At 33.2% G+C, this 57671-nt stretch carries 44 protein-coding genes and 1 tRNA gene (1 of these 45 running past the window's edge); 22 read left to right on the forward strand and 23 right to left on the reverse strand.

Annotated features, from left to right (window positions below; genetic code table 11):
• Window positions 1–1830, forward strand: a 1830-nt coding sequence (locus tag AC1DY0_RS11030) for a T9SS type A sorting domain-containing protein (RefSeq protein ID WP_477188651.1), incomplete at its 5' end; no start/stop codon positions are given.
• A 348-nt stretch (window positions 1831–2178) separates the two neighbouring features.
• On the opposite strand, the gene AC1DY0_RS11035 is transcribed toward AC1DY0_RS11030, so the two are convergent.
• Complete coding sequence (locus tag AC1DY0_RS11035; protein WP_477188652.1) at window positions 2179–3750, reverse strand: tetratricopeptide repeat protein; 1572 nt, start codon at window positions 3748–3750, stop codon at window positions 2179–2181.
• A 610-nt stretch (window positions 3751–4360) separates the two neighbouring features.
• On the opposite strand from AC1DY0_RS11035, the gene AC1DY0_RS11040 reads away from it, so the two are divergent.
• Together AC1DY0_RS11040 and porV are read left to right on the forward strand one after the other, a co-directional pair.
• On the forward strand, window positions 4361–11866 hold the full coding sequence (locus AC1DY0_RS11040) for a S8 family serine peptidase (RefSeq protein ID WP_477188653.1): 7506 nt from the start codon (window positions 4361–4363) through the stop codon (window positions 11864–11866).
• A gap of 126 nt (window positions 11867–11992) precedes the next feature.
• Complete coding sequence (porV, locus tag AC1DY0_RS11045) at window positions 11993–13048, forward strand: type IX secretion system outer membrane channel protein PorV (protein WP_477188654.1); 1056 nt, start codon at window positions 11993–11995, stop codon at window positions 13046–13048.
• Window positions 13049–13602: 554 nt separating this feature from the next.
• Here the strand turns inward: porV and AC1DY0_RS11050 are convergent.
• Window positions 13603–13676 (reverse strand) — tRNA-Arg (locus tag AC1DY0_RS11050).
• 114 nt (window positions 13677–13790) lie between these two features.
• Between AC1DY0_RS11050 and AC1DY0_RS11055 the strand changes: the two genes are divergently transcribed.
• The gene (locus tag AC1DY0_RS11055) at window positions 13791–14303 is read left to right on the forward strand and encodes an adenine phosphoribosyltransferase (RefSeq protein ID WP_477188655.1); all 513 of its coding nucleotides are present in this window, start codon (window positions 13791–13793) and stop codon (window positions 14301–14303) included.
• A 66-nt stretch (window positions 14304–14369) separates the two neighbouring features.
• Here the strand turns inward: AC1DY0_RS11055 and AC1DY0_RS11060 are convergent, their stop codons facing one another.
• On the reverse strand, window positions 14370–14510 hold the full coding sequence (locus AC1DY0_RS11060; protein ID WP_477188656.1) for an SsrA-binding protein: 141 nt from the start codon (window positions 14508–14510) through the stop codon (window positions 14370–14372).
• Between the two features lie 177 nt (window positions 14511–14687).
• Between AC1DY0_RS11060 and AC1DY0_RS11065 the strand changes: the two genes are divergently transcribed.
• A complete protein-coding gene (locus AC1DY0_RS11065; protein ID WP_477188657.1) occupies window positions 14688–16037 on the forward strand; it encodes a M28 family metallopeptidase in 1350 nt (449 codons plus the stop codon).
• Between the two features lie 70 nt (window positions 16038–16107).
• On the opposite strand, the gene AC1DY0_RS11070 is transcribed toward AC1DY0_RS11065, so the two are convergent.
• The 3 genes from AC1DY0_RS11070 to AC1DY0_RS11080 all read right to left on the reverse strand — a co-directional run bounded on the left by AC1DY0_RS11070 (window position 16108) and on the right by AC1DY0_RS11080 (window position 20281).
• Window positions 16108–17994, reverse strand: coding sequence for a M56 family metallopeptidase (locus AC1DY0_RS11070; RefSeq protein WP_477188658.1), 1887 nt, complete (start codon window positions 17992–17994; stop codon window positions 16108–16110).
• A gap of 82 nt (window positions 17995–18076) precedes the next feature.
• Complete coding sequence (locus AC1DY0_RS11075) at window positions 18077–18439, reverse strand: BlaI/MecI/CopY family transcriptional regulator (RefSeq protein WP_111408610.1); 363 nt, start codon at window positions 18437–18439, stop codon at window positions 18077–18079.
• A 624-nt stretch (window positions 18440–19063) separates the two neighbouring features.
• Complete coding sequence (locus AC1DY0_RS11080) at window positions 19064–20281, reverse strand: MDR family MFS transporter (protein WP_477188659.1); 1218 nt, start codon at window positions 20279–20281, stop codon at window positions 19064–19066.
• 245 nt (window positions 20282–20526) lie between these two features.
• Here AC1DY0_RS11080 and AC1DY0_RS11085 point away from each other — a divergent pair, with 245 nt between their 5' ends.
• The 5 genes from AC1DY0_RS11085 (at window position 20527) to AC1DY0_RS11105 (ending at window position 24619) form a co-directional block, all read left to right on the forward strand.
• Window positions 20527–21129: a DUF1684 domain-containing protein gene (locus AC1DY0_RS11085; protein WP_477188660.1), complete on the forward strand. Its 603-nt coding sequence runs from the start codon at window positions 20527–20529 to the stop codon at window positions 21127–21129.
• Complete coding sequence (locus tag AC1DY0_RS11090; protein WP_477188661.1) at window positions 21129–21785, forward strand: TatD family hydrolase; 657 nt, start codon at window positions 21129–21131, stop codon at window positions 21783–21785. The genes AC1DY0_RS11085 and AC1DY0_RS11090 overlap by 1 nt, the downstream gene beginning before the upstream one ends.
• Window positions 21786–21904: 119 nt before the next feature.
• Entirely contained in the window at window positions 21905–22621 is a 717-nt protein-coding gene (locus AC1DY0_RS11095) for a tRNA threonylcarbamoyladenosine dehydratase (RefSeq protein ID WP_477188662.1), read from the forward strand.
• A gap of 123 nt (window positions 22622–22744) precedes the next feature.
• Entirely contained in the window at window positions 22745–23398 is a 654-nt protein-coding gene (locus AC1DY0_RS11100; RefSeq protein WP_477188663.1) for an HAD family hydrolase, read from the forward strand.
• A gap of 375 nt (window positions 23399–23773) precedes the next feature.
• Window positions 23774–24619: a DUF2911 domain-containing protein gene (locus tag AC1DY0_RS11105; protein WP_477188664.1), complete on the forward strand. Its 846-nt coding sequence runs from the start codon at window positions 23774–23776 to the stop codon at window positions 24617–24619.
• A 103-nt stretch (window positions 24620–24722) separates the two neighbouring features.
• Here AC1DY0_RS11105 and AC1DY0_RS11110 read toward each other — a convergent pair whose 3' ends face one another.
• From AC1DY0_RS11110 to AC1DY0_RS11120, 3 genes are all read right to left on the reverse strand, one after another.
• Window positions 24723–25724 (reverse strand): hypothetical protein, encoded by a 1002-nt coding sequence (locus AC1DY0_RS11110; protein ID WP_477188665.1) that lies wholly within the window; start codon window positions 25722–25724, stop codon window positions 24723–24725.
• A gap of 204 nt (window positions 25725–25928) precedes the next feature.
• Window positions 25929–27671: a sodium:solute symporter family protein gene (locus tag AC1DY0_RS11115; protein ID WP_477188666.1), complete on the reverse strand. Its 1743-nt coding sequence runs from the start codon at window positions 27669–27671 to the stop codon at window positions 25929–25931.
• Window positions 27672–27795: 124 nt separating this feature from the next.
• Window positions 27796–30327: a PIG-L family deacetylase gene (locus AC1DY0_RS11120; protein WP_477188667.1), complete on the reverse strand. Its 2532-nt coding sequence runs from the start codon at window positions 30325–30327 to the stop codon at window positions 27796–27798.
• A 298-nt stretch (window positions 30328–30625) separates the two neighbouring features.
• On the opposite strand from AC1DY0_RS11120, the gene AC1DY0_RS11125 reads away from it, so the two are divergent.
• Window positions 30626–31585: an alpha/beta hydrolase gene (locus tag AC1DY0_RS11125; RefSeq protein WP_477188668.1), complete on the forward strand. Its 960-nt coding sequence runs from the start codon at window positions 30626–30628 to the stop codon at window positions 31583–31585.
• Window positions 31586–31681: 96 nt separating this feature from the next.
• Here the strand turns inward: AC1DY0_RS11125 and AC1DY0_RS11130 are convergent, their stop codons facing one another.
• From AC1DY0_RS11130 to AC1DY0_RS11155, 6 genes are all read right to left on the reverse strand, one after another.
• Window positions 31682–32215: a hypothetical protein gene (locus AC1DY0_RS11130; protein ID WP_477188669.1), complete on the reverse strand. Its 534-nt coding sequence runs from the start codon at window positions 32213–32215 to the stop codon at window positions 31682–31684.
• Window positions 32216–32264: 49 nt separating this feature from the next.
• Window positions 32265–32798, reverse strand: coding sequence for a mechanosensitive ion channel domain-containing protein (locus AC1DY0_RS11135; protein WP_477188670.1), 534 nt, complete (start codon window positions 32796–32798; stop codon window positions 32265–32267).
• Window positions 32799–32813: 15 nt separating this feature from the next.
• Complete coding sequence (locus AC1DY0_RS11140) at window positions 32814–33395, reverse strand: Maf-like protein (RefSeq protein WP_477188671.1); 582 nt, start codon at window positions 33393–33395, stop codon at window positions 32814–32816.
• Window positions 33388–34314, reverse strand: a complete 927-nt coding sequence (locus tag AC1DY0_RS11145; protein WP_477188672.1) for a geranylgeranylglycerol-phosphate geranylgeranyltransferase — start codon at window positions 34312–34314, stop codon at window positions 33388–33390. The genes AC1DY0_RS11140 and AC1DY0_RS11145 overlap by 8 nt, the downstream gene beginning before the upstream one ends.
• Window positions 34315–34388: 74 nt before the next feature.
• Entirely contained in the window at window positions 34389–34916 is a 528-nt protein-coding gene (locus tag AC1DY0_RS11150; RefSeq protein WP_477188673.1) for a KdsC family phosphatase, read from the reverse strand.
• Complete coding sequence (locus tag AC1DY0_RS11155; protein WP_477188674.1) at window positions 34900–35661, reverse strand: Rossmann-like and DUF2520 domain-containing protein; 762 nt, start codon at window positions 35659–35661, stop codon at window positions 34900–34902. The genes AC1DY0_RS11150 and AC1DY0_RS11155 overlap by 17 nt, the downstream gene beginning before the upstream one ends.
• A 198-nt stretch (window positions 35662–35859) precedes the next feature.
• Here AC1DY0_RS11155 and AC1DY0_RS11160 point away from each other — a divergent pair, with 198 nt between their 5' ends.
• Complete coding sequence (locus tag AC1DY0_RS11160; protein ID WP_477188675.1) at window positions 35860–39051, forward strand: cytochrome c biogenesis protein; 3192 nt, start codon at window positions 35860–35862, stop codon at window positions 39049–39051.
• A gap of 1033 nt (window positions 39052–40084) precedes the next feature.
• Here AC1DY0_RS11160 and AC1DY0_RS11165 read toward each other — a convergent pair.
• On the reverse strand, window positions 40085–40867 hold the full coding sequence (locus AC1DY0_RS11165; protein ID WP_477188676.1) for an anti-sigma factor: 783 nt from the start codon (window positions 40865–40867) through the stop codon (window positions 40085–40087).
• A complete protein-coding gene (locus AC1DY0_RS11170) occupies window positions 40867–41397 on the reverse strand; it encodes an RNA polymerase sigma factor (RefSeq protein WP_477188744.1) in 531 nt (176 codons plus the stop codon). The genes AC1DY0_RS11165 and AC1DY0_RS11170 overlap by 1 nt, the downstream gene beginning before the upstream one ends.
• 230 nt (window positions 41398–41627) lie before the next feature.
• On the opposite strand from AC1DY0_RS11170, the gene AC1DY0_RS11175 reads away from it, so the two are divergent.
• From AC1DY0_RS11175 to AC1DY0_RS11195, 5 genes are all read left to right on the forward strand, one after another.
• Window positions 41628–42281: a DUF4331 family protein gene (locus AC1DY0_RS11175; protein WP_477188677.1), complete on the forward strand. Its 654-nt coding sequence runs from the start codon at window positions 41628–41630 to the stop codon at window positions 42279–42281.
• 31 nt (window positions 42282–42312) lie between these two features.
• Entirely contained in the window at window positions 42313–42870 is a 558-nt protein-coding gene (locus AC1DY0_RS11180) for a DUF4331 family protein (RefSeq protein WP_477188678.1), read from the forward strand.
• A 90-nt stretch (window positions 42871–42960) separates the two neighbouring features.
• Window positions 42961–44250 carry a tetratricopeptide repeat protein gene (locus AC1DY0_RS11185; protein ID WP_477188679.1) on the forward strand — a complete coding sequence of 430 codons (1290 nt, stop codon included), beginning with the start codon at window positions 42961–42963 and terminating at the stop codon, window positions 44248–44250.
• 6 nt (window positions 44251–44256) lie between these two features.
• Entirely contained in the window at window positions 44257–46470 is a 2214-nt protein-coding gene (locus tag AC1DY0_RS11190) for a TonB-dependent receptor (RefSeq protein WP_477188680.1), read from the forward strand.
• Between the two features lie 459 nt (window positions 46471–46929).
• Entirely contained in the window at window positions 46930–47445 is a 516-nt protein-coding gene (locus tag AC1DY0_RS11195; protein ID WP_477188745.1) for a glutathione peroxidase, read from the forward strand.
• A gap of 40 nt (window positions 47446–47485) precedes the next feature.
• Here the strand turns inward: AC1DY0_RS11195 and pip are convergent, their stop codons facing one another.
• The 3 genes from pip to AC1DY0_RS11210 form a co-directional block, all read right to left on the reverse strand.
• The gene (gene pip, locus AC1DY0_RS11200) at window positions 47486–48412 is read right to left on the reverse strand and encodes a prolyl aminopeptidase (protein WP_477188681.1); all 927 of its coding nucleotides are present in this window, start codon (window positions 48410–48412) and stop codon (window positions 47486–47488) included.
• Between the two features lie 87 nt (window positions 48413–48499).
• Complete coding sequence (locus AC1DY0_RS11205; RefSeq protein ID WP_477188682.1) at window positions 48500–49444, reverse strand: tRNA dihydrouridine synthase; 945 nt, start codon at window positions 49442–49444, stop codon at window positions 48500–48502.
• A 153-nt stretch (window positions 49445–49597) separates the two neighbouring features.
• On the reverse strand, window positions 49598–50095 hold the full coding sequence (locus AC1DY0_RS11210) for an N-acetyltransferase family protein (RefSeq protein ID WP_477188683.1): 498 nt from the start codon (window positions 50093–50095) through the stop codon (window positions 49598–49600).
• Window positions 50096–50192: 97 nt separating this feature from the next.
• Between AC1DY0_RS11210 and menD the strand changes: the two genes are divergently transcribed.
• Window positions 50193–51854, forward strand: a complete 1662-nt coding sequence (gene menD / locus AC1DY0_RS11215; protein WP_477188684.1) for a 2-succinyl-5-enolpyruvyl-6-hydroxy-3-cyclohexene-1-carboxylic-acid synthase — start codon at window positions 50193–50195, stop codon at window positions 51852–51854.
• Between the two features lie 85 nt (window positions 51855–51939).
• Here the strand turns inward: menD and AC1DY0_RS11220 are convergent, their stop codons facing one another.
• On the reverse strand, window positions 51940–52128 hold the full coding sequence (locus AC1DY0_RS11220; RefSeq protein WP_477188685.1) for a hypothetical protein: 189 nt from the start codon (window positions 52126–52128) through the stop codon (window positions 51940–51942).
• A gap of 92 nt (window positions 52129–52220) precedes the next feature.
• On the opposite strand from AC1DY0_RS11220, the gene AC1DY0_RS11225 reads away from it, so the two are divergent.
• Window positions 52221–52538 carry a roadblock/LC7 domain-containing protein gene (locus AC1DY0_RS11225; protein WP_477188686.1) on the forward strand — a complete coding sequence of 106 codons (318 nt, stop codon included), beginning with the start codon at window positions 52221–52223 and terminating at the stop codon, window positions 52536–52538.
• Window positions 52539–52556: 18 nt separating this feature from the next.
• Window positions 52557–52931, forward strand: coding sequence for a hypothetical protein (locus tag AC1DY0_RS11230; RefSeq protein ID WP_477188687.1), 375 nt, complete (start codon window positions 52557–52559; stop codon window positions 52929–52931).
• 410 nt (window positions 52932–53341) lie between these two features.
• Here AC1DY0_RS11230 and AC1DY0_RS11235 read toward each other — a convergent pair whose 3' ends face one another.
• Window positions 53342–54598: an MFS transporter gene (locus AC1DY0_RS11235; protein WP_477188688.1), complete on the reverse strand. Its 1257-nt coding sequence runs from the start codon at window positions 54596–54598 to the stop codon at window positions 53342–53344.
• 565 nt (window positions 54599–55163) lie between these two features.
• On the opposite strand from AC1DY0_RS11235, the gene AC1DY0_RS11240 reads away from it, so the two are divergent.
• On the forward strand, window positions 55164–55505 hold the full coding sequence (locus AC1DY0_RS11240) for a DUF2853 family protein (protein ID WP_477188689.1): 342 nt from the start codon (window positions 55164–55166) through the stop codon (window positions 55503–55505).
• 136 nt (window positions 55506–55641) lie between these two features.
• On the forward strand, window positions 55642–56496 hold the full coding sequence (locus AC1DY0_RS11245) for a CvfB family protein (protein ID WP_477188690.1): 855 nt from the start codon (window positions 55642–55644) through the stop codon (window positions 56494–56496).
• 695 nt (window positions 56497–57191) lie between these two features.
• On the opposite strand, the gene AC1DY0_RS11250 is transcribed toward AC1DY0_RS11245, so the two are convergent.
• Window positions 57192–57671 carry the 3' portion of a DUF3943 domain-containing protein gene (locus AC1DY0_RS11250; RefSeq protein ID WP_477188691.1) on the reverse strand. 390 nt of this gene lie beyond the right edge of the window, so only the last 480 of its 870 coding nucleotides appear in the window; its start codon lies off the right edge, out of view; the stop codon is at window positions 57192–57194.

Consider the following 57671-nt stretch of genomic DNA (forward strand, 5'->3'; position numbering starts at 1 on the left):
GTCAATATCAGTAATCCAATGGCAAATCCAACGGTTACCACAACTTACACAGTAACCAAAACGGATATATCTTCCGGATGTAGCGATACCGACACAGTCATTGTAACAGTAAACAATGCTGTTGTAATTGCTGCTGCAGGTGCGGACTTTACCAAAACCTGTATCGACAATCCAAACGGCAAATTAATTGGTGAGGCTAACGACGATGCGTTTACCTATTTGTGGTCTCCTGCAACAGGCTTGAGCGCYGCGAATATCAGTAATCCAATGGCCAATCCAACAGCAACTACAACTTACACCGTAACCAAAACAAATAAAATTACGGGTTGTAGCGATACCGATGAAGTGACTGTGAGTCTGAACAATGTGGTACCAACTGCGTTAGGAATAAGAAACCTAGACATTTGTTTCCCACTGCCGATAGATTTACGTACAGCGATACTTGATGCATTACCTGATCCACTTGTAGAACTAATAACTTTCTGGAGAGATCCCGAAGCTACAGCAGATCAAATTACCAATGTTTCAAATTTCACAGCTGGACCTGGTACTTACACCATTTATTTGAAAGAAGTTCTTCTTTCTTCAGGTTGTCCTAGAGTTCAACAATTTTCTGTAAACGTAAATTCAATTCCAATTTGCAATATCACAGGACCAGATCCAGTATGCGGTAGTTCAACCGGAAATACTTATACCTCAACTGTAGACCCTACAGGTGGAATAGTAACCCATCACTGGTCAATCACCGGCAACGGAACCATTACCAGTGCCGTTCTTACAGGAGCATCCATCACAGTGACAGCTGGAGCATCGGGTTCTTATACAGTGACCGATAACATGAGTAGAAATGGTTGTACTAGCTCTTGCAGTAAAACAGTGACCGTAAATTCAATTCCAATTTGCAATATCACAGGACCAGAATCAATATGTGATAATTCAACTGGAAATACTTATACGTCAACTGTAGACCCTAGTGGTGGCACAGTAACCCATCTTTGGTCAATCACCGGTAACGGAACCATTACCAGTGCTGTTCTTACAGGAACATCCATCACAGTGACAGCTGGAGCACCGGGTTCTTATACAGTGACTGATAACATCAGCAGAAATGGATGTACCAGCTCTTGCAGTAAAACAGTGACCGTGGTATCCTGCGCAAATGAAGGATGTACTTTAGGGTATTGGAAAAACCACACTGATAGATGGTGTTCAAACTATACTACTTGTATGACAATGGGAGAAGTATTTGATAATGAGCCATCCAGTTTTACTAATTTAACTTTATTGGAAGCTCTAAACTTAGGCGGAGGAGGTATTTATAACTTGGCTAGACAAGGTGTAGCCGCTTTATTGAATGCTTGTAGCGATGATGTTGATTATCCATCACCTTATTTAAACAATCCTCAATCAGTAATTAATGCTGTTAATGCAGCATTCTTAGCTGGTGGAAATGCACCTGGATCATTAGCATCTCAATTAGATGTCCTTAATAATTCAGGCTGTCCATTAGGTGGAACAAATGCTACCGATGCGTCAAATTGTGAAAATAAATCATCAAATAAAACATCAAGTGTAGAAGGTTTTACAGCCTCTCCGGTTCCTTTCAGAGACCAATTGACTATTAGCTATGATTTTAAATATGTTACAGATGTAAAAATTGAAGTATTCAATATATCAGGAGTAGTGGTAGCACAAAACTACGACACTAATGGTTATTTGAATAAATCAGTCTTACTAAACATTCCTTATACTGGTCAAGAGGAAGTTTATATAATAAAAGTAACTACCAATAGAGGAAGCAGTACCAAAAAAGTAATTTCTTCCAGATAATTTAACTAATTTTAAAATAAAAGCATCCGCTACAAACGGGTGCTTTTTTTATGCAAAATTGGATACTTTCAAAAGTATCAATTAAGTTATATAAATAAGTAGGTTTAAATACCTCTTTGTAAATCAAATTTATTTAATGACTCTTTCAATTATTGATTACTCATATACTTTAAGGTAAATCCATGTTTGGAGAAAGTTGGAGTAATTTTGTGCCTAAAAATTAAATATCAATAATGTCTTGTCCTGAAATAGCTATACACAAACAAAGAGTGTATGGATAAAGCCTAGATCAAGTAGGCATAGTGTATGAAAAAGCGGGAAGTAATCTTTAGAAGCTCTTTATAAGATTTATATATTTTCTAAAAACGTCACCAAATTTATATCCTCATTTTGAATATTAAGTTTTTTTCTTAGCCTTGCTCTTGCAACATTAAGACTGTTATAAGATTGACGTGTAAGCGCACAGATTTCTTTAGTAGTCATATTTAATCTTAAAAAGGCACAGATCCTTTTCTCATTAAGAGTTAAATCAGGATATTTACTATTTAAACGCTCATAAAAATCATTGTAAACCTGACTAAAACGAACTTCAAATTCTTTCCAAACATCGTCATCTTGAGCATTTTTAATATCCAAAATTATTTTTTGGATAATTACCTGATCATCTTTTTTTATTTGTCTTTTCAATGCCATCAACCGTTCCGAAATTTCAGTAATGAATTCGTTTTTTTTCAGTAAATACATTATGTTTGTGGTAAGCTCTTTGTTTTTAAATTCTAATTCTCTTTTTAAAGTGTTTTCTCTTAAAGAAAGTTCTTTATTGTTCAATTCTGCGCTTTCTTTTGCCAATTGTTGGATTTTAGCCTTCGTTTCCTGAAGACGATACATAATGATAGCAATTATAATCCCCAGAATCAAAACAATTGCTATAATCAAGTAAACAAGTTCCCTGTGATTTTGCGCTACTTTTGCAGTTTGACTTTCTTTGTCAAACTTATACTGCATTTCGGCACGAGTAATTTTTTGTTGGTTTTCTTTATTAAAAAGACTGTCGCTTATAGACTTATATGCAACGTGATATTGGTAGGCTTGTTTGTAATCTCCTTTTCCAGCCAATACTTGGCTAAGTTCTTCCAAAACAGCTTCCCTGGCAGAAGATGAATTAGCTTGTTGACAATATTTGAGACTATTAAGCAAATATTCCTGTGCTTTATTTAGTTGCCCTTTCTCTTTATATAGCCTTCCTAAGTGGTAATTAGATTTACTTAACCCATATATATCGTTCTCTTTTTTCCTTATATTAAGAGCTTCGATAAAAATTGCTTCGGCCAATTCGTAACGCTTTCCTTTAAGATATATGAGTCCCATATTGGAATATACTGAAGACAGATTTTCATTATCATGTATCTTTTTGCTATGTGTTGATGCCTGCATAAAATATTCAAGAGCAAGATCCCACTGGTTTTTATTATCATAAATAATACCAATATTATTTAATAATTTCCCTTTAATCTGATGAACTTTGAGGCTATCTTTTATAATGTTTTTATCCAACAAGGCTATTACTTGATTGAACTTTATTAGTGCTTTTTCAAAATCCCCTTGATAAAAATAAACTAAGGCAATGCTGTTATAAACTTTTAAGATATCTGGATTTGCAGGATAGAGTTCATAGATTTTCAGCGCTCTTAACTGATAGTCAAGGCAAATATCAATGTTGCCTTTAAGAAGATTGGCAGTACCTATATTTGAATATACTCTAGCCAAAAGTGTATCTGCGGTATTTTTTTTGAAGGATAATGCCTTTTTATAATAAAACAGCCCAGAGTCTAAGTCTTTTTTTTCTAATGCATATCCAATCCGAATGAGCAAACGTACCTTGTTATTAGGATCAGAATTTGCTTGATATTGAAGCTTCAAACTATCAATTTTTTGTGAAAAAAGAGCTTCACAAAAAAATATAAAAAAAAACTATAAATAGGTATAAATGCTTCAATTCAAATAATTTTAGCTAAACTATGAATAATTTTTGAGTTTCAAGATTATCAGTTATTTGATTTACTAAATTCTTTTCTGAAAATTTAGACATGGTCCAATTGATTTCTTCGAACCAGATAAATTCCTAGCTTCAATTTTATTTCTTAAGTAATTTAATGAGAACTCAATTTTTGATTTTTAATAGGTCATTACTCATTAAAAGCCTTCATTTGAATAGACGTATTTAATTATTTTTAAGTTCAATTTCGAATTCCAAATAAGTCAATAATTTAACACCGCAAACATCTTATAGACAGACACTTAAGTTTTATTGTTGTACAAATGTAATCGTCATTTATTCTCTATATATAAGATGTAACTATCCTTTGAATCATAACTATTTGATTTTTCCATACTCTTGCGCCAAGACATTTAATGCTTTGTTTTATTAGAACTATTTATGAACCCTAATTTCAGGATAAGGAATTGAGATTTAAAAATAAACTATAGCCATTGCATTAAATTATTATTAACTAACCAAAAAACAATTTAAATGACAAATTATTACAAAAAAGGAAATCGATTTTTATCGTTTTTGATTTTTTCGCTTTGGTCTGTTTTTTCTTTTAGTCAGCAAGTAACCTTTAAACAGGGAGTTAAGCAAGGTTCTGTGAAAATTAAATTTTCAGGACAATTAACTCAGACTTTAAGGACAATGAAGGTGACTACAGGGAAAAAGCTTTTGACAGGAATTCAAGCCTTTGATAAAGTTTCTGCAAAGGTTGGAGCCAAGAAAATGCATAGGCTATTTCCTGAAAATCCTAATCCCAGATTGGAAGCCAAATTGCGAAAGCACAAACTAGATTTGTGGTATGTTGTAGACATCGACGCTAATCAAAAGCCACAAGATGTTGTTCTTCAATATAAAAGAATTAATGAAATTGAGGTAGCAGAAACGGAGAAGGAAATAGTGCTTTCTGATTATAGCTTTACACCAATTAGCGATACACAAATTAGTACTGTAAGATCTTCTACAGCAGCTTCTTATTTTAATGATCCTAAATTGGGAGATCAATGGCATTATGATAATACTGGACAAACTGGATATCCAGATGGTTCTGACATCAATTTATTCAAAACGTGGGATATCACAAAAGGAAATCCTCAAGTTATTGTTTCGATTCATGATCAGGGAGTAGATGTAGAGCATCCAGATCTAAAGGCAAATATTTGGACAAATAACGCTGAACTTAATGGTGTTGCTAATGTGGATGATGATGCTAATGGCTATGTAGATGATATTCATGGCTGGAATTTTGATAAAAAGAATGGAAGTATTGAAGCACAACCTCATGGAACGCACGTAGCTGGAACAATTGCAGCAGTAAACAACAATGGAATAGGTGTTTGTGGTGTTGCTGGTGGGAGTGGTAATAATGATGGCTCTAAAGTCATGTCGCTTCAATGTTTAGGAGGCGGTGGATTTGAACAAAGTTATATTTATGCAGCAGACAATGGTGCTGTGGTTTCTCAAAATAGTTGGGGATATACAGAGGCTGGAATTTTTGATGAATCGGTGCAAGATGCGATAGACTATTTTATTGCCGAAGCTGGAGATTATCCAAATAGCCCAATGAAAGGAGGAATTGTAATATTTGCAGCGGGAAATAGTAATTCAGAGGGAGAGTGGTATCCAGGTCATTATGAGAATACATTGTCTGTAAGTTCGATCGGACCTAACTGGGAAAAAGCCAGCTATTCCAACTATGGTACTTGGGTTGACATTGCTGCTCCTGGAGGGGAAACAGATTTGGGGTCAAAAAATGGTATTTTAAGTACTCTGCCAAATAATCAATATGGTTATTATCAGGGAACATCTATGGCTTGCCCGCATGTTTCGGGTATAGCAGCCCTTGCTTTGTCAAATCGCAAGAGCCAATTAACACCTGAAATTCTAAGAAATAAGCTTTTGACAGGTGTAGTTGATATCGATTCTCACAATCCTGGATATGAAGGAAAGTTAGGTTCGGGTCATATAGATGCATTTTTAGCTATTCAAAATGATCAGGGTATAGCACCAGCAGCCATAATAGATCTGAAGGTAACAGGAGTTGCGCAAGAATTTGCAAATTTATCATGGACTGTTCCAAATGATACAGATGATTCACAGCCTACTGAGTTTCAAGTTTATTATAGTACTTCGCCGATAACTAGAAGTACCCTTTCGACGACAAAATCTGTCATTATTAAAAATTCAGCATTGGCGGGAACAACTACGACATATACCGTTAATGGACTTTTAGGTCTAACTACATATTATTTTGCAGTAGTTTCCAAAGACAGATGGAATAATTTATCAGAATTATCAGATGTCGTACAAGGTACAACCAATGCTGGACCGAAAATAGATGTAGATGAAAACAGTAAAAACATTGTAATTGATGTTGATGCCAGTACTTCTTTTAAAGGGACACACGATCTTACAATTTTAAATAACGCAGAAGGTGTATTGAAATGGGAATTTTCAACCCGTCATAAACAAACTTCTATTGCGTCGTTTGCTGCAAAACAAATAAACTACCCTGTTGCGAAAACAACAAAAGTAGCCTCTTTGGGAAATGTGCGTAAAATAAAGGCTAGAGTTTCATCAGCTTCTTCAAGTAAACAAGTGGGCACATTCCAGTTTACTCCGACAGAGAAAACTTATTGTGATGGTCCTACCGACATTATTGGAGATGAAGATATCAAACTTCCAAATTCAGCCGCCACAAAATATGTTGTTAGTGAAGCGGATGGCTTTAACCTGACGCAAATTCAAACCTATTTAAATGTAAATCCGGAATTTGGTCCTGTTGTCGTTGAAGTGTATAAAGGAACGGAACTCGATAAAAAAAATCTAATTTATGCCCAAGAATACATTCCTTGGAGTGCTGATCAAAGTTTTGCAGACATTACATTAGACGAGCAATTGTATTTTGAGCAAGGTGAAACGTTTTGGGTGGTACTTCATGTTCCAGCTGGAAACCTTTATCCTTTGAGTATTGGATATGAGAATACGCCTGAAGGATCTGATAATTGTTTTATATCTTTTGACTTAGGGCAAACTTGGGGTTCACTCGGAGTAGCTCTTAATAACAATGATTTTGCATGGTTCAGCATAGCGAGCAGCCAAAATAAATACTTAGGGGAATATTTGACTTTAGAGCCTAAGAATGGAGAGGTAAACGGAAATGGCACAGAAAACACAAAACTTTCAGCTGATGGATCTGCACTTATAAACGGTACTTATTCTGCTAATGCTATTTTTAAATCCAATGATGCAACGAATACTGAATTTAAAGTTCCTGTTACTGTAAATGTAACTGGTCAACAGCCTGTTCTTAAATCTATTGAAACACTAGATTTTGCAAGTGTTTTTAAAGGCACTTCAAAAGAGATGGAATTTGTAGTAAAAAATACAGGATTGGGTAATTTCAATGATGTATCTTACACTATCTCGAATCCAAACTTTGAACTTCTTGATGGGGCTCCATATCAACTTACTGCAGATAGTGAATTTCTTCTTAAAGTAAAATATACACCTAATGCATTAGGAAATGATAATGGAATATTGACATTCGCATCTACCAGCAGTTCTAAAACTTTAAAAATTGTATTATTTGGTGTTAGTTCTGAACCAGCAAAAATAGTTGTTGACCCAATGACCCAATTAATTGACAATGTCACTTTGGGAGATCAGGTTACTGCTTCAGTTACTGTAAAAAATGAAGGTCAGGCTGCACTTAAGTATTTCATTCCAACCTATGATAAATCAGGAATAAGTGATAGTTGGGAAGGAAAATATCATAAATATGGTTATAGATACCGAACAAGCTACGCATCAGAAACTGATCCTTTAACGTATCAATATCAGGATATTTCTACAACGGGAATCGATATTACAAAATATTTTAAAGCAGAAGGCAACAGATATTTTCCTGTGGAAATGGGTTTTGATTTCCCATATTATGCAAAAAAAATGCAAACATTATATATCAGTTACAAAGGATTTACAACATTTGATGATTCGCAAAATCCAGTTAATACTCCAAATTTAAATGGTGCACCATATTCACCAAAAGGATATATTTCTCCTTTAGGAACTTTTATTGAATTGGCCGCTGGAGGTAGTGTACAATATAAAGTGGAAGCAGATAAAGTTATTGTACAGTTCACTAATGTTACTGACGGATATGCAGGATTTCTTACCGCACAGATGGTGCTGTTTGCAGATGGAAATATTCGTTTTTACTATGATAATATTACCTTTTCCGAGCAGGATGTACAGTACCTTAATATCCTTATTGAGGATTACGATCAGACCGATGGTATTTTAGTAAGTGATTGGACTAAAGTGGCAAAAATATATTCCGGGTTGGCTTTAGGTTTTGACTATCCAGGTTCTGATATGATTACTTCTATCAGCAATGCAGGAGGAATTTTATTGCCAGGTGAATCTGCCAAGATGGATGTTGTTATGGAAACAGCTGCTTTGCATGAGGGTGTTATCAACAGGTATTTGAATGTTATATCTAGCGATCCATTAAATACCCAAATAAATCCTTTGGTACAAATTAATATTACAAGTGGAGGTAAAGCTGAACTTGCTGTGTCTCATTCGGATATTAGCTTTGGGGATGTATTTCAAGGAGCTGTTGCTTCCAGAAAATTTAGCATTAAAAATAATGGCACTGCCCCTGTAACATTAACAAGCTTTGCTTTAGACAATAATAAGTTTCAAATAACAGGAGAAACAAGTGCAACTATTGCTCCTGGACTTAGTAAAGTATATGATGTTGTTATGCCTAGCGATGTGGTTGCTAATTTTACAGATGTATTACGTATTACAGATAACAAAGGAGTTAAATATGTATTGACACTTTCTGGAAAAGTAATGGATCCGCCAGCTATAAAAGTTACTGATCTTGATTTGATAACACAGGTGTTAAACCATGGAGAGACAGCTAAATATCCTATTCTTATAGAAAATAACGGTAAAGCTGATCTTGAAGTAGTTGCAACCGGTACTGATTGGCTGACAATGTCTGTACCAGTAAGCACTGCCGATGCAATACCAAATTTTACATATAATTATGAAACATTTAATGACGGAACAAATTACCAATGGATTGATATTCGTAACACAGGAACTCAACTGCCATTTCCTGAAGATTATTTTGATGTTGATCAGTATTGGAATAAAATAACGTTGCCTTGGGCTATTGATTTTTATGGTAAAGAATATACTGATATAAATGTAGGTACTACAGGATTGTTGACTTTCGATGAGCCGGAAGCTAGTGCTGCAATGAATGATAAAATCCCTACTGATTTGTTTAAAACACTTATTGCCCCATACTGGACTTTTGGAGGTTTTAACACAATTGAATACAAAAAAGAGGATGTGGGTGTTTTCTATTATAGTGATGCCGAGAAAATTATTATTTCATGGGAATATTTTGTAAATAACTTTGGTATGGGGGATCCAACCTCTGCACAAGTTATCTTCTACAAGAATGGAACAATGAAATTCCAATATAAGGTGAACGGAACTGTAGATAATAGTACTAATATATCAGTTATTGGACTTCAGAATGGTGATCATTCCGATTTTGTTGCCATATCAAATAATGCTAATGTAAACCATGGCAGTGGTTTGGCTTATGTGATCAGTCCGGCAAAAAAACAGGTAATTCCGGCTGGAACTACTTTAAGCGCTCAAATCAATATTGATGCACGCAATATATATGCAGGTGAATATGATCGAGTATTAAAATTACGCACGAATGTTCCTAACCAGGAACAGCTGGAGAAACCAATACATTTAACTGTAAAAGGGTCACCTGAAATTACTTCAAATGTTACTGAAATAAATTACGGTGAACTAATGGTCAACCCAGCTGTGATCAATACTAAAGAATTTGAAATTAAAAACTCTGGTGCTGCAACACTTCAATTATCAAATATGTCGATAGAAAGTGGTTCTGCTGAATACACTCTTGAAACCTATGCCTATTTTTCTGGCTGGGATGGAGGAGGTTACTGGGATTGGGCAAATATAAATGACCTTGGGGGTGTTTACCCACCGATATTACCAGGTGATATGACCAAATTCAGAATTACATATGCTCCAACTGCAGCAAGTATTGTTAGTGACAATATTGTTGTTGAAAGCAATGCCACAGTGCCACAGATGATGATTCCTATACACGCAGAAGTAACATTACCTCCTGCTTTAACTGTGGGAACTACTGAAGTGAATAGTGTTGTTAATTATTTAACTGATACAGATACACAGTATGCTACTTTCAGTAATGGAACTCAGGGGGGTACTTTGAAGTATGAATTGAGTATTGACTATTTGAGAAAATCGATGTCAGGGTTTAGTTCTCATTCACCATCAATTGCAAAAGCGGGAAAAACAGCCAATTTTAAATTATTAAAATCTATCCCGGCACCTAAAGGAGGTGTCAGTTTATACGCTGCTGATCCTAGTTTTAATCGAGTATTGGCTTACGAAGACAGTAACATAGCAACAGCACGCTTTTTTGGTTACGGAGGTGGACTCCCTTTTACTACAGCAACACGATTTAACGCTGGTAAAGAAGGCTTTACTCTGTCACATTTTCAAACGTTTATGAATGGTACTGAGAAACCATCAGGAACAATTACTTACGAAATACGCGCAGGAGGTTCATCTGTTAACGAAGCAACGATAATAGAGCAAGGATCTGTTGATTATGTGTATGCGGGAGACAAAGCTGGAGCATGGCTAACATTACCTATAAAGGAGCCTAAAGGGCTTTATCCAAATGAAGATTTTTATATTGTCCTTACCTATCCTTATGAAATATCGTATTCACAAGGTGCAGTTGAGGGGATGGATAAAACACCCGGAAGATATACGGCAGCTGATACCGAGGGGGAGTTTTTTGATTTACAAGACATTTCTGATTACCAAGATATTGGTTGGATGGTAAGAGCCGGAGAAGAGAAGTATGTTTCTAATGCTTGGGTTTCTATAAATGGTCTTTCAAATGGAGATATTGCTCCAGGCGGATCAAATAAAGTTCAACTGGACTTTATAGCTGCAAATGGAGTTCGTGGAGATCAACATGCCATCTTAAACATAAGAACAAACGACCCGGTTAATACCATGGGTAAAGTTCCTGTAAACTTGCATATTAATGAAGCTCCGGTTTTCTCTAATATCCCTGAAAAAGTAAGTGTTAACGAAGCTTCAGAAGTAGCTGTAAACATAGGGTTGATAGATAAAGAAGCCAATACTATCACGATTCAAGCTCCTAATGTGCCTTCATGGGTATCATTTGAATTGATTGGTCAGGAAATTGCAATAAAACTCGCTCCGGGTTATGAAACTGCTGGAACTTACACATTGATTTACACTGCTGTTGATGAACTTGGAGCGTCAACAGAAATGTCATTGCAAGTTGAAGTATTGAAAACCAATCGTGCACCTGTAGCTATTCAGTCAGAAGAATTGATTTATTCTAGATTGAACTTTTTTGATGTGCGCCAATTTGAAGATTATTTTTCAGATCCGGATGGTGATAAAATGACTTTTAATGCTTCAGTAGCAAATGAGAATATTGTATCAGTGACAATAGGTCAAGAACTTGGTCAATATGTGATTGAAACACACACTGCAGGCGAAACAATATTGACCTTGACAGCCACAGACATTCATGGCTTAAGCACAGAACAACAGATTAAGGTTGTTGTGAAAAAAGCAGAAATTACGGAACTCAATATATTTCCTAATCCTGTTGTAAACACATTAAATATAAAGTGGGAAGATCGTTGGGCTGGAGATGTTGTTATTGAAATTGTGGCTCTTAATGGTTCAACTGTTCGCAGATATGATATTGAAGATGTGCAACTGAAGGCTTATAGCGAGTTAGACTTGAGTAACTTACCAACAGGAGCTTATTTTCTACATGTAAGTGGAAAAGAAGGAACATCCTCAGTTATCAAATTTATTAAAAGATCAAACGAATAAATAACGAAATGATGTGACTAAATGCGTAGCGATACAAAATTTACTGTTTTACTTCATCACAAGCAATAGAAATTGTATCGCATCACGTATTATAATTTTAATCAAAAAAATAATTAACTCATATACATGAAAAAAATAATTCTTTTATTTTCACTGCTCTTTGGAGTCGGAAATTTACTCGCACAAGAACAAAATGAGGGAACTGTCACAGGCGTGCCATTTTTGCTAATATCGGCAGATGCTAGAGCATCTGGTATGGGAGATATGGGAGTAGCGACATCACCAGATGTTTTTTCACAACAATGGAATCCAGCGAAATATCCCTTTTCCGAAAATAAACTAGGTGTAGGTTTAAGTTATACTCCTTATCTATCTTCTTTAACAAATGATGTTGCTTTGTTAAATCTAAATTATTTTAATAAGATTAATGAAAGAAGTACATATGCACTCAGTTTAAGATATTTTGGGTTAGGAGAAACCCTATTTAAACAGAATGAAAATGATCCAGGCCAAACTGTGAATCCAAACGAATTGGCATTTGATGTATCTTATTCCTTGAAATTAAGCAAAAAATTTGCGATGTCCGTTACCGGGAGATACATCCGTTCGGATTTAAAAATTCAAGAAGTTGATGCTGCTGGTAGTGTTGCCAGTTCATTTGCTGTTGATGTTTCCGGATTTTACCAGTCGGCTGAAATTACCTTTAGTAGTTTTAAGGGTGTTTGGCGAGGTGGATTTAATCTTTCAAACCTTGGACCTAAGTTGAACTATGATTCAAATTCTGGATCTGAAAGTGTTTTACCTACCAATTTGAAATTTGGTGGAGGTTTTGATTTTATTTTAGACGAAGATAATACATTGGGAACTTCGTTAGAGTTTAATAAACTAATTGTTGACGGGTCAAATTCGATTACATCAGGACTTGGACTAGAATATTTATACCAAGACTTTTTTGCATTCAGAACAGGGGTTTATAATGATACTAATGGAATAGGGAATGTCAACTTTTTTACTTTTGGAGCTGGATTTAAATATAGGACGGCCAAATTTGATTTGTCATATCTCAATTCCACATCCAAACAGTCAACGTCAATGGATAACATATTAAGATTTTCCCTTTCTTTTAGCATAGGGGACAATGTTGTGGATAGCATAGAAAATAAGGAAACAATTAGTAACTAAAAACAATTACTATTCTTCTATATTCGAAATTATCCCATAAAATAAGTCCCTAAATAAAGAGACTGAATAAAAATGAAATACCCCAAAAAATCAGAGATTATTTTGGGGTATTTTTATTCTATAAATAGCTAGTTAAAGTTATTAAAAAATGTCAGAACAGGATTTATTTAATAATCTGTATAGTTATTTCAGGACAGGACAGGACAGGACAGGACGGGACATAAAGCATAGATAAAGCATAGATAGTGTATAGATAGTGTATGGATAGTGTATGGATAGTGTATGAAAAAGCGGAAAGCAATCTTTAGAAGCTAATGCCCCATCCCAATCATTAAATTTTTAACGCTAACTTTTTCAAATCATGAAGAAAATGTTTTGTGGGCATTTTTGTAGGGTTCATCAAATAGATATACCTCCAAGGTGATTTGTTTTTAGAGGTTTTTTGGTTCAAACCTTTTTAGAAAAATAGTTTAGTATTTATCAGTATACTATTTAAGTATAACGGAAAGACATAAAAAAAAGCCCATTTCGTAAGAAATGGGCTTTTAAGCTTGTGACCTTGACTGGATTCAAACCAGTAACCTCTTGAGCCGTAATCAAGTGCGCTATTCAGTTGCGCCACAAGGCCATTTTGCTAACTTGTTCATTGTTTTCAACGATGTGCATTGAACTTGTTTGCGGGTGCAAATATAGGAATAAATGTGTAACTTGCAAGTATGAATTTGTATAAAAAATAAAAAAAATGAACTTAAAAAAATATATACGTGATATTCAGGACTTTCCAAAGGAAGGAATTGTGTTTAAAGACATCACTCCGTTGCTAATCGATGCAAATGCTAGGAAAGAATGCCTCGAAATCTTGGTTTCGACAGTAAAAGACAAAAAAATTGACAAGGTAATTGGGGTTGAAAGTCGAGGTTTCTTCTTCGGGATGCTTTTGGCGGAGGAACTAAATGTGGGTTTTGTTCCAGTTCGAAAACCAAATAAATTGCCTTTCGAGACTATTTCGGCTTCTTATGATTTAGAATATGGTACTGACACTCTTGAAATTCATATTGATGCTATCCAAGAAGGGGATAGGGTTTTGATTCACGATGATGTTTTGGCCACAGGAGGAACAGCAAAAGCGGTTTGCGAATTGGTTGAAAGATTGGGAGGTGTAATTGTACAGTGCAATTTCTTGATGGAACTTACTTTCTTGAATGGAAGGGAAAAGATTGCCGGAAACGAGATTTTTGCAGCAATGACTTATTAATTTCAGATAACAGAATTAAGTTCGCAGATTACTGATTACTGCAAACTGAAATCTGCAAACTGTAATTTACCCAAGCGCTCTGGTTGTAACATAATAACGATAGCCAATAATAGCCATTTGCCATTTCTTGGCTTTGGTTACATCTAATCCTTGTTTGGTAAAGCTTGGTAAAATAAGTTTGTTGATTTGGGCTAAAATTTTATACATATTTTTTTTAAAGATATTCAACTGAATCCGACATTTTCTTAAGTTCCTAAGGTGTAAATGTACGAAGTTTGAAAATGGTAAACCGAAAAAATCTTTTGGATGAAAAAAGAAACAGACAACTTATGATGGTTTATCCTTTTTAATTAAATTTGAGATCCAAAAATCAACTCCAAATCAATGAAAAAAACTACTTTTTACTTCGTTTTTGCCTTTTTATTATTTTCACAAATCGGTATTTCACAAGTTGCTGAAGATCCGGAAATTAAGAAGATGATTTCTGAAGTCAAAGCCGAAAATCTGGAAGCAACTGTTCGAAAACTGATTACTTTTGGCACCAGACATACTTTAAGCGATACCAAAAGCAAAACAACAGGAATTGGTGCTGCACAACAATGGGTAAAATCTGAGTTTGATAAATATGCTCTTGAATCTGGTGGAAGATTAACTTCTGAAATAGATTATTTTACCGTTAAGGCTGACGGAAAACGTATAAAAGTCGACAGCCAGCTCGGAAATGTAATGGCTACCTTAAAAGGAACTGATCCTAATGATAATCGCGTACTTATTATAAGTGGACATCTTGATTCACGTGTTTCTGATGTGATGGATGTAAAATCGGATGCACCAGGCGCTAACGATGATGGTTCGGGAGTTGCGGCTGTTATGGAATTGGCAAAGATAATGAGTAAAAGATCGTTCTCTGCTACAATCATTTTTGTTGCCGTTACCGGTGAAGAACAAGGACTTTATGGCTCAAGACATCTTGCAGAATTAGCAAAAGCAAATAACTGGAATATTCTTGCCATGCTGAATAATGATATGATTGGCAACAGTTTATCTAACGGAACTAATTTAAGAGACAATACACAAGTAAGAGTTTTTAGTGAAACAATTCCGTATTTAGAGACTGAAGATGAAGCCAAAATGCGCAAATCGACGAATCGTGATAACGACAGTCCTTCAAGATTATTGGCACGTTATATAAAAACAACTACAGAACAATATGTTGATCAATTGAGCGTGAAATTAGTGTATCGAAATGACCGTTTCTTGCGTGGTGGTGATCATACTCCTTTTAGCCAAAATGGATTTACAGCGATTCGTTTTTGCGAAATGAATGAAAATTTTGATCATCAGCATCAGGATTTGAGAACAGAAAACAATACTAAATTTGGAGATCTTCCTGAATTTATGGATTTTGATTATTTAAGAAAAAATGCTTGTGCCAATTTAGCTGTTTTGGCAAATTTGGCGTGGTCACCAAAAGCTCCTTTAAATGTAGGCATTGAAGTTAAAAATCTTTCGAATTCATCGACTTTAATATGGAGCGCCCCAGAAGATAAAGCACAATTTGGTTATCAGATTTTGATGAGAGAAACTTCTTCCTCTCATTGGGAAAAGACCTTTTTTGTAAAAGACACTAGAGCAGAAATACCTTATTCTAAAGATAATTATTTCTTTGCCGTACAAACGGTTGATGCACTTGGACATGCTAGTATTCCGGTATTTCCAATTCCGATTAAATAAGAAATACAACTATAAAAAAAGACGGTTTTGATGAGAAACCGTCTTTTTTATTGATTTTTAGTGAATACCACTATTTGTTTTCTTTTTCTATCTTAGATTGGTATTCATCCATTTGTTTTTCATAAACTTCCATTTGTTTATCAAAAGCCTCCATTTGCTTATTGAAAGGCTCCATTTGTTTGTCAAATTCTGCCATTTGTTTGTCGAAAGCTTCCATTTGAGGTTCTAATTTTTCCATTTTAGCATCATACTCTTCCATTTTCTTTTCAAAATCTTTCCAAGCCTTTTTATCTCCGTTTATAGGATCTCCTTTTGGTGCTTTTGGCGCTTTTGGCGCTTTTGGAAAAACAGGAGCTTTAATTTTTGAAGGTGGTGTAGGAGGTGTCGGTGGTGTCGGTGGTGTAGGAGGGGCAGGCGCATTTATGTCCTGAGAAACTCTGTTTCGGGTAATAATTCGAATAGTTTTCCCGTCCTTATTGACATCCATACTTTGTATCATTCCTTGATCCAATTGGTCTAATTCATTTAGATCTACTTTTTTGTCATCGATATAAACGTCATTTTCATTAATTGTTTTGGCATATTTTTTTGTAATTATTCGGATTTCTTGTTTGTCATTATTTTTGATGACATTCATAGTGGCAATTTCTTTTGGATCTAATTTGTCCATTTCGGTTTTATCTGATTTTGCTCCATCAATAAAAATATGAGTATCATCAGAAATTCGAATTTTAGGAGATGCTACGTTATTATTTACCGTTAATTTATCATTCTCTTTATCTTCGGTAACAATGCCAATATTTGTGGTTCCATTATCATTTTTGGAAATGGCTATAGCAAAATCTTTTATGGGTTCGCCACTGTTCACTTCCATTTCGGTAGCTACTTCTTTTCCTTTTTGCAGTTTAATTTTTAAACCAATTAATTCATTATTTGAGTTCCTTTTTACTTTAGAAAATGTGGTTTTTATGGCATATTTTTCATTAAGAATTTCTGCTTTTTCTTTTAATTCTGCTTCTGTTGTATTCTTATTTATTTTGTAAACATCTACATCACTTGAAGTTGATTGTTCTTTTTTTGGGCTCTGATTTTTTTCCTTTGCGATAACTTCCATTTGGAATAAAAACACAAAGGCAATTAAAGCTGGAAGTACTAAGGCATACTTCCAGGAATTCGATTTTTTTGATTGATTTTTGTTTAACATAACGATTCGTTTTTTGATTAATGATTGATAAAAATGATTGGTAAGCACAACACAATTTTCGTGTGTTGTTATTTTTAAAAGCGTAAGCTGATACGCTTTTTTGTCGGATATGTTTTTGGCAGCTTCACTGTCGGCGATGAATTCTAAGTTTTGCAAAATGGCATTTTTGTACAACCAAATAAAGGGATTGAACCAAAAAAGGATGCAAAAGAAACGCATGATTAAGACGTCTATAGTGTGGTATTGCTCACTGTGTACTTTCTCATGCTCAAGGATACTTTCCATTTCCGACTCGCTGTATAATGATGAGTTGTAAACGATGGTGTTGAAATAAGAAAAAGGAGCAATGTTTTCTTTAAGGTCGATGTATTTATGGTCTGCTTGTTGGTGAATTGTTTTTCCTCTCAAAACGAGATTAAGGTGATAAAAGTCAAAGGCAAACTGGATTAAAAACAACGTTATTCCTATGATATAGGCAGCGGCCAAAACAATATACCAATTGATTTCAAAACTTTCTTTAGGGACAGTTCTCAAGGGCATTTTTGACCAGTCAAAATTAGTAGGCGTTGGTTCTACCCAAACAATCGTGGTAAAAACTATCCAAGGCAAAATTACTGATGTCAGCAAACCCGCCAAAAGAAACCAACGGTTTGCGGTAAAGAAAGTTTCTTTTCGCAGTAGGAAATAATAAGCGATATAGAACATCCCTATTAATCCACTCGATTTTGCAATATATATGAATAGTGTTTCCATTTGTGTTTATTGTTTTTTTATTCCGAAGCCTTTATTTGGTTTTTTGGTTGTCATGAACCCCATTTTTTTTAATGGAATAGTTTTATTTCTTTGGGGTTTCAATCATAGAAAGGATTTCTCGTAATTCAGCAGCAGAAATTTTCTCTTCTTTGGCAAAAAAGGAAACCATGTTTTTATAAGAACTATTAAAATAATTATCGATAGCAGTACTCATAAAACCTTTTCGGTAATCCTCGATACTTACAATCGGGAAATATTGATGCGTGTTTCCAAAGGCATTGTGATTTACATATCCCTTTTCTTCCAGATTGCGAATAATGGTGGATAAGGTGTTATAATGCGGTTGGTCTTCTGTGATTTCGGCCATTACTTCTTTTACAAAAGCTTTTTTGAGCTTCCATAAAATGTGCATGATTTCTTCTTCTTTGTTCGTTAGTTTTTGCATGATGATTTAATTTGAAACAAACTTACAACTATATTTTTAGTTTACAAACTATAAATATAGTTATTTAACTAAAATTTTAGTTTTATGCTGATTTTCTTGGTGTTCAATATGATAATCACGGGTGTATTTTGCTCTATAACGTGGTAAACCACGTTACATAACGGGGTAGTTGGTGTATCGGACGGGGTTAACCACCGTGATGTACGGGGTTGATGTAGTTGAGGACGAGGTATACCCCGTTCTGTAACGGGGCAGTTGGTGTATCGGATGGGGTTAACCACGTTATTGTACGGGGTTAATGCGGTTCAGAACGTGGTTAACCCCATTTTGTAATTAACCAAAAATGCCAAATCTCTTTGTTGGATAAAAAATAATACCAATTATAAATACAAAATGATTTGGAAGTGGTTAGGGAATGGAGAACAGTTTTTTAAAACCTGTTGGGATTTGTATCTAATAGATATCTTCTGGAATACAACTGCTGTGGTTCTCGCGTGAGGGATAGAAGCAAGCTACCGAAGTAGCGCGTATAGCCCGACAGCTTTATGGAAATGGGCCGAATAAGCGGTTTGCATATTTGGCCCATTTTCATAATGGTGGCACGCCCCAATTATTATGAAGGTATTATTTTTGTTCTTTGTGAATCATTTTGTTGAGCCAAAAACAGCAAAGGAAGGATAGTCCACCCAAAGTTCCCATGATAAACCAATTGACTTGATAGTTATAATGAGCTATAATTTCCAGACCAGTTTTGGAACTGGCTATATGTGCCAGGCTGAAACTCATGGTATAGAAGCCCATATATTTTCCTTCTTGACCTTTTGGCGCGCGGTTGAGGGCAACGGCATTGACAAATGGAAAAGAGAATATTTCACCAAAGGTGAGTAATATGATGCTAATTACTAGGATTCCAACCCAAGAATCAAGTAACAAAATGTAATATCCAAGTGTAATGAATAGAGATCCAATTGCAATGCTCTTTATTTTGTTCGTTTTTCTTCTTTCTAAGGTGCTTACGATTGGCATTTCTAAAAGGAAAACCAGTAACCCGTTGATGGAGAGCAACATTCCGGTTTGGAATTCACTTAGTCCAAATTTTTCGTTGTGGTATAAGGGCAAAGTCGAAAATATTTGAAGAAAAACCATGAAAGTTACAAAACTGATAAAAAGCAGCAGCCAAAAGGGTTTGTCTTTAAAGACCGATTTTGAAATTGTTTCGGTTATTGATTGATCTGTGGTAACTGGTATTTTCTTTTTTTCTTTGATATACAATGCAAAAATCAAAATTGCAATGATACAGGTACTTCCATCGACCCAAAATAGTCCTTGGTAACCCATTCCAATAATAATTAATCCGCCCAAAGCCGGGCCAGCTGTAAAGCCTAGATTTACAGCCAAACGAATTAAAGACAGCGCACGAACTCGGTTTTCGGGTTTGGCATATAGGCTCAGCGATACAAACATGGCAGGACGAAACATATCGGAAATTGCCATAATAACAAACATCCCAAAGCATAATCCCCAAAAGGTTGTAATGTATTGTAGTAGAATAAATAGGATTCCGCTCGTAAAAAGACTAAAAATCATGATTTTATAAAACCCAATTTTATCGGTCAGTTTTCCTCCTAACCACGATCCCAACATGGAACCCAATCCAAAGGCAACCATAATCCATCCCACTTCACCATAGGTAAAATTCAAATCTTCCTTTAAATATTTGGATAAAAAAGGCAGCACCATAGTACCGGCTCTATTGATAAAAGTGACTAGAGCAAGTATCCAAACTTCGCGTGTGAAGCCTTTAAAATTATTGATGTAGCGGCCAAGGGCAGTTTTAAGCATGTTGCAAATTCTTGTTTATTGCAAATCTACAAAGTTTTTTAGGAGCTATTTACTTCGTCAGTTCATTTCATTCGTGTCCAGCTATTCGTTGCAAATATATTCACTGAACTCCTATGAAAATAAATTTTAAGTGAAGTAATCTGGGCTAGTGAGATATTTAGTGTATTTCAAGATATTTGTTTCTCTAAACATAAACTTTGTGGCTTTGTAACTTTAAACTATTTTTGCATAAAATTTAAATTATTATGAGAGTTACACTGACTTTGATTCTGTTGACACTTTTTAATTTTGGCTTTAGCCAAGAAAAATTTGATGTAACTGCTGTCGAAAAATTTCAAAAGGACCTCAATACAGAATATGCAGATGCAAAGACAAGTCCGTTGTCGACTGATGATTTGGCTAAATTTAAAGCATTAGATTTTTATCCAATAAATGAAAAAGCCTTTGTAGTAGCTAAATTCATTAGAACTGAGAACGAAAGACCATTTGAAATGAAAACTTCAACGGCGAGAAAACCTATGTATGTAAAATATGGGGAAGCTCGTTTTCAGCTAGAGGGAAAAGAGTTAAAACTAAATATTTACCGCAATATTGAACTCTCCAAAAAAGAAGAATACAAAGACCATTTGTTTTTGCCGTTTTCGGACTTGACTTCGGGTAAAGAAAGTTATATAGGCGGGAAATACATTGATTTGAAAATCCCAACAGAGAACACGATTGTTATTGATTTTAATCAGTCGTACAACCCTTATTGTGCTTACAATCATAAATATTCATGCCCAAAAGTGCCATTGGAAAACGATTTGGCTATCGAAATAAAAGCGGGCGTAAAGAAATTTCATGATTAATGAAGTTTTTTAATTTACATACTCACAAATTTACGAATCAGGACGCGGTCTTGGAACTCGTTAATCAATATCCGCAGGAATTTGATGCAGCGATTCCGTATTATTCCATTGGGATTCATCCCTGGTATATTGATGAAGAAAGATTGGAGACCGATTTGCAGATTATTGAAAGTAAATTACAAGAGCCTAATTGTTTTGCTTTGGGCGAATGTGGATTGGATAAACGCATCGAAATTCCGTTAGAATTGCAGCAAAAGGTTTTTGAAAGACAATTGCTTTTGGCACAAAAACAAAATAAACCCGCTGTGATTCATTGTGTCGCAGCTTTTCAAGAGGTAATTGCTCTAAAGAAACGATTAAAAATTACGGTTCCAATGCTCATTCACGGTTTCTCGAAGAATAAACAAGTGGCCAAGGAACTCATCGATAACGGATTCTATATTTCGTTTGGGAAATATTTATTGCGTAATCCTGAACTAGAAACAGTTTTTCAAAGTATTCCCAATGATCGATTTTTTCTAGAAACTGATACTGTGGAAGAAGGAATTGAGGAAGTATATGCCTTGGCAGCCCAATATAAAAAATGGAAAATGGATGAACTGCAACAACAAATAAAGAGTAATTTTGCAGCGGTTTTTAGAGGTTATGAATTATGAGTTGTCGGTTTAGGGAATGAGAATTTTGAACGATTAAACCTTTAAACAATTTTAAACCATAACCAAGAGCGATTAAACCTTTAAACGATTACACTTTTTAAAAAATTAAACGAATTAATATGGCAGAGTGGACAGAAAGAGCCGAACTATTATTTAAAAAAGAAGGTTTACAGAATTTGCAAAATGCTCACGTAATGGTCGTAGGACTAGGCGGAGTGGGTTCTTTTGCAGCCGAGTTTTTGGCAAGGGCAGGAGTAGGAACGATGACCATTGTAGATGGAGATGTTGTAGATATTACCAATATAAATAGACAATTGCCAGCTTTGCATTCAACAGTGGGACAGCCTAAAGTGGATGTTGTAGGTGACCGATTGATGGATATTAATCCTGAATTGAATTTGATTCGAGTAAAAGAGTTTCTTTCGCCAGAGCGTGCTTATGAGATTGTTACCAATGAATATGATTATGTTTTGGATTGCATTGACAGCGTAACCCCAAAATTGAATTTGATTATTTCGGCTAGAAGAAAAAAAGTGAGAATAATAAGCAGTATGGGAGCTGGAGGGAAAATGGATGCTTCTAAAGTAAAAGTAACTGATATTTCTAAAACGTTAAATTGTTTTTTTGCAAAAACAATCAGAAAGCGTTTGAAGAAAGAAAAAATCAACAAAGTGAAAGTAGTTTTTTCTTCTGAAATTCAAGATGAATCTAGCTTGCGCATGACCGATGGTTCTAATTTTAAAAAATCTTTTTACGGAACCAATAGTTATATGCCAGGATTATTTGGCCTGCACGCAGCAGAAACAGTGATTCGATTTTTACTTAAGAAAGAGTAAAGATGTTGAATCGTTTAATCGATTAAGAGGTTAAAAGTTTAAGGAGTCAAATTTAAAACAATAAAAATATAAACTAGGTGTCTTAGTATCTTAGGAACTCAGCACCTTAGAATCTAAAAAAAAATGATACAAACCGTAATTTTCGACATGGATGGTGTAATTGTAGATACAGAACTTGTACACCGTTATGCTTATTACAAACAATTTGGTGAATTGAATATTGAAGTTCCAGAGGAAATGTACACTTCTTTTACAGGGTTATCGACTCGCAATACTTTTCAGAAGTTGAAAGAACATTTTCAGTTACAACATGAAGTAGAAGATTTGATTTTGAGAAAAAGATCTATTTTTAATGATGCTTTTGATAGTAAAGAAGATTTGGCTTTACTGGAAGGAGTGGAAAATTTAATTAAAGATTTTCATCAAAATGGTATGCAGCTGATTGTAGCTTCATCGGCTTCAAAAGTCACGATTGATAGAGTTTTTCGACGTTTTGATTTACACCAATATTTTTCACATATAGTAAGTGGTGAAGATTTTCCGAAATCAAAACCACATCCTGCAATTTTCCTGCATGCAGCATCTTTATCTATTGCACCAAAGGAAAACTGCATCGTTATTGAAGATAGCACCAATGGTGTAAAAGCGGCCAAAGCTGCGGGTATTTTTTGTGTAGGGTACAATAGTTTTCATTCTAAAGACCAAGATTTGTCATTGGCTGATGTTGTAGTCAATCATTTTGATGAATTGAATTTTGAGAAAGTATCGCAGTATTAATTTATAAATTAAAGATATATCGAATTTCAAAACAATAATACATACTTTTATAAATAAGATATTTTATTTTTTTGAGTATTATTTTTTGATTTTCCATAATAGTAGTTTTTATAAAGTCGACTGTAAATACAAATTCTTTATTAGTCAAGTTTGATTTAATTACATTACAAACTTAAACCCGAACATCTTTTTTTTTGTTATATAATTTTTTAAAAAGCTTGTATGATTTCTAAATTTCTAGTGAGTGCGTTGTTTTGTGTTGTAGAAACAACTAAACTTGGAAAAATAGTATAATAACTAATTTTGAATTAAGGAAAAATTAACATCTAAAGTTTTTTGAATTTGTAAATTTGAAGAAATACATAAACCAATAATATGAAAAAGATTTTTTTTGTTTTAGCCTTTATTATAGCGCCCTTTATTACTGAGGCTCAATTGAAAACACCTCAAGCCAGCCCAAAAGCAACAGTTTTTCAAACGGTTGGATTGACAGATGTAGAAATAGTTTATTGCAGACCGGCTGCAAGAGGTAGAGCGGTATTTGGGAATTTGGTTCCTTTTGGAAAAGTTTGGAGAACTGGAGCCAATGAAAATACTACCATTTCTTTTAGTGAGGATGTTGTAATTGATGGTAAAACTTTGCCTAAAGGAAAATACTCTTTGTATACAGTTCCTAAAATAGAAAGCTGGGAAGTGATTTTTTATTCTACCACAAACAATTGGGGAAATCCTGAGACGTGGAATGAAGCTAATGTAGTACTAAGAACTACTGTAAAAGAAGATGCATTACAAAAATCAGTAGAGTCTTTCACAATTGGTATTGGTAACTTGACCGCAGATACTGCTACCTTGGATATGGCTTGGGAAAACTCATCTGTTTCAATGAAATTTACAGTTCCTACTCAAAAAGAAGTATTGGCAAATATTGAAAAAGTATTGGCAGGACCAACGTCTGCTGATTATTTTTCGGCTGCACAATACCTTTATCAGTCGAATGGTGATAACGCAAAAGCAATGGCTTACATGGATAAAGCTATGGAATTGAGTACTGAAAAACCTTATTGGTACACTCGTCAAAAGTCATTGATTCAAGCAAGAGCAGGAGATAAAAAAGGTGCTATTGAAACCGCAAATCTATCTCTTGTGGCTGCAGAAACTGCAAAGAATCAAGATTACGTAAAAATGAATAGAGAAAGCATTGCGGAGTGGAGTAAAAAATAGGACACGCTGAACTGTATTCTGATTAACGATTAAATTAAAAATCCCGTTTCGCCTTTTTAGGGCGAAACGGGATTTTTTAATAAACTGTTTTATTATTTTGATGTTAATTTACGCCATCACATAAGGTTTTTAATGTAATTGAATAATCTGGATTTAAGGGTTCGTTGGTTTGTGCCAATCTTTGTGAACCTGTATTAGCTGGACATGCAATGTCATTGGTAGCATCATAAATAAGACTTTTCCCTTTTAGACTAATGATAAGTTCTTTGGGAACATAAACTTGAACTTTGGTAACTGAATAACCTGAAGGAATATATCGAACGTAATAACCATCAGGATGCAAAGTCCAGATACCGCTTGGGTAATCCGTTCTTGGAGGCGCAAATCCAGCAAGAATAGCATACTTTTCCATTTCCTGATAGGTGTAGTTTCCAGAAGTAATTAAGCCGCGAATGTTGTTTTCGGCTTCAAATACAGTTTGAACACTTTCGGGTAGTTTTGCTTTAGCTTGATTGATAACATCATCGGGTAAAAAACCTAACGCACCATCTTCCAGTTGCGTTAATTGCTTTTTGGTAAGTAGGGTTATAGCGGTTAGCTTTACCTCAGTACTAAAATCGATGAATTTTGTTTTGGCAATTATTGCCCACAATAAAATTTGGATATTATGTTGGTGTATTTCAGGATGATTTTCAGCACTTTTTAGTATGGCTGTAACAATTTCTTTTTTTGATCCGTTAGTAGGTGCATACATATAGCCATCCCCTTTGGAAGGCGCAAATGTTCCTGCATGCAAACAATAACTTTTATTTGTCATTTCATAATAACCGGCACAAAGCACAAATCCGCCATTGGGTGCTTTAGGTAATAAATATAATGGCTGTGCAACTTCTAATTTGAAAAAAGCAGGCATTTGTGAGCCTTCTTTATTTACATCTTCAAAAGCGGTTGTAATGGCTGCAGGTTTTTTGAATAGTTTGTCAATACCAAGGGTAGAAGCCCCAAGTTTTAATAGATCGGTTGAAATGCCAAATTGAGCATAAGTAGTATTACTGCAAAACAATTGAAAAAATAAGGCTAAGCAAATAAGTTTTATTGATTTCATTACTAAATGATTGGTTATAATTTACGGACCAAATTTAGATTTTTTTAAATTATATTTTAATATTATTTGTATTATTTTTTCTATAAATAAATTAAGGGAATATTGTATTGCAGAGATTCTCTAAAGGTTTTTCAACAGATGATTAAATAAAAAATCCCGAATCATAACGAAACGGGATTTTTTTATGATTGTATATAAATGATTTTATGAAACTGTATTGTCTGCTAATGTTGTTTGTTCTTCGGTCTTAAATACAGTAGTTTGTAACAAATAAGATAATACTATAGTGAGTAATGCCCCAATAAAATTGAGCCATAAATAACCTAGTTTTTCTGCCCCACTTGGATAAATAAAATTGGTGAAATAGTATATGATAAAAATGGCTATTTGACTAATGATAGCACTGAAGTAGATTGATTTTCCTCGTATTTTTTTGGTATAAAAACCAACAAGAAAAATTCCCAGAACAGTACCGTAAAATATGGAGCCGATGATATTTACAAGTTGGATTAAATTTTCAAAAAGCGTGGCAATACAAGCAAATGCAATAGCAATGATTCCCCACATAAGGGTGAAAAGTTTAGAAGCATTCAGATAATGTCTTTCGGATTTTTCTTCTTTGACATTACGTTTGTAAATATCGATGGCTGTTGTAGAAGCCAATGCATTAAGACCGGATGCCGTAGAAGACATTGCAGCAGAAATGATTACCGCCAGCAATAAACCAATAAGTCCTTTGGGTAAATAATGAAGAATGAAATAGAAAAATACATAATCTTTATCATTTGTTTCGGCTTTGTTATCCGCTTTTGAAATTATTTCTCTGGCTTTAGCTCTTAATTCTTTTTCTTTGAGCGCCAAATCGACCAATTCTTTTCGAAGTGTAGGATTGTCATAATCTTGATTGAGTTGATCTATGTATAATAGATTGATTACTTTTTCATCTTCGGATAATCGGTCTAGATTTTTCTGTAAATTTTGATATTCATCTTTGTATTTTGAATTTTCAACCAATATTTTATTGTTTGGATTAAAATTTAAAGGTGTTTCATTGAATTGAAAAAACACAAACACCATTACTCCGGTAAGCAAAATCAAGAATTGCATAGGTACCTTTAAAAGTCCGTTCATGATTAATCCCATTTGGCTTTCACGAACAGATTTTCCAGACAAATAACGACCTACCTGTGATTGATCGGTCCCAAAATAAGCTAAGGCAAGAAAGAAACCACCAGTAATTCCGCTCCAAAAAGTATATTTTTCATCCAAGTCAAATGAGAAATTAACGATATTCATTTTTTGATTGGCACCAGCAATATGCAAGGCATTGTCAAAAGTCATATCATTGGGTAAATAATCAAAAATGAGGAAAAATGTAATCATCATTCCGGCAAGTATGACAAACATTTGTTGTTTTTGAGTGACATTCACAGCTTTTGTTCCACCTGAAAAGGTGTAGACAATAACCAAAATACCGATAATAATATTCATATACGTAAGGTTCCAACCCAATAATGCCGATAAAATGATTGAAGGTGCATAAATCGTAATTCCTGTACCTAAACCTCTTTGAACCAAAAATAAAACTGCGGCTAATGAGCGTGTTTTTAAGTCGAACCTTTTTTCTAAATACTCATAAGCAGTATAAACTTTGTATTTGTGATAGATAGGTATAAAAGTGAGGCATATTACCACCATTGCAATTGGCAGTCCAAAATAGAATTGCACAAATCCCATTCCGTCATGGTAAGCCTGTCCAGGAGTCGAAAGAAAAGTAATGGCGCTGGCTTGTGTTGCCATAACCGAAAGTCCTACAGTAAACCAAGGAGTTTCGTTGTTGCCTAGAATATATTCTTCAACGTTTTTACTACCCTGTGTTTTCCAAGCACCATAAATTACAATAAATAATAGTGTTACTATCAGTACAATCCAGTCAAATAATTGCATAGGTTAAGAGTATAATTTCATAATTAAATAAAAAACAATTATAAACAGAGCATTGGCAACCAGAACTAAGGTATAGTCTTTTGACCAGAATATTTTAGGTTTTTTTGAATCCATGTTTTTCTTTTTAAGGTTTCATTTTTTGATTAGGAATGCTTACCGAAGACTTAATTGAAATCATATTGGATAACAATTTATATGCTCCTGGAACTCCTTCCGGTAATTCTCTAAAAAGGCTCAGACCGGTATAAATATAGTTTCCTTTTCCATAAGGAGCAATCAATAAAGCCCCTTCCTTGGCGTTTTCACCTTTGTCATTTGAAGATAGAATAGGAGTGAAGGCTTTGTCAAACTCTTTTGGGTAATATAATCCCTGTTCCTGTTTCCAACCTTTAAAATCGTTTTGGGTAATTGTATTTGGATAATTTAAAGCGGGATGATTGGGAGCAAGAAAACGGACTTCGGCATTTTCATCGGTTACACGATCACTGGAAATTTTTAGTGGATAGGGAGCAATATTTGATGTAACCAAATCACTGGTAGTATTGTATTGCACAATCATTGTTTTTCCGCTTTTTACAAAATCAAATAAAATATTCTGTTTGTTTGCCAAAGCATCAATAGTATTGTAAGCACGCACACCAGTCATAACTACATCAAAAGAATCTAGTCTCTCCGGTGTTATTTCTTCCGGTTTTAGAAGAGTTACTTTATATCCCATTTGGGTCAAACTTTTTGGCACTTCATCACCGGCTCCCATAATATAGGCGATTTTTTCCTCATTGGTTTTCAAATCAAATCGGATGCATTTTACCTCGGAAGTTTTTAAAATCTGTTGTTTTGTAATATGGTCATAATTGATATTAATTTGTTCCTTATCGAATGTAACTCCATCAATGGTAGCAATACTTTTTCCAACAATTTCACTCATTTGAGCAGGAGGTGTGACTTCAAAATAAACGGTTTGTTCCATTCCTTTTTTGTCTAATTGAAAAGAAATAGACTGAGGAGATACTTTCCAATCTTTTGGTAAATCCAATTTTAAATCTCCTTTCAGATCATTTTTTCCTGCTTTTACAGTTATGCCTACGTATTTTGGTTTGGTATTGGGGAAAAGCAATACTTTATCTTGGATTGTCGTAGTTACTTCGGGAACGATATCCAAGAAATTGTACATTTCACCTTTTACATCATCGTTGTATTTGTAAACAATAGTTCTTTCAAATGGGATTTCAACACCATTAATTTTTACATTAAAAATCACTTTGGCTTCTCTAATAATATCAGGAATTCCAATGTTTTTTTGATCCTCAACGGTGTACAATCCTATTGTTCCTTTTACTTTTAACCAATAAGGTTGCGTGTAGTTTATTGATTGAGGTAATTGTAAATCTAGAGCACTGTTTTGTAATGTGTTGTTTTTTAAATCGGTGTTCAAAACCGTAGTTTTTTGCTCGGGTAAAGTTGTAACACTTGACAGTTGCATGGCTACTGAACTTCTGTTTATTGCTTCCAGATTCAGTTTTACGACACTTCCTGGAGTTGCTTCCTGTGAGTTGGAAACGGCTTCTAAATACAATCCAGAACAGGCTGCAATGATTTTTTTTATTTCTTCAGTTTTTACTATTTTCCAATGATTTTCATCCAAAGCTTGAATCATAGTATAAGCTTTTACCAAATTTGGAATACTAGCTGATGGGTTTTTAAAATCATACTGATTGGCAATAACGGTAATTAATTCACCAATTGGTTTTCCACCTTTTACGCGATTCCAACTAGTATCGATTCCTTCAAAAAGAGATGATTTGTCTTTTAAGGTTTCACCTTTTAGGAACTCTAGATATTCGGTGTCTTCGCCTCGAGATCCAGTGCTACCAAATCCTTGAGATTTATGGCTACTGCGGCTTAATGCAGCTATTTCCTGATTGGATTTTCCTAGGGTAGGGTAGTAAACTCCAGTTGGAATTGCAACCAAATTGGACTTATTGGCTGCATCAAATTTTTCTTTGCTACCATAAAACCACCACGAAGTATTAAAAAAAACGCGTTTGGGCTGCCAAGGCTGTACATATTGTAATTGTTCAGGAAAAGAAGCGGAATTATTAGCCAAATCAAATCCTTCTACACTTAGCATTGCTGAAGACGTGTGATGTCCATGAGTGGTTCCAGGTGAACGATGGTCAAAGCGGTTGATAATAACATCGGGTTGAAATTTTCTAATCGTCCAAACAAGGTCTGCCAACACTTTTTCTTTGTCCCAAATCTGTAATGTTTCTTCTGGATTTTTTGAATAACCAAAGTCATTGGCTCTGGAAAAAAACTGTTCTCCTCCATCAATTTTTCTTGCTTCCAGAAGTTCTTGGGTTCTTATAACTCCAAGTAATTCTCTTAATTGTGGGCCAATTAAATTTTGGCCTCCATCTCCTCTTGTTAGTGATAAATAACCAGTTCTAGCATGAATGTTATTAGCCATATATGAAATTAAACGGGTATTTTCATCATCGGGATGTGCGGCGATATAAAGTACAGTCCCCAAAAAATTAAGCTTCTGAATTTGATTGTAGATTTCTGCTGAATTTGGTTTTTGAGGTTTTTGGGCGTATGTTATCTGTATAGAAAGGACTAAAACTAAAAATGATTTAAAAAAAAGCTTTCGCATATAACAAGATTTATTATTTCTAAAAAAAAAAATAGAATTGTAACTATTAGTTCAAGTCCAAAAATACTAATTAAATAATGGGAATATTTAGCTATAATTCCAAAAGTTATGTTAATGTTTGAGATTTATTAGGACATTTTTTAAAAAATATGCGACTTAAAGATTAACAAATTTGATATAAAATATTAGTTTTCTATGTCAATTATTTAAAAATAGAATGTTAAATTTGAGAATGTTATAATGAAATCATTCATGAGAATTTGAAAATCCCCCTTTGTCTACAATTAACCTAACCAGAATGAATATGAGATACGAGGAAGATGTTTTGAAAAATGGTTTTGAACAAATGACCATTATTCAACCCGATGATTTTGAAGGTAAAGTCACCACTACACTAATCCGAAAAAGAGGTTCTTCAAGAGTAACTAAAGCCATTTTGTGCATTCATGGTTTTAATGATTATTTTTTTCAAGATATTATAGCTGAAGAATTTTTGAAAAAAGGCTATCATTTTTATGCTTTGGATTTAAGGAAATACGGCAGATCTATTTTGCAAAATCATAAGGCAAATAATGTGAGGGACTTATCCGAATATTATGAAGATATTGACAGCGCTTTGGCCATTATTAGAGAAGAGGGAAGTCAAGAAATAGTATTGTACGGTCATTCAACAGGTGGATTGATTATAACTTTATATGCTTCGGATCGAAAGGAGAAGGCGCTTTTTGATGTATTGATCTGCAATAGTCCTTTTTATGATTTTAATGTGCCTTGGATCCAAAAGAAAACGGTTATTCCAGTACTTTCTTTTTTAGGCAGATTAAATCCAAATATTACTTTACCCATCGGGTTTTCAAAATTTTATGGAAAAAGTTTGCACAAGAATGATTTTGGGGAATGGGATTATAATTTGCAATGGAAACCTCATGTTGCGCCATCTATCAATGCTGGATGGATAAACGCTATACACGATGGACATTTGAAAATTGCAAGCGGTATTTCAGTTTATAAACCCATATTGGTTTTGCATTCTATTCAATCAGTAAACCCAAAGTATTGGGGTGAAGAAATGTTTGAGGGAGATGCTATTTTAAACGTAGATGATATTACTGAAAAAGCAAAATTAATTGATTCTCCGCATAAAAAAGTTATTGGTTTTGGAGGAGGAATACATGATTTGGTATTGTCCAGAAAACCAGTACGAAATATTGTTTTTGAATCTATATTTGATTGGTTGGATAAGTATTTGAAGAAATAATTTTCAGTTTAAATAAAAAAAAGCCGCAACACTTTGACATGTTGCGGCTTTTTAAATTATAAAATTTCAATTTTGTTTTAAAAAGGAAATATAGGATTAATGCTTACCTCCTTTGCCATTTCCATGGTGACCATTTCCTCCATGTTTATCATGGTGGCCATTGTCATGATGATCATTGTCATGGTAGTCATGGTCACGGTCATGATCTTCATAACGTACTTGGTATTCACCTCTGCTTTTTTGAGGTTTCCCTTTATACCCTTTATAATATTTCACTTTGTGAGTATTATAATAAGTGTAAGGTGCGTGACCATGATAATCATTCAAAACTACTTTGTAGCCATGATATAAGTCATAGTCTCTGCAATAGCTTGGTAAATATCTGGAACGAATCCATCTTCCATTTCCAAAATAAATATACTGTGCTAACCTGATATCATAGTAAACTTGGATATCTGGTAAATAGTAATATTCCACTTCGTCATAACCGACAGGGCCCCAAACAGGTGGCGTTCCTACATGTACATTTACGTTTGGTGTTCCTATGTTTACATCAACAGAAACTTGGGCCTTTGTTGTACTCGCTGCAAAAAGCAGAAGTCCAGCAGTAATTAATTTAATTGTTTTCATTGTATTTAAATTTAGAGTTGGGTTTAATTTTTAAAGAAATAATGGACCGTTAATCGGTAAACTCATTATTATTGTTAGTAGGTTTTTTAATGACTGAAATTCCTTTTTGAAAAAATAAGTTGTTAGGATAGATAACTATTTCACCTTCTTTTGAACGTATTGTTACGTGAAAAGCCCCAATATCTTCAATTACGCCCTCTACAAGATAATCTTTATCATGGATTAAAATAACATCTCCTATCTTGAACGGAAATGAAAAAAATAAGATGATTCCAGATGTTATATTACTCAAGATTGACCATTGTGCAAACATTGCTACTCCTATCACAGTTGCAATTGACGAAAGTGTAATAAAAATATCTTTGGCTTGAACTCCCCAAATTAATATTAAGGTGATTAAAGCCAAAATATTGATAAGGATATTGATATATTTTATAACTAAATTGGTTCTTCTTTCAATAATCTGACTTGTCTTTGCATATCGTCTCACTAATTTTGAAACAACAGTTCGGGACAAAATGACAATCAAGATCAATACTCCAGTACTTATCTGCTCTTTAAGATATTGATCAAAAAAATCCATTAATTTTTATATTTTTTATAAATTGTTTAAATATTCATATACTTTATCTGTTGGCATTCCCATAACATTGGCATAAGAACCTTCAATTTTTGAAACTCCAATAAAGCCAATCCATTCCTGAATTCCATAAGCTCCTGCTTTATCATACGGTTTATAATTTTCAAGATAATAAAGAATAGCTTCATCAGTTAACGCATTGAAGGTAACTTTTGTTGTCTCGTATATCAAATTTGAAGATAAATTTGTCTTAAAACAAACCGAAGTTATTACTTCGTGCGTCGCATTTGATAACGATTTCAAAATTTCAAAAGCATCCTGATGGTCCTTAGGTTTACCTAAAGCACAATTTTTGTGCCAAACGATAGTGTCACTAGTGACTAAAATTTCATTGTTTTGTAATTCGCCTTCGAAAGCACTGGCTTTCAATTGTGCAAGATAGTTAGTGATTTCTTCTGCTTTTAATTCGGGAGGGAAAACTTCTTCAATTTCTTTTAGTCGAATTTCAAAATCCAAGTCCAAATCCTTAAAAAATTGTTGTCTTCTTGGTGAACCAGAAGCCAATATGAGTTTGTAGTTTTTGAGTTTTTCTTTAAGCATGGTGTAAAATATTATAAGTAACAATCGCAATTGAAAACAATCCAGACAAAATAATTAGTTTTAAAACAGTGCTCAAATGATGAAAATGTTCACTTTTTTTGGCATCAGCCATTTTTACTGCAAAATAAATTAATGGAGCAACTATACTTATTAAGGCATATAGTGTTGCAATATACAAGTCAAATGTAAAAAAGTAGTTTTTGATGTAGAATATCACCATAACCAATGGAATCAAACTCAAAACCAATACTAATTTTGATGTTCGGTTTATTCCCAAAACGATAGGTAAAGTATTCATTCCTTGGTTGTAATCGCCATTGACATCTTCGAGATCTTTTACAATTTCTCTAATAAAATTAATTACAAAGGCGAATAAGGCATAGTCCAAAAGAATAGAAAACAAGTCGGCCATAATGATTCGGTTTCCAGGATTGATAACTGGCAACAGGTCGAAAATCCCAATGATAAGCACACTGAAAGCCAACAAAGATGCCACAATAAAGTTTCCTATAAGTAACATTTGTTTCAAGCTGGTTGCATAAAGATACAAGGTTGCAGAAATGATAATAAAGATAGCCGCAAATCCAGGTTTGGCAATCACATTTGATAAATAGAATCCAGAGCCAACTCCCAAAACGGTACAAACAAAATAAACATTGTAAGCATTGGTTTCGGATATGCTTTTTCCAACAACAACCTGATTGGGTTTGTTGTCATTATCGGTAGCTTGATCCATAATGTTATTGATGACATAACCCCCAGCAGCAATCATAACCGTTGCAAATACCAATAAAAAGTATTGCCAGTCATTAAGTGCCAAAGGAATATTTTGGTAATTTAAAAAACCATAACGAAAAAGCAGTTGCATCAAAGCAAGCATCAATAGGTTTTGGTAACGTATTAATTTGAGGTATTTCATTTTTAATTATAAATTTTTAAATGATGAATTGTAAATTTGAAATTGATTAACCATTAACAATCAATCATTAATAATTAATCAAGTTTTCCGTCAAAATAAGCCATCCATTTTCCTTGTACTTTCATCACTTGCTCAATCACATCACGAGCAGCGCCTTTTCCACCTTTAATGTGAGAAATATAGCTTGAAATAGCTTTGATTTCAGGACTTGCATCTTGAGGGCAAGTAGGCAATCCTACTAATTTCATAACGTGATAATCCGGAATATCGTCACCCATGTACAAAACTTGCTCAGGATTGATTCCATAAACATCGGTGTATTCTTTGAACGTTTTTACTTTATCTGGTGTACCCAAATGGATATCGGTAATTCCTAGATTGCGAAGTCTTACTCTTACACCTTCGTTGCTTCCCCCCGAAATAATGCATACATGGTAACCACTTTCGATGGCAGCTTTCATTGCATAACCATCGCGGATGCTCATGGTTCTTAGCATCTCTCCTTCATTGGTAACAAAAACTGAACCATCTGTAAGTACACCATCTACGTCAAACACAAACGTAGTTATATCATTCATTATTTCTTTATAGCTTTTTGCCATGATTTTGTATAGATTGGGTTAATATTTTATAAATTGTAGATTGATTTTCATTCGATAAAAAAGATTCATGTGCCTCTATAGTCGAAATGTCATTGCGTTTTGCTGGACCCGTTTGAGCGTCTTTTGGTGAAAGTGTCAAGAGTTTTTCTGCAGTTTCCAGAATCAATGGTTTTAAAATATCGAAAGAAACATGGTTTTCCTGGCAAATATCGCTCCCCAATTGGTACAAATAATTAGTAAAATTATTGACAAAAACAGCAGCCACATGCAAGGCTTTGCGTTGGTGGGAATCGATTTTGTATATACTGTCCGAAATGGATTTTGCTACTTTTTCCAATAGCACATAATCGCTTTCAAACTGGGTTTCTAAGCAAAACGGGATCATTTTAAAATCAATTGCTTTCCCTTTGGTAAAAGTCTGCAAAGGATAAAAAACACCCTTTCTGTTTTTACTATCCAATGAAGTTAAAGGCGCACTCCCTGAAGTATGAACAACCAAACGATTTTCAAAAGGTAATTGTGATGAAACAGTTGGAATAGCATCATCGGAAACGGCTATGATGTATAAATCGGCTTCCGCCAAGGCATTCCAATTATTCGTAATTTTACTCGAATCGAGTAGGACTGAAATTTCTTTTTGAGTTCTTGAAAAGACCTGAATGATTTCGACAGCATTGCTTTTTGCGAAAGCATCAATCAGGTGTTGCGCTACATTTCCGGAACCGATAATCGTTATTTTAATCATTTGGCAAAATTAGCAAAAAAAATGAAGTGTTGGTTTCAAATTTTTAATCTCACATATAACTGGCATATGTATGGTTTATTGCTTTTTCTCTAAAAAAAAGACACTTAATTTTGGATTTAATTAACAATTAAGTCCTTAAACAAGTGGACAATTTTGAGTACTTTTGCGACACTTTATTAAAACGAAATCTACTTCCAAATGGATAAAAAATTATTCTCTGTCCTATTTTCTACCAGATTGATGGCTTTATTATTCTTGACTTTTGCAATTGCAATGGGAACAGGAACTTTTATCGAAAGCAAATACAATACCGATACAGCTCGAATTTTAGTCTATAATACTTGGTGGTTTGAAGCTATAATGGGATTTTTTATGATTAATTTCATTGGGAATATCAAGCGCTATCAGTTGTTTAAGAAAGAAAAATGGGCGACTTTAATACTTCATTTGTCTTTCGTTTTTATCATTGCGGGAGCTTTTATTACGCGTTACATCAGTTTTGAAGGAATGATGCCTATTCGTGAAGGCGCTACCGAAAATCAATTTTATTCCGATAAAACATTCCTGACTCTTTTTGTTGACGGAGAATACAAAGGTGAAATGAAGCGCAGAGTTTTTGAGAAACCTCTTTTGTTATCACCAGTAACAGACAATGATTTTAAGATGACAGGTGATTTTGCAGGAACTCCATTTGAGGTACACTACCAAAATTTCATTATGGGTGCTAAAGAATACGTTAAACCAGATCCAAAAGGAAGTTTGTATTTTAAACTGGTTGAGGCAGGTGCGGGTGGCCGTGAAGAACATTTCCTTAAATCAGGTGAAGTTCAAAATATTCATAATGTTCTTTTTGCCCTGAATAAATTTACTGAAGGAGCTATCAATATCAATACCACAAAAGAAAGTTATACCATTCAAATGCCTTTTGAAGGAGATTTTATGAGAATGGCTGATAAACTACAAGGAAAAGTGGTAAAAGATGTTGTGCAACCTTTGATGATGCGTTCATTGTATAGTATCGGGGATATTCGTTTTGTTTTTCCAGAGCCTGCAGTTACCGGAGTAATCGATTATGATTCCAAAAATGATTTTAAAGAAAAGAATCATGAGGATGCTCTTATAGTTAAACTTTCTGCCAATGGAAAAGAAGAATTGGTAACGTTAATAGGTTCCAAAGGAAAAACGGGAGATTCTAAAACAGTTAAGATAGGGGAGCATGAATATACTTTTTTCTTCGGAAGCAAAGCTTATGTGTTGCCATTTAAGATAAAACTAAATGATTTTATTGCTCAAAAATACCCAGGAACTGAGAAAAGCTATTCTTCTTTTGAAAGCCAAGTAACTGTTCAGGATTCAGTAAAACCATTTGATGCGAGAATTTATATGAATCATGTATTGGATCACGAAGGATATCGTTTTTTCCAATCTTCATTTGATCCAGACGAAAAAGGAACGGTATTATCTGTAAATCACGATTATTGGGGAACGACAATTACTTATTTAGGATATTTTTTATTGTTTTTTAGTATGATAGCCCTTCTTTTTACTAAGCATTCGCGTTTTGGTCATCTAAAAATAAAATTAGATGTAGTGAAAGATAAAAAAGCAAAATTACTAACGATTTTGGTATTGTTATTTAGTTTGACTGGTTTTGCACAAGAACATGATCATGACCATTCGAAAGAAAATGCTGGAGAGTCACATGCTGAAAGCACAGGCCATGTGAGAGTAAAACCAACGCAGACACAATTAGATTCGGTGTTGACAACCTTTACGGTTACGCCAGAACATGCAGCAAAGTTTGGTAGATTGATTATTCAGGATGCTGGTGGTAGAATGAAACCAATCAATACTTTCTCTTCTGAATTGTTGAGGAAAGTAAGTCATTCTGATACTTATAATGGAATGAATTCGGATCAAGTGTTTTTGTCGATGACGCAAAGTGCACAATTATGGATTGAAATTCCGCTTATCTACATTAAACCAGGAAATGACAGTATTCGTAAGATTATTGGAATTGATTCCAAAGATAAATTTGCACCTTTTATCTCATTCTTTGACGAAAAAGGAAACTATAAATTATCACCATATCTTGATGCAGCCTACAAAGCCGCAAACCCAAATCAGTTTGAGAAAGATTTTGTTGAAACTGATAAGAAGGTAAACTTGATGGAATCTGCCTTGAGCGGAAGCATATTGAGAATTTTTCCAATACCAAATGATCCAGGCAATAAATGGATTTCCTATTTGGAGCTGGAACATGCCGGTATGAAAGGAATGGATTCTACATATACAAAAAGTATCTTACCTCTTTATTTTGGAACATTGAGCCATGCTATAGAATCCAAAAACTATAAAACGGCCAATGAATTGTTGGAAAGTATCAATGGTTTCCAAAAGAAGTTTGGTAGTAAAGTGAGACCAAGCGAAGATAAAATCAATCTTGAAATTGCATACAATAAATACGATTTACTTCAAAAACTGCCTTACGCTTATATGTTGGCGGCTATTTTAATGCTAATCTTTACCATTCTTAAAATATTTAAGGACTCTAAAGTCTTAAATGTTTTAGTGAATTCGATGCACATATTTATTGCGGTCCTTTTCTTCTTACATACCATTACATTAATTGCTCGTTGGTATATTTCGGGGCATGCACCTTGGAGTAATGCTTATGAAGCTATTGTTTATGTAGCATGGGCGACAATGTTTTTTGGATTGGTATTTGACATTAAATCGAAATTGACGGTGGCTTCGGCAGCGTTTGTAACGGCGATGATCCTGTCGGCAGCTTATGCGAACTGGATTGACCCTGAAATAGCAAACTTGCAACCAGTACTTAATTCGTATTGGTTAATGATTCACGTGGCGATTATTGTAGCTAGTTATGGCCCATTTGCTTTGGGAATGATACTTGGTTTTGTGTCACTTCTTTTAATCTTTTTTACCAATGAAAAGAACAAAGCTATAATGGATTTGAATATCAAAGAGATTACTTATATCAACGAAATGTCATTGACTATTGGTTTGATTATGTTGACTATTGGAAACTTCCTTGGAGGTCAATGGGCTAATGAAAGTTGGGGACGTTACTGGGGATGGGATCCAAAAGAAACTTGGGCATTAATCAGTATTATGGTCTATGCTTTTGTGATTCATGCTCGATTTGTACCTTCGTTAAGAGGTAAATGGACATTTAATTTAATGAGTATGTTTGCTTTTGTATCCATTTTGTTTACCTATTATGGAGTAAACTTCCATTTGGTGGGATTACATTCTTATGCCAGTGGTGAAGCACATTCATTGAGTTGGATTTGGTATTCATTAGGAACAATATCTTTAATTGGAGCTATTACTTATCCAAAATACAGAAAGTTTTATAAGAAGTAATTTTTTGAAGTTATTTATATTAAAGTAAGGTCCGACATTAAGTTGGACCTTACTTTTTTTCTTTTATGCCAAAATGTTTATTTAATTTTTTTAAAATAATACAAAACTTACTTTTAGTTTGAAAATGAGTGTTTTATAGATATAATTTGCTTTTAATTGAGTTTTGGCACGGTGTTTGAAAAGTTATTAATAGATGATTTTATAACTCCAAGATATTGTAGATTAGGTTGGTAGGTTGGTTTACGTTTAAATATCTATAAAATTATCAATTACAATTAGTTAGTAAGATGCTCCTTTTAGGGGCATCTTTTTTTTATATAATTAGCGAAATTTGAACAGCAGATTTTTGATATTATTTTGAGATTAAACTAATCCAATATAAGTTAATAGATTATTGTTTTAAAACAACAGATTTTGAAATATTTAAATGTAATATTAAGATTATGTTTATTTAAATATAATGTGTTTAGTCGATATTATTTATTTTTAATTGAATTTTGGCATAGAGTTTGAAAAGATAGTTATAGATAATTTGATTAGGTTTGGTTACTCTATGTAATTCTAGGTTAGTAAGTTGGTTTTTCGGAGTAATCTACAAAAGTTATCGATTATAGTTAGTAAAAGATGCTCCTATTGGAGCATCTTTTTTTGTTATTATTTTGGTTTGTTGATTTCAGCTGTTATTTTGGAATTTGAGTGCATTGAATTTATTAAATGCAATTATTGTTTATGATATTCAAAAGAATAATTTTTAAACTGATTTTTTGTAGAATAAAATAGTATTAAACTTATTTTTAATGTAAAACAATGTATTTCAATGATTTATTTTGCTTTTAATTGAGTTTTGGCATGGTGTTTGAAAGTCTATTAAAAGATGATTTGATTGGATTTTGTAAATTTTAAATTTGAGAGGTTAGGTTTAAAGTTAGTTTACATGGGGGAATCTAAAAATTGTTGGTTATTATTTAGTTAGTTTAAAAAATGCTCCGTTAAGGAGCATTTTTTTTTTTGAAAATAATTTAGCAATTAAAAACTATACTTTTCCTAAAGTATATAATTGTTCCATAGTTGGACTTAAACTTCCACCTGCTGGTTCTAGTGTAATTCCAAAAGCTTCTGCGTAATCTGCATTTTCAACAGCAAATATTTTTTGATTATTACTGTCAAAATTTTCTAATAATCCAATACTTGTTGGAGTCAATGGATTCAGTTTTAAAGCCCAAACTTGATAAACCATTCCTTTTGGAGGTTCTGGTAATCCACTAGCATCTACATAAACTACTTTGGTTTCTTTGTTCCAATATACTTTAGCAAATGACGTAGGATTTACAGCTTGTCCACTAAGAGCTACAACTGTATTTTTTTCATCTCTTACTACAGCAAGGCTGTTTTCGGTTGCTTTATTTTTTTGTTCTAAAAGTTGTATTTCTTTACTCAGTTTTTCTTTTTCGTTACCAATGCTTACCACTTGGTTATTCGTTTGTCCCAATTGTTGGTATTGATAACCTATTCCGATCAATAAAATAAATGCAGCAGCCCAACCCATATAATTTGACCAATTTCGTGGTTTCATTTGAACGACACCAGAATGTTTCAATTCGAGTTTTGCTTTTATTTTTTCAAAATTTGCTACCGAGTGAAAAGGTGAAAAACTAGAAGATAACGCAACTATTCCTTTTTCGATGGCAATAATTTCGTCATTTATTTCAGGATGATTTTTGGCCATAGTATCCACTTCAATGTTTTCGGCTTCACTGAGTAAACCGTACACATAAAGTTCCAAAATGCCAGATTCTATATATTCTTTCGTATCCATTATAGTTTCAAATAAAGTCTTAAATCGTTAATACAATTTCTATTTTGTGTTTTTACAGTTCCAAGCGGAATGGCCAATTCCTCAGAAGCCTCTTGTTGGGTGTATCCTTTGAAGAACAGTAAATCTATTATCTGGATACATTTTGGCTTTAGCTTTTTGACAAATTCGTGAATACCTATAGCATCAATTTTGTTAACCAGTTTGTTACTGTCGTCTAATAGATGTACGAAATTATCGGAAGAAAGGTTTTTTTGACTGTCATTAAAATTTTTGGACCTCAGTTTATCTATAGAAGTATTTCGAGCAATATTAAGAATCCAAGTATAGAATCTTCCTTTACTTTCGTTATAGGAATCGATATTTTTCCATATTTTGATAAATACATCTTGAAGTACATCTTCAGCTTCTTCTCTGTTTTTTACCAGTACATTAATTACCGCGAACAAACTTTTTGAATACATATCGTAGAGATAGGTAAATGCTTTTTCGTCTTTCTGGTGAATTAAAACTAACAATTCATCTTGAGTCATATTGTCTTTTTTGGTTATTACAAACATATACAATTCCATTTATAAATAGCAGATTATATTTATTATAACTGAAAATTTGTTCTGGTTAAAGAAAATTTGTGATTTTATTGTGTTTTTAAAATACTGTAAATCAGTCTTTTGAAAATTATTTTAATTTTTTATTCACTTTTTTAAAACCAAAAGCAATCCAATCTCGTAAATGCTTTTATAACCTTTTAAATTATAAAAAAATGAAAAAAACAAAAATGATATTAGGTCTGTCACTAGTGGTGATTTCAGGCTTAATCTTAGTAGCAGCGGATCACATTGATGCTCCAGGAACAATGTCAGGCGACGCAGGTGATATTACAGATGTGTACACTTTTCAAGGTCAAGATACCAATAATTTGGTTTTTGCTGTAAATACACAAGGACTATTAAGTCCAAATGCTACAAGTGCAGCAACATTTAAAGAAAATGTGATGGTCGAAGTTAATATAGACAACACAGGGGACAAAGTGGAAGATTTGGTAATTCAAGCCATCAAAAGAGGAGACAAAATGTACTTCTTTGGGCCTTATGCACCAACAACAACAGGGACTTCCAGTATGATTAAAACAAGTGAAGCTTCAGGTGAAGTAGCTATTTCATCTTATGGAACAATGGCTACAGTAGCATCTAAAAATGGAATGAAATTTTTTGCAGGACCAAGAGATGATCCATTCTTCTTTGACTTAGGACAATTCAAATCAATACTCGCAGGGACAGCTACAGGCTTTAACAATCCTGGGACAGATACTTTTGCTGGAACCAATGTACTTTCTATAGTTGTAGAAGTTCCAAAAGCAATGTTAGGCACTTCAAGTACACTAAATGTTTGGGCAGAAACTAAGAAAAAACAATAATCAATTATACTATACTTTAAAATATAAAATTATGAAAGCAAATAAATTAAAAAATATGACACTAGCATTAGTAGTTGCTTTTTTCTCAGTAAACTGTGATAATAATGATGACAATACTAATGATGGTATGACAACAAGTACGGATTTTTCAGGTACTTATGTGCAACAAGATCAAATGGCCAGACCAGCAATTAACACTGTTTTTATTGCATCTGGACAACCCAAAGACGATTTTAATGCGGCTATTCCATCAGCAATGGGTAGCAAATACCAATCCATTTTTCAGTCTCGATTGATGGCACTGAATTCAGGTTATACAACGAATGCGTTAGGACAGGATGCAGCTGCTTTTACAGGACTTTTGTCTACAGATGTATTGAATGTTTCTAAAACTGCCAAGACTACTTTTTTTGACGGAACCAATGTTTTAACTGGACGAGCTTTAGCTGATGATGTTATAGATGTAGAGTTATTATTGATTTTTGGGGGACCAACAGGAACATCAAATGTGGGACTTACTTCAGATCACGTTGATGCAAATGACAAGCCCTTTTCTTCCTCATTTCCATACTTAGCAGCTGCTTGGTAATATTTTATAAAAAACAGAGTGGGTTTTGGACTACTTACTCTGTTTTTTTATTTCAAAACAAACAAATAAACAAACAAACAAAATTGAATTATGAAAACTTTAAAAATAATATCGTTATTGGTTTTTTCAATTCTTAGTAGTTGTAACTACAAACCATCTCAAATAACAAAAACTTCAGATTACGAAAAATATCTAAACATAAAAGAGAATAAATCAATTGATTTTGCCAATACAGAAATAAAGTTTTGGCAAACAAAATTTGATGCGACCCCCAATCAAGTGATTTATCTAGGTATGTTGGCCTCTAATTATAATGTTCTTTTTCAATATACTGGAGACATAAAAGATTTATATAAAACAGAAAAGTTGTTGACAAAATATAATGAAGCATATAAATATTCTCGCGTTTCGACTGTTCGAGCATTGGCAAGAAATTATATTTCTCAACATCGTTTTAAAGAAGCTTTGAATCTTGCTAATAAGGCATTGGCCATTGGCGAAGGCCGAAAAGAAACTCAAAAATTACTGTTTGATGTACAAATGGAATTAGGGAATTATGATCAAGCTTTGAAAAATTTGAAAGCCATTCGGGATATGAATGACTATGATTATTTAATTCGTTTGGCCAAATGGTGTGATCATAAAGGAGATTTGAAAACGGCAATAACTTTTATGGAAAAAGCTAGAGATATCGCCATTGAAGATGATAATAAAGTTTTGAAAATCTGGTCGTATTCTAATTTGGGTGATTTTTATGGGCATGCCGGCAGAATACAGGAATCGTATGATAGTTATTTAAAAACACTGGAAATTGATCCTAATTATTCCTATGCCTTAAAAGGGATTGCTTGGATTGTTTTTTCGCACGAAAGAAATACCACCGAAGCGAATAGAATTATCACGGCTATCGCCAAAACACATAATACGCCAGATTTTTATTTGTTGAAATCACAAATTGCTCAATTCAGTGGTGACAAATCAGAAGAAATAGCCAATAGAAGGGCCTATTTTTCGATGTTAAAAAAATCTGATTATGGAGCAATGTACAATAAATACAATGTTTTGATTTATGCTGATGATAAAACTACTGCTTCAAAAGCTCTAGAAATTGCTAAAATTGAAATTAATCACAGACCAACTCCAGATTCTTATGATTTATTGGCCTGGGCGTATTTGAATTTGGGACAAAATAAGAAAGCTTTAGAAATTGCTCAAAAACATGTGGTTGGCAAATCTTTTGAACCTAAGGTGCAGTATCACTTGGCAATGATTTATAAATCGAACAACATTATGGAACAAGTAGAGCCAATCAAAGAAGAATTACTTTCCAGTACTTATGAATTAGGACCTTCTTTGGAAAAAAATGTAATGAAACTCTAATTAGAAATGAAAAAACAGGTACTAATCCTTCTGATTTTCTTTAATATAACAGTTTTTGGTCAGATTCAAAAAGGAATTATTGTTGATGAAAACGGTAAACCAATTGAAAACGCAACAATTACCAATCTAAAATCGAATACACATTCGCATACCAATGAAATTGGAAATTTTAATATTGATAAGTCGAATGTTGGAGATATATTGAATGTTATTGCATTGGGGCATAAAAAAATCGACTATGTGATAACAGATTCAGAAATTAGTATTGTTATGGAAAGTGATAGTTTTAAATTGGAAGAAGTGGTTATTCAGTCTAAAGTATCAGCACTTAATGTGATTTCCAAAATTGATTTAGAAACTACTCCTGTCAATTCTTCACAAGAAATTTTGCGGAAGGTTCCGGGTTTATTTATCGGTCAGCATGCAGGAGGTGGTAAGGCGGAGCAAATTTTTTTACGGGGTTTTGATATCGATCACGGAACAGATATTGCGATTAATGTAGATGGAATGCCAGTAAATATGGTTTCGCATGCACATGGACAAGGTTATGCAGATTTACATTTTGTAATTCCGGAGACAGTCGATAAAATTGATTTTGGCAAAGGGACGTATTATGCAAGCAAAGGTGATTTTGCTACGGCTGGATATGTCGATTTTGGAACAAAAGAAAAACTGGATTTTAGTAGTATTGGAGTGGAAATTGGCCAGTTTAATACTTTTAGAACGGTGGGATTGTTTGATCTTTTGGGAAACAACAAAAAACAAAGCGCCTACATTGCCACCGAATACATTCTTACTGACGGACCATTTGTCTCGCCTCAAAATTTTAATCGAATCAATATTTTTGGGAAATATTCATTTGTTTTAGAAGATAAAAGTCGCTTTTCAATCACCGCTTCCCGTTTTACAAGTAAGTGGGATGCCTCAGGACAGGTACCACAACGTTTGGTCGACGATGGAACAATTTCCAGATTCGGTTCCGTTGATGATACCGAAGGAGGATCAACTTCAAGATCCAATTTTAATGCTTCAATGCGCAAGCCTATTGATGAAAGTACATTTTTGAAAGCGACTACATTTTATTCGAATTATAAATTTGAACTGTTTTCGAATTTTACTTTTTTCTTGAATGACCCAGTAAATGGGGATCAAATTAAGCAAAAAGAAGAAAGAAATTTATACGGTATTAATGCTGAGCTGAATAAAAACATCAATAAGGAATCGGTTGATTTGTTATTTCAATTAGGATTTGGTGTACGGAATGATGCCACAACCGACACTGAATTGTCCCATACATTGAATAGAATTACAACTTTGGAGGCAATTAAATTGGGGGACATTGATGAGTCTAACATTTTTAGTTATTTGAATACAGAGATTCGTTTGGGCAAATGGTTGATTAATCCTGCAGTTCGATTGGATTATTTTAAATTCGGTTATCAGGATAAGTTAACGGGGAATTACAAAACACAGACAGAAAGTCAAGTAAAGATATCTCCAAAACTGAATTTTGTTTACTCTAAAAATAATGATTTGCAATTTTATCTAAAAACAGGATCAGGTTTTCATTCTAATGATGCTAGAGTTGTTATAGCAAACAATGGAAATGAAATTTTGCCAACCGCGATCGGAACTGATGTTGGTACTATATGGAAACCATTTCCTAGACTAATTATCAATTTGGCTTTATGGTACTTGTATTTGCAACAAGAGTTTGTTTATGTTGGAGATGCTGGAATTGTAGAACCAAGTGGAGAGACAAGTAGATCTGGTTTTGATTTAGGTATCCGTTATCAGTTAAGTGATTATTTCTTTTTCAATTTTGATGCCAATTATACACATGCCAGAAGTATTAATGATCCAAATGGTCAAAATTACATTCCGTTGGCTCCAGATTTTACTTCGACAGCTGGATTAAGTTTTCAAAACTGGAAAAACTTTTCGGGAGGTTTACGTTACAGATATATGAATGACCGCCCAGCCAACGAAGATAATTCAATAGTGGCAAAAGGCTATTTTATAACTGATTTCAATGTTAATTATACTTATAAAAAAATAATTTTTGGTGTCTCTGTTGAAAATTTATTCAACTCAGAATGGAATGAAACCCAGTTTGCCACAGAATCAAGATTGAAGAACGAAACAGCCAGTGTAGAAGAAATTCATTTTACACCAGGAACTCCATTTTTTTTGAAAGTTGGAGTAATCTATAAATTTTAGTCCTAATTTAATTTGTTTGTTTGGAAGCCTGACGTCTTAATTGGTGTCAGGTTTTTTGTTTTATGGTGTGAAAAAACAATAATGTTGATGTTTATTATTTCTATTATTGGTGTAAACCACTAATAGTACACGTATTTACTACCTATGTCGTTGGTGTTAAATACTAACAGTATACCTATTTATTACCTCTATTATTGGCGTTAAAAACCAATAGTATTGGTGTTTATTATCTCTATTATTAGTGTTAAGCACTAATAGTAATGGTGTTTATTACATATGTTATTGGTATTAAACACTAATAGTATATGTGTTTACTATATGCATTATGGTGTTAAATAGCAATATTATAGATTTTTATTATTCAATGAAGCTAATTTCTAATGCGGATTTGGCGATAAATGTTTAATTTTATAAAAAAATATAAACCCTATGAGAAAATTAGTAGTAGCGATTTGCGCAATGTTTCTTTTTAATATCCAAATTCAAGCACAAGTGAAACAAAACATTTATCAGTTCAAAGTAGAAGACTTATATGGTAAGACTTTTGATTTTGCCACTCTAAAAGGCAAAAAAGTAATGATTGTTAATACCGCTTCAAAATGTGGATTAACACCACAATATAAAGATTTAGAAGCTTTGTATAAAGAGTATTCAGCCAAAGGATTTGTGATTATTGGTTTCCCAGCCAATAATTTTGCTTCACAGGAACCTGGAACCAAAGAAGAAATCGCAACGTTTTGTCAACAAAACTATGGTGTAACTTTCCCTATGATGGATAAAGTTTCTGTAAAAGGGGATGATATGTGTGCCGTTTATCAATTTTTGACTCAAAAGTCTAAAAATGGATTAGAAGATTCAGAAGTACAATGGAATTTCCAAAAATACCTTATCAATGAACAAGGAGAATTGGTAAAAGTAATTTCTCCAAAAACTTTACCAACAGATCCTGAAGTGGTAAAATGGATTAAGGGATAGTTTTTTAAAGAATTATCAGCTTAAAAAAAAAAAGAGTTTGCTAGTCAAACTCTTTTTTTATGATTTCAATAATTCGATTTTCAATGCCGGGTTCCGAATCAGAATGGCCTGCATTTTCAATATAAAGTTCTGAATTATTTAATTTTTGATGTAAAGTTTCTGCATATACCAAAGGACAGATGCTGTCGTTTCTACCATGAATGATTTTAACTGGAATTGATTGTATTGCACTAATATTCTGAAGAATGTAATTGTCTTCTATAAAACAATTATTGATTAGGTAATATGCTTCCATTATTGAAAGAGAACAATATGCGAACTCTTTTAAAATAGATTGGATTTGAGTCTCAGTGATATCATTCTTAAATATTGAGATTTCATAATATGCCCATTCATACGAAAAAAAATCTTTTTCTTTATCAGTGCCATTAAGCATTTTATCTAAATAATAAGCTGCAATGTTTTCTTGATTTACTAAAGGGACATTGCTTTTAAATCGATTCCATTCCTTTGGGAATTGATTTTCAACACCACCGTTAATAAAGTATTCAATAGATTCTTTATTAGCTAGAAAGACTCCTCTCAGTAGCAAACTTTTTACTTTTTCTGGATTTTGAATTGCATAAACAAGACTTAGAGTAGTTCCCCATGAGCCACCAAAAACATGGGCTTTCGGAATGTTTAAATGCTCTAAAAGCTTATTTATATCATTTACTAAATCTTGTGTGGTATTTTCTTCAATGCAACCAAATGGAAGACTTTTTGAAGAACCTCTTTGATCAAAGAAGATCACTTTTTGTTTTTTAAAATCAAAAAAACGTTTATCGCTATCAGAAAATCCTGCTCCTGGTCCACCATGTACAAACAATATAGGTGCATCGTTCGTATTTCCGCAAACTTCATAGTAAATAGAATGGATATCGCTTACTTGTAAATATCCTTTTTTGATAAGGTTGTCTTGTTTCAATTAAATGTATTTTTGGTCTAAATTAGTGTAATGTATAAATGTGGTTTGCATTTCTAACTGATTTCTAAAAAAACGGAATACTGAAAACTACCCTTTAGCTATAACTTCTTTAACTGTAGCTTCATAATTCCTAATGCTTTTGGACTTTTTAATGTTTTTATGAACTTTATGTGGATTAGAAAATATAACTGAAAAGTATTCCCATAAATGATGCATTTTCAAAAGTATGTGAGTTTGTCCAGATAATGATTCACTATAACCTTCATACAAAGTATCATGAAAAGCACTGAATAATTCCATTTTGTTTTTTGGATATTCCAAAGCATTGCTTTTGATCATGCTAGGCAAAAATGGATCTGCAATTAATCCTCTACCAATCATCCAATGGTCAATAGATGGAAAACGTTGTTGCATTTCATGAAACTTTGCAACCGAAGTAATATCTCCGTTATAATACAGTTTATGCTTTGTATTGTCAATGCAATGCTGAAACGCATCCAAATGAACGCCTCCTTTGTACAACTGTTTTCCAATACGTGCATGAATCGCAATATTCTTAATTGGGTATTTGTCTAAAATAGGTAATACATCTAGAATTTCTTCGGTAGTATCATATCCCAAACGCATTTTCATAGAGACAATAATGTCGGTTTCAGAGTGTGCTCTGTCAAGAATGTGATTAATTTTTTCGGTATTACTAATAAGACCAGAGCCCATCCCAGATTTGGTAACCATTGGATACGGACAACCTAAATTCCAGTTCAATTCTTTGTAACCCAATTGCTGAACATATTTGGCGACAAATAAAAACTCCTCTGCATCATTGGTTATGACTTGTGGAATAACTTCCAGTCCAACATTATTTTCGGGAAGAAGGTCTCTTTCGTAAGATGATTTTATTACCAATTTTCCGTTCAAACGGATGTATGGCGAATAATAAGTATCAATACCTCCAAAATATTTGTTGATAGCATTCCGAAAACGAAAGTCTGTAAATCCTTGTAATGGTGAAGAAAGCAGGGTAAAGCTCATAGTATTTGTAAAAGTGCAAAGATACTATAAAGTTATAAGTCGAAAGTTTATAAAGTAATAAAGTCGAAAGTATTCTTATTATAAACAGATCAGATAATTTAACTTAACTACAATGACTTTAAGACTTTCGATTTTATGACATTGGACTTCATATCATTCCAATATCAATTGCATAAATACCGAATGAAGCCAACGATCAAATTTATAGGCTGAGTCTTTAATGGTTCCAACAGTTTTGAAACCAAATTTCTCATGAAAATCGATGCTGCTTTGATTTTCTGCATCGATTACTGCAATCATAGTATGCAGATTTTGCTTTTTGGCCAATTGGATTAATTCCTGCAGTAACAGTTTTCCAATTCCTTTTCCGTGATAGTCTTTATCTACATAAACAGAATGCTCGACAGTATATTTATAAGCTTCTCGGAATCGGAATTCACCATACATCCCAAAACCAACCACTTTGTCATTTTCTTCAGCAACAATTACAGGGAAATTTTTCTTGATTTTATCATCCAAGAAACCTTTTTGTTGTTCGTAAGTTCGAATGTTATAATCGTATATAGCAGTTGAGTTTAGAATATTATAATTGATAATGTTCAAAATCGCTTGCGTATCTTCGGTTTGGTATGATCTTAGTTTGATTTCCATTTAGTAAAAATTTGTTGCTCAAAATTAAGAAAAATAGACCAAAAGAAACCGAAAAGCAATCGCAAGTTTGTAACTTTGTATTCACAAAAACATACAAATGATTTACCCCAAAATACCTTTAGCACAAAGCATTCTTCAAATTTTTTTAGCAAAAGAAATCACCAATATCATCATATCTCCCGGTTCAAGAAATGCACCACTTACGATAGGTTTTGCCAGTAATCCTGCTTTTCAATGCTACAGTATTGCCGACGAGCGTGCTGCTGCTTTTTTTGCTTTGGGAATAGCGCAACAAACTGGTAAGCCCACTGTGGTGGTTTGTACTTCGGGATCGGCATTGTTGAACTATTATCCAGCTTTTGCGGAAGCGTTCTATAGCCAGATTCCTTTGATTGTGGTTTCGGCAGACAGACCTCATAGCAAGATTGACATTGGCGACGGACAAACCATTCGTCAGGGAAATGTATTTGCGAATCATTCTTTATACAATGCCAACTTATTGGAAGAGGTTTCGGAAGAAAACGATCGAAAAATAAATGAAGCCATCAACACAGCCATAGCCAAAAAAGGGCCAGTACATATCAATGCACCCTTTGAAGAGCCTTTGTATGAAACGGTTTCAGAGCTAAGTGTCAACAGTACCATTTTTGCTTCCGCAAAAGTTAATCGTACGGTAGACATCAAAGATTTACAGGATTCTGCTGCTCTTTGGAACAAAGCCTCCCGAAAATTAATATTGATAGGGGTAAATGAACCTAATTCAATTGCTGAAGAAACGATTGAAGGATTTGCCAATGACGAATCGGTGACGGTGATGACCGAAAATACTTCAAATGTGAGTCATCCAAGTTTCATAAGTAACATCGACACCATTATAACGCCTTTTACAGCTGAAGATTTTGAGGCTTTTCGTCCAGAAATTTTAGTCACTTTCGGTGGAATGGTAGTCTCAAAACGTGTTAAAGCTTTTTTAAGAAAATACAAACCCAAACAACATTGGCATATTGATACATTAAGAGCATATGATACTTTTGGTTGTCTGACAAAACATTTTGAGGTTGATCCTAATACTTTTTTCAATGCTTTTTTGCCATTAACCTCAAAAATTGAAAGCAATTATTTTTCTCAATTGAATGCGGTTAAAGTCTTGCGTAAAGAAAAACATGATATCTATTTATCTAAAATTTCTTTTACAGATTTTAAAGTTTTTGAGAAAGTGATTCAGAGTTTGCCACAAAACAGTCAATTGCAAATCAGTAACAGTTCGGCTATTCGTTATGCACAATTAATACCGATAGACCCATCAATCGAAGTGTATTGTAATAGAGGAACCAGCGGAATAGATGGAAGTACTTCAACGGCTATTGGTGCGGCTGTTGCCAATGTCAATCCTACGGTTTTTATAACAGGTGATATTGGGTTTTTATACGATAGTAATGCACTCTGGAACAATTATATCCCGAAAAATTTTAAAATCATTTTGATTAATAATGGAGGTGGGGGGATTTTTAGAATTTTGCCAGGACATTCGGAAACACCTGTTTTTAATACTTTTTTTGAAACTACCCATAATTTGACAGCAGAAAATTTGGCAAAAATGTATGGCTTGGATTATAGCATTGCCAATGATGAGACGAGTTTATCCAAAGGTTTAGATTTGTTATATGCCCAAAACGACAAACCAAGTATTCTGGAGGTTTTTACTCCAACATTAGAGAATAATGCCGTTTTATTACAGTATTTTAAGGAGTTGACTTAATTTTGTTTTGAAAACTTTTAAATAGGTCACTGTTTATTTCTGAAAGTCTGTACATGGTAAGTATAGATTGCAGATTCTAATGCAGTTATTTATTTAAAAGTTTTGAAAAGAAACCTTTTGACTTTGTTTTTACATTATTAGCGGGTATCACTACTTCTTCATTAGCATTTATCACTACTTCTTCTTGGATATTAGAAATTCTAAATTTTCTAAAATCTTCTAATTTCTTATTTAATGTAGATTTTAACAGTTTTATTTTTCTTGTGTCTTTCATTTGTATAAATTTTTGATATTTGTGCGTTTTTTTATGCTAAAATACTTTTTTTTATCATATATATGTGTATTTTTGTTTAAAAAGATAGTTAAATGGATTTCGGAAAATTAGAAAAAACTGGTTTGGAAACTGCTTTAGTCTTCAACAAAAATGGAGATGTTGTTGATTCATTTAAAATAGAGTTTGCAACAAATATAGCAGCAATGTCTAATGTTATTTTTACAATGTGTAAAGAAATGTTGGAAGATATGCAATTTAGTGATTTGAAACAAATTATTCTAAAAACGGATTCGGGATTATTAGTTGGAAATAAATTAAATGATGATTTATTTTTAATTACAACTACAAGTGATATTTCTAAATTAGGCTTGCTTCTTAAAGTAATAGATAATTTAGCTCTTAAATCTTAACCAATAATTATATATACTATGTCAGACTTTTTAAAACAATTCGGAGAAAACCTAAAAGAGAATATGCCAGGTTTTATTGCTGTTGCAATTGCTGAAATCAAGAGCGGAATTTCTTATTATTCATTGACAACTGTAGATTCTTTTGATCCAGAGTTAGCCTCGGCTTTTAATCTGGAAGTTGTAAAGTCAAAAATGAATGTTATTGCTTCTTTAGGATTAAAAGAGAAAATTGATGATATTATTTTTACTCTTTCTACACAAATTCATATTGTGGATGTTTCCGATAATGGAGAATACTTAATTTACTTAGCGGTAGATTCTACAAAAGGAAATATTGGAATGACTAAAGCTATGCTTAATCGTTATAAAAAAGATATCGAGTCTAAAATTTAATTTATTGTTGTAAAATTACAGTTAAATGAAAATTTTAAATTAGATTCTTATCATTTTTGATTATTAAATATTTATTTAGAGAATATTTGAATTCTCTATTAAAAGAAGGCCTTAAGCATTTATGTTTTAAGGCTTTTTTTTTGTGCTTTCTTGTTGTGAATGACATATTAATCTTCTGTTATTGTATAATATAATCCGATGTTCTGGTATGTTAAACTCATCTTTAGGAAAGAGATATTCATTTGGTCTATATTTGCGTATATGATGACATTTCATCAATGTTTTTATTATTTAATGAGAACAAAAAAAAACACTCATAAAAAAATACAAGTGTTTGTTAGATAATCCGAATTAATTTTTAGAACCCTAAATGTTGGAAAATAATAGGATTTATTAAAATTGCGTAAAAATCAGGAAGCCTTTTTTTCGGTAAAAAGTGAATTTTTAATTTTTAGCTCAATACTTTCCCTTTCTTTCTTTAGTATTATTGATAAGTAATAACATAAAACTAACGCTGTAGAGCCAAGTGTTCCCATAAAAATCCAGTTCGCCTGATAAGAATATGCTTCAATAATCGTCATACTCATTTTTGCACTTAAGATGTGGGCAAAACTATAACTCATTGTAAATATAGCTATATATCGTCCTTTGAGATTCATATGAACTCTGCTCATGGCAAATGAATTAGCAAAAGGAAAGGTAAGCATTACTCCAATTGACATAAAACACACCATAAGAATTAAAACACCGCTCCAGCTACTAAAAAGCATTAATAATAAACTTATTGACATTGATAGGATTCCTAAGGAAATTACTTTAATCCTGTCTATATTTTTCTCTTCGACAAACCTCACTATCGGAAGCTCGAAAAGAATTAAAATCAATCCGCTAAAGCTCAATAGTAAGCCAGTTTCAAATTCGGTAAAATTAAATTGCTCTTTATAATATAATGGCAGGGTTGTGAACATTTGAAAAAATAATATTCCAGTTGCCATTGTAATAATTAAATGCAATAAAAAAGGTTTATCACTCAAAATAATTTTATTTGAATTAGTGTCGCTTTTTATCTTTTTGAGTTTAAAAGGCAATTTCTTTTCTTTTATCATAATGCTAAAAATTGAAATTGCAAGTATGCAGGTTAAACCATCAACCCAGAATAATCCACTGTAGCCAATTTTCATAATTATCAATCCACCCAAAGCAGGGCCTATTAGGAAGCCTGTATTTATTGCCATTCTGGTTAATGTTAAGGCTCTGGTTTTTGTTTCTTTGCTTTCATAAGTGTCCAAGGCTAGTAACATTGCCGGTCGATACATATCAGCAACGGAGGTCAAAATTAAAATCCCTATACAAAGGCTTTCAAATGAAGTTAGATATTGTAAGACAATAAAGATTATTCCGCTTGTAAATAAGCTAAAAACCATCACTTTGTAAAAACCTATTTTATCTGAGAGTTTGCCGCTTAACCAAGAGCCAATTATGGAACCAACTCCAAAGAAAAACATTATCCATCCGATTTGGCTATATGAAAAAGATAAATTTTCTTTCATGTATTTGGAAAGAAAAGGTATTACCATAGTACCCGCACGATTTAGGAAAGTGATGAAAGTCAGAATCCAGATTTCTTTGCTGAATCCTTTAAAATTTGTTAAGTAGTTGTTTACCATATTTTTTTAGTAGGTTGAGTGGTTTAAAATGTCTGTATTGTACTTAAGTTTATCTATAAAATAAAATCTTTTTTTAGGGTATAAAGATTTTTTTTACAGTTTTGCAAACATACTAATTTGAATAAATAAATATTGAAAGTTACAACGAAAAATTAATATATCAGATTTTTACAACAATTTAATTTACATCTGTAATAAATACGCCAAAATGCGAGATTTCTAACAATTATTTAAAAAAGGTTGTCTTTGTGAAATTTTAAAAAGAATCGTTTGAAAAAAATTATAAATTGTCATAAAATATATTTATTCAACAAGATATAAAAAACGTTTTCAATATTTAAATATTTGTAAATATATTATTTAGTATGTTTTTAGTAATTAATTTAATTTGTAGTATTTGTTTTTAAATATTATAAAAGAACATTTCTTAAGGTTTAAAATTGGATTTATTTAAAAGAGAAAAAATTTATGAAAATTTAATGAATAAAAATCGCACACTTTGATAATAAATTGCTAAATTTGAGTGTGTTATAAAAGTGGAAGTAAAAACCTTAAATATATTTTTATGAGTGCAAAAGACGTATTAATTGTAAAGTATGCAGCCGATTTGAAAGAAAAATGCGGGATTACACCAGATATGGACTTGTTGACAAAAGTGACCACAGGTTGCGGTCCGTCCATATATAATCCAGATTCTTCTATTATTGCGGGAACTCAACAATCCGAAATTGCGACGGTAAAAAATAATTTTTTAATCAAGAAATTGGGTTTGACTGATGGCCCTGAGCTTTTAAAAGGAATTGATGCTGTTTTGGAAAAATATGGAAGGTCAAATAAAAGTAAATATAGAGCAGTAGTTTATTATTTACTAGCTCTACATTTCGGAAGGGAAAGTGCTTACAATTAAAATTATTAAACTATTAAGAAAGCGTCTTTAGCAGGCGCTTTTTTTTATTAATAATGTTTTTTAAAATCCCATTTTCAAAGTTCGTACCTTTGCACCTTAAACTTAGTTGTTAACACAACTTAGAATCTCAATAAAAATGATTGAAATAGGAAAATACAATACGCTTACTATATTGCGTGACACTAAAGTGGGTTTGTTTTTAGGTAACCCAGAAAAAGACCCTGAAGGAATACACGATATACTTTTACCTAATAAATATGTGCCAAATGAATTTGAAATAGGTGAGGAGCTTATTGTTTTTGTGTATTTGGATCATGAAGAGCGTCCGGTTGCCACAACTTTGGAGCCTTATATATTACTGAATGAGTTTGCTCTTTTACGTGTAAATTATACCAATCAAATAGGTGCTTTTATGGATTGGGGTATGGAGAAGGATATATTGGTCCCATTCAAAGAACAGGCGCGTCCTATGGAGAAAGGAAAACGCTATTTGGTTTATCTTTATATGGATGAAAAAACCAATCGTTTGGTGGCATCCAGCAAACTGAACCAATTTTTGAAAAATGACCATCTTACCGTTGAAAAAGGCGAAGAGGTGGAGCTTATTGTTTCTCATATCACCGAATTAGGTATTAATGTAATCATCAATGAACAACACAAAGGTTTATTGTATAAGGATGAAGTTTACGATGATGCTATACGTACGGGAGATCGTATGCGAGGATATATCAAGAATATTAGACCTGATAACAAGATAGATGTTTCTTTGCAAATTCAGGGTTATCAGAGTATAGAACCCAATGCCGAAAAGATTCTGGATGAACTAAGAGCCAGTAGAGGTTTTTTACGTTTAACGGATAACTCACATCCCGAAGACATCAAAACGGTTTTAAAGATGAGTAAGAAAACCTTTAAAAAGGCTATTGGTGCCTTGTATAAGGAAAAGTTAATCGAGATTAAAGAAGATGGAATCTATTTAGTTAAGGAATAAAAAAAAGGAAGGCTAATCATTTTGATTAGCCTTTCTCTTTTACTTTTGTTTGTACCCTATAGATATAAACAAAAATAAAACATTTTCGAACATTTTAAAAAGTATATTCAAGCACTTTATATACTTAACGTATATGTAATACAAGTAATCACAAAGCGTAAATTACTTCATTAAATGGTTTGTCTATAAATCAAAGCATTAACTGTATATAGTAAAGTATAAATTTCACATTAAAACCATTGGTTATCTATACATTTAAAGATTACTATCTGTTATTATACTTGTGTAAAGTAGTTGGATTGTAAATCTTTTACTTAACCCTTAGGTGTTACTTTCTATGAATTACTATTTTGGCAAACACGTCATTTATTTGCTTGTACTTTAAAATAGTTTTTGTGTAAATTATATAATTTAAAACCATAAAAATAGAAGCGACAATAATTTCAAATTCACTCAAAAAAATCATTTTTTAGGTTAATAAATCAGTGAAAACTCGGTGCTAATCTGAATTAATAACTAACGTTGATTTTACTATAGAATAATGATTAGCATGAGTTAAAATTAATAATTATTTGTTCTCACCGATGTTAAAATCTAATTTATTTTTAAATTTTAACGCATCTATTTGATTTGAATTTTTATTGAAAGAAACAATTTAATAAAATGATTTTTAGTATGTTAAAAATTCTTATGGATTAAAATTGCATATTGAGATTTAATCCCCAAATGGCCTTGTTGGCTCCTTTATCAAAACCTATAGGGGCCAAACTTAATTGTGTTTTAGTTTTATCTTTATAACCAAAACTATCTAATAATGTATTGAAAGGGTCTATTAAAAATAATGAGGTATAGCCTAGAAATCTTGATTTCAGAACTTTTCTGTCATGTCTTAAAATGCTTTTTTTGGCATAGAAAAATCCTTCACCGACAACAGAGCCTAATACAGGTGTAATGATCAAATCTTGTTTGGATGGAATTTCGGCAAATGCTTCGATTCCATATTCCCAAAAACAGGTGGACATAAAAGCGGAGTATAAAAAAGATTCAAAAATACTAAAACCACTACTTCTTGCTGTCATATAATAAACACCTCCAGAATAAGGATGTGTAACCCAGTTTAAAACCCAGTCATCATTATCCCAAACTGGGCCTGCTTTTACATTTTGTTTCCATTT

The sequence above is a fragment of the Flavobacterium sp. P1_E4 genome (genome assembly GCF_056405915.1).

Excerpts from the sequence above, each read along its gene's own strand:
- AC1DY0_RS11105 (WP_477188664.1), top strand. The coding sequence starts at position 23,774 with ATGAAAAAGATTTTTTTTGTTTTAGCCTTTATTATAGCGCCCTTTATT.
- AC1DY0_RS11145 (WP_477188672.1), bottom strand. The coding sequence starts at position 34,314 with ATGAAATACCTCAAATTAATACGTTACCAAAACCTATTGATGCTTGCT.
- AC1DY0_RS11190 (WP_477188680.1), top strand. The coding sequence starts at position 44,257 with ATGAAAAAACAGGTACTAATCCTTCTGATTTTCTTTAATATAACAGTT.
- porV (WP_477188654.1), top strand. The coding sequence starts at position 11,993 with ATGAAAAAAATAATTCTTTTATTTTCACTGCTCTTTGGAGTCGGAAAT.
- AC1DY0_RS11070 (WP_477188658.1), bottom strand. The coding sequence starts at position 17,994 with ATGGAAACACTATTCATATATATTGCAAAATCGAGTGGATTAATAGGG.
- AC1DY0_RS11060 (WP_477188656.1), bottom strand. The coding sequence starts at position 14,510 with ATGTATAAAATTTTAGCCCAAATCAACAAACTTATTTTACCAAGCTTT.
- AC1DY0_RS11055 (WP_477188655.1), top strand. The coding sequence starts at position 13,791 with ATGAACTTAAAAAAATATATACGTGATATTCAGGACTTTCCAAAGGAA.
- AC1DY0_RS11135 (WP_477188670.1), bottom strand. The coding sequence starts at position 32,798 with ATGGATTTTTTTGATCAATATCTTAAAGAGCAGATAAGTACTGGAGTA.
- AC1DY0_RS11085 (WP_477188660.1), top strand. The coding sequence starts at position 20,527 with ATGAGAGTTACACTGACTTTGATTCTGTTGACACTTTTTAATTTTGGC.
- AC1DY0_RS11150 (WP_477188673.1), bottom strand. The coding sequence starts at position 34,916 with ATGGCAAAAAGCTATAAAGAAATAATGAATGATATAACTACGTTTGTG.
- AC1DY0_RS11170 (WP_477188744.1), bottom strand. The coding sequence starts at position 41,397 with ATGACTCAAGATGAATTGTTAGTTTTAATTCACCAGAAAGACGAAAAA.
- AC1DY0_RS11065 (WP_477188657.1), top strand. The coding sequence starts at position 14,688 with ATGAAAAAAACTACTTTTTACTTCGTTTTTGCCTTTTTATTATTTTCA.
- AC1DY0_RS11185 (WP_477188679.1), top strand. The coding sequence starts at position 42,961 with ATGAAAACTTTAAAAATAATATCGTTATTGGTTTTTTCAATTCTTAGT.
- AC1DY0_RS11120 (WP_477188667.1), bottom strand. The coding sequence starts at position 30,327 with ATGCGAAAGCTTTTTTTTAAATCATTTTTAGTTTTAGTCCTTTCTATA.
- AC1DY0_RS11165 (WP_477188676.1), bottom strand. The coding sequence starts at position 40,867 with ATGGATACGAAAGAATATATAGAATCTGGCATTTTGGAACTTTATGTG.
- AC1DY0_RS11155 (WP_477188674.1), bottom strand. The coding sequence starts at position 35,661 with ATGATTAAAATAACGATTATCGGTTCCGGAAATGTAGCGCAACACCTG.
- AC1DY0_RS11110 (WP_477188665.1), bottom strand. The coding sequence starts at position 25,724 with ATGAAATCAATAAAACTTATTTGCTTAGCCTTATTTTTTCAATTGTTT.
- AC1DY0_RS11195 (WP_477188745.1), top strand. The coding sequence starts at position 46,930 with ATGTTTCTTTTTAATATCCAAATTCAAGCACAAGTGAAACAAAACATT.
- AC1DY0_RS11095 (WP_477188662.1), top strand. The coding sequence starts at position 21,905 with ATGGCAGAGTGGACAGAAAGAGCCGAACTATTATTTAAAAAAGAAGGT.
- menD (WP_477188684.1), top strand. The coding sequence starts at position 50,193 with ATGATTTACCCCAAAATACCTTTAGCACAAAGCATTCTTCAAATTTTT.
- AC1DY0_RS11210 (WP_477188683.1), bottom strand. The coding sequence starts at position 50,095 with ATGGAAATCAAACTAAGATCATACCAAACCGAAGATACGCAAGCGATT.
- AC1DY0_RS11235 (WP_477188688.1), bottom strand. The coding sequence starts at position 54,598 with ATGGTAAACAACTACTTAACAAATTTTAAAGGATTCAGCAAAGAAATC.
- AC1DY0_RS11175 (WP_477188677.1), top strand. The coding sequence starts at position 41,628 with ATGAAAAAAACAAAAATGATATTAGGTCTGTCACTAGTGGTGATTTCA.
- AC1DY0_RS11230 (WP_477188687.1), top strand. The coding sequence starts at position 52,557 with ATGTCAGACTTTTTAAAACAATTCGGAGAAAACCTAAAAGAGAATATG.
- AC1DY0_RS11115 (WP_477188666.1), bottom strand. The coding sequence starts at position 27,671 with ATGCAATTATTTGACTGGATTGTACTGATAGTAACACTATTATTTATT.
- AC1DY0_RS11040 (WP_477188653.1), top strand. The coding sequence starts at position 4,361 with ATGACAAATTATTACAAAAAAGGAAATCGATTTTTATCGTTTTTGATT.
- AC1DY0_RS11140 (WP_477188671.1), bottom strand. The coding sequence starts at position 33,395 with ATGCTTAAAGAAAAACTCAAAAACTACAAACTCATATTGGCTTCTGGT.
- AC1DY0_RS11100 (WP_477188663.1), top strand. The coding sequence starts at position 22,745 with ATGATACAAACCGTAATTTTCGACATGGATGGTGTAATTGTAGATACA.
- AC1DY0_RS11205 (WP_477188682.1), bottom strand. The coding sequence starts at position 49,444 with ATGAGCTTTACCCTGCTTTCTTCACCATTACAAGGATTTACAGACTTT.
- AC1DY0_RS11160 (WP_477188675.1), top strand. The coding sequence starts at position 35,860 with ATGGATAAAAAATTATTCTCTGTCCTATTTTCTACCAGATTGATGGCT.
- AC1DY0_RS11240 (WP_477188689.1), top strand. The coding sequence starts at position 55,164 with ATGAGTGCAAAAGACGTATTAATTGTAAAGTATGCAGCCGATTTGAAA.
- AC1DY0_RS11245 (WP_477188690.1), top strand. The coding sequence starts at position 55,642 with ATGATTGAAATAGGAAAATACAATACGCTTACTATATTGCGTGACACT.
- AC1DY0_RS11125 (WP_477188668.1), top strand. The coding sequence starts at position 30,626 with ATGAATATGAGATACGAGGAAGATGTTTTGAAAAATGGTTTTGAACAA.
- AC1DY0_RS11220 (WP_477188685.1), bottom strand. The coding sequence starts at position 52,128 with ATGAAAGACACAAGAAAAATAAAACTGTTAAAATCTACATTAAATAAG.
- AC1DY0_RS11180 (WP_477188678.1), top strand. The coding sequence starts at position 42,313 with ATGAAAGCAAATAAATTAAAAAATATGACACTAGCATTAGTAGTTGCT.
- AC1DY0_RS11225 (WP_477188686.1), top strand. The coding sequence starts at position 52,221 with ATGGATTTCGGAAAATTAGAAAAAACTGGTTTGGAAACTGCTTTAGTC.
- AC1DY0_RS11075 (WP_111408610.1), bottom strand. The coding sequence starts at position 18,439 with ATGCAAAAACTAACGAACAAAGAAGAAGAAATCATGCACATTTTATGG.
- AC1DY0_RS11080 (WP_477188659.1), bottom strand. The coding sequence starts at position 20,281 with ATGCTTAAAACTGCCCTTGGCCGCTACATCAATAATTTTAAAGGCTTC.
- AC1DY0_RS11090 (WP_477188661.1), top strand. The coding sequence starts at position 21,129 with ATGAAGTTTTTTAATTTACATACTCACAAATTTACGAATCAGGACGCG.
- AC1DY0_RS11130 (WP_477188669.1), bottom strand. The coding sequence starts at position 32,215 with ATGAAAACAATTAAATTAATTACTGCTGGACTTCTGCTTTTTGCAGCG.